Here is a 53,521-nt window from a genome sequence, read left to right as displayed (position 1 = left end):
GCGGGGTGGAGCAGCCCGGTAGCTCGTCAGGCTCATAACCTGAAGGCCGCAGGTTCAAATCCTGCCCCCGCAACCAGATATAAAAAAGCCCGCTATACAGCGGGCTTTTGGCGTTTCCAGATGGAATTAAGCCAAGGCTTCAGCACTCGCCCCAGAGCCCATGGCAGCGTGGAAACGGAAAATGTGTCGTGCCGGAACTGTCGGACCGCCTTTCCGCACCATGGCAAAAAGTCCTCAATGCAGACGCGGTCGGCGTCGTTCGCTGAGCGGCCGTCCCCGGTTCCAGCGGGCGATGGTTTCCGGCACGATGTCCGTCTTGCGGGCCGCCGGCTCGGCACATTCGCGAATGCGTTCAAGCGCCGCACTTGCCTTGGCGGCATAGTCCAGTGCGGCCGGATCGTCCGAATGCACTCCCTGGATCGCAGCGAAGACGGCTTCTGCTTCGGCCAGCCGTCTGCTGGCAGTAAGGGCGATGCCACGCTTGTAATGCGCCTGGATGAGATGCGGCCCGATCTCGCCGACCTGGCGGAAAGTCTCTGCGGCCTGGTCGTATTGATGCAGGGCAAGCTGCGTGTCGCCAAGCCGCATCTGGATCGGTGTCGGATCGGGCGCTCGCTCGGTGAGTGCCTTGTAGGCAGTCAGTGCCTCCGTCAGCTTGCCGCGGTCGAACAGCAGATTGGCAAGGCCGAATTCCGCGCCGGTATGGCCGGGAGCCGATTGCAGGACCTGGTTGAAGGCAATCTCCGCCTTACCGCGGGCGCCGTTGCGGTACATATCGAGCGCCTGTTCATAGACGAAGCGAATGCTGCGCGGGTTGAGCACGCCATGCAGGTTCTGGCCGTTGCGGGTGCGGAACAGGGTGCAACTGATCCGCCGTTCCTCTACCCCGAACATATATTTGTAAGGTTCGTTTCCGCGCAGGAAGTCATAGGTCTTGAAACCGTCCTCGATCGCCCGCCGGATGCAGTAGCCATGCAGGATAAGGCCGGGAGACGGCGTCTTCCAGTTCTCGTCGCGGCCGGTGATATAGAAGAGGATGGCCTTCTTCTGCCGGTCGACGATATTCGCCAGCGCGCCGAGCGGCTGGTCGCCGTACCACAAGACCGGCACGTCGAGATTGCCGCTGTTGAAGCAGTCCATCAGCATCTCGCGCGTGGTGACGATCAGCCGCTCGGTCCGCTCCGCACCCTTGCGGGCGCTCCATTTGATCCGCCAGAGATTGAAGAGGATGTTGAGGTCGCGATCGATGGTCTCGGGGGTTGCCATGGTGATCCGGTAGATATCGTCGCCTTCGACCTTGCGCAGGAACCGCCGGAGCTTCTGGCGTGTCTGGCTGCTCATGCGCTGTTCGAGATAATCGTCGAAGCTTGCCGGCAGCGGGACGATCGGGCAGATCGTGTTGTCGATGTTCTCGCTGTTCATCGGCGAGCTGTCGCGAAACATCACCTCCGGCCCTTGCAGCGCCTCGATCATCTTCTCACGCCGGCCCGCTGGGCCGCTGAAATATTCGATCTTCAGATCGGTCCAGTTCTGATGTTTGATAAACGAAGCAAAACCGGCAATGGCAAGATGCTCGTAATCCGGCCTGACGATGAAGCCGGTGTAATCGGCCGCAAAATTCCCGGCCATTATGATTTCGTCGTAGAAGAGCCCGGTCTTCTCGTTCAGATGGGTGATGAGGCGCAGCGGAAAGAAGGCGACATAAGGTGCTGCGGAATCGCGCTCGCGAAGGGCAAGGATGAACCAGCGGCGCCGGCGAGAGAGATAATTCTTCAGCCAGATCCAGGAGAGGAAATGCTGCGCGTCGGGATCTTCCATGAAGACCTGATCCCAGTTGTCGCGTAGCGCCTCGAACCCGGCAATGGTGTCGATAATATCTATGCGCATGTCCGCCCCCCAATACCCCATACGTCACTCGGGAGGTTTCATTCTAATGGGAAACACCGATCTTCAAATAAACCGTCCGGATGATTTGCGGAGCTTAAATATGATTAGTCCTGAGCCGGCGCTTAACCCAAAATCGAAGTCGGTTTTCAATAAAGATCACATATCAATTCAAAGACATAGAGCCCGATGCCCCTGTCGAATGCGACGCTTCAATTTATCTCGCCCGAAAGTGTGCAACGGTTTTGGAAAGAGATACTCGTAAGAGTTACTCAGAGCTCGCCGGCGATCTGCGGGCTTGCATGGATGAAGGCCCAGAGCGTCCGGCTGATGGCGACGATTTCGGCGATCGACTTTTCCAGAAGGTCGAGCTCGCGCGCGTCCATCTGCTCGATCTTGCCATAGCGGATCTCCTTGTCGTCCTCGACCAGTCGCATCAACTGCGTGCTGGAGATCTCTCCCTTTTCGTCGAAGGAATAGATGCAGTGATTGTATTTGTTGCGTGTCTTGGATTCCTTCTTCAGCCGCGACATGGCTGAAAGGATCGCCTTCCGGTCGGAAGCTGAGGTCGAAGCGAGCTTGGCAAGCCGTTCGATGAGATCGATCCGGGCGCGCGTCGTGTTGAGCGTCAGGAACACCACGATCGCCGCATCCTTTTCGACCCGGAGAAGATGGGCGATGATGTAGATCAGCAGGCTTTCGGTATTCGTCCAGACATAGTTCAGGCGGCCGACCCGCAACAGGACATCGGACATCGCCGCCATGCTCTACCCTTTCTCCCCCTGAAGGGACGATCCATCCCCAAGGGGATGATACGTGCCGACATTATATCAGAACAATGGACGAGGCCGTCATATTGCCGGACCGCTCTCTGCCTGATTGCGAGTGATCAGCGTTCCTTGAAAGCCCGTGACATGCTGTCGGTGATTGGTTTGCTCAGATATTCGAAGAAGGTGCGTTCCGACGTCTGGATCAGCACTTCTGCCGGCATGCCGGGAACGGGATGGAAATTGTGCACTCGGGAAATCTCGGAATCGGGTATTTCGACGCGGACGATATAGACATCCTTGACCGAGACCCCCGAACTTTCCTCGATCGAGTCGGCCGAAACGTAGAAGACCCTGCCCTGCAGCACCGGCGTCGTGCGCCGGTTGAGCGCCGTCAGGCGGATCGAGGCCGTTTCTCCCTCGTGCAGCTGATCGATGGAGGTACGCAGCACCTGCGCCTCCAGGATCAGCGGCACATGCGCCGGCAGGATTTCCATGATCGGCTTGCCGGTCGTGATGACGCCGCCGGCGGTATGAAAATAGGAGCGCACCACTGTGCCCGTCACCGGTGAGCGGATGGTGGTGCGTTCGAGCACGCCGGCAGCCTCGCGCATCTGTTCGCGCACGCTGTCCAGATCGGATTCGGCGGGCTCGAGCGCATCGAGTGCCGCCTGTTTGTTGGAGTTGACGGCGATGATGGCTTCCTGGCGGAATTTGGCGATCTCCGCCTCGCTCTCGTTGAGCTCGCCGTTCAGGCGAGAAATATCGCCCATCGCATCGGCGATCGCCCGTTCGATTGCCAGGAGATCCGTCTTGCGCATATAGCCGACCTTGACCAGGCGCGCCTTGGAATCGCGTTCCTCGGTCAGCAGCGCCAATTGTCTCTCGAAGGATTCGCGTTGGCCTTTATAGCCGCCGAACCGGTATTCCAGCGACTTGATGTTTTTCTCGATCAGATTGAGCTGCTCTTCGAGCTTGATCTGCTTGCTGTGGAAGACGACGTTCTGGCTCTGGATGATCGCGTTGATGTCTGGATCGCTTGCTTCCTTCATGACGATATCGGGAACCTGGAATTCCCGCAGGCCCTGCGCTTCGGCACGGAGCCTTGCGACGACGGCTTCCAGGCGCAGGCGCCGAAGCTGCAGCATCCGTTCGTTCGAGCGGGATGCTGTCGGGTCGAGGGTCAGCAGGACGTCGCCTTCCTTCACCGTGTCGCCCTCGCTGACGCGCATCTCCTTGATGATGCCGCCTTCCAGATGCTGGACGATCTTGTTGTTGCCGGTCGCAACGAAGCTCGCCTGGGCAATGACGGCCGAGGCAAGCGGTGCCGTCGCAGCCCAGAAGCCGAACCCGCCGAACGAGGTGAAGAGAACCGTCAGGCCGACGATGCTGTGCACGCGGATCGAGCGCGGCACGTCGCTATACCATTCGAGTTGCGCCGGGCCTGATGTCTCCCGATTTTTGCGTCCCATGTCGTTCACCCTTCGATACGCGGTGCTTGTTGACCGTTATTGCCGTTGTTCTTGGAAAGCGCCTGCAGCACCTCGATCCTTTCCCCGAACATGGCGACAGTGCCCTCCTTGAGCACGAGGATCTTGTCGACGCATTGGAGAAGGGCGGGGCGCTGGGTGATGGTGACCGTGGTGATGCCCTGCTTCTTGGCGTGGATCAGCGCCTTGGCAAGCGCTGCCTCGCCCTGGGTATCGAGGTTCGAATTCGGCTCGTCGAGAACGACGAATTTGGGATTGCCGAAGAAGGCGCGGGCAAGCGCGATGCGCTGCTTCTGGCCGCCCGAAAGCGGAGCGCCGTCTGCCGCCACGATGGTTTCATAGCCCTGCGGGAAGCTTGCGATGAGCTCGTGCACGTCGGCGAGCACTGCTGCCTCGTAGATCTGATGATCGTCGACGTCGTCGCGCATGCGGCAGATATTGGCTTTGATCGTACCGGGAAAGAGTTGCACGTCCTGCGGCAGGTAGCCGATGCTTTCGCCGAACTGACGCTGATCCCAGTTGCGCAGATCCATCAGATCGAGGCGCACATTTCCCGATGTCGGAACGATCGAGCCGACGAGCATCTTGCCGAGCGTCGTCTTGCCCGATCCGGAATTGCCGATGATCGCAAGCGATTCCCCCTTCCTGAGCGAGAAGGAGATGCCGTTGAGAATGACCTTCTTCTGTGGCGGCGGCACGAAGAGAATGCGCTCGACATCGAGCCGGCCTTCCGGATTGGGAAGGCGCAGGCGCGGGAAGTTCAAGGGAGAGTTCAACAGCAGTCCCTTGATCCTGCCATAGGCGGCTGCCGACCGGTTGAACTGGTGCCAGCCCTCGATGGCGCCTTCGATCGGCGCCAGCGCGCGTCCCGAAATGATCGAGGCCGCAATCACCATGCCGCCCGTCAATTCTCCGGCGAGCGACAGATGCGCGCCCCAGCCGAGCAGGGTAACCTGGGTAATCATGCGGCAGGCCTTCGATATGCCCGAGAAGATAATGTTGCGGTCCTGAGCCTCGACTTGCGATTTCAGCGAGCCCGCCGTCTCCCGGCCCCACATCTTCACCGCCTCGGGGATCATCGCCATGGCGTTGATGATTTGCGAATTGCGCGACATGGAATCGAGATGGAAATTCGCCCGGCTGAGATAGCCGTTGGATTCGGCGAATTGCCGGGCGGTGAATTTCTGATTGAGATAGGCGATGAAAAAAAGCACCGCACAGCAGACCATGATGATGATGCCGAGATGCGGATGCACGAAATAGACGACGACCACGAAGAACGGCATCAGCGGTGCATCGAGAAATGCGATCAGCGTGCCTGACGTCACGAAGCCGCGCAGCAGCTGCAGGTCCTGCAGCGTCTGATAATCCTTGCCGCTGCCATGCAGCGACGCCCTCGCCGCAGCGCTGAGGATCGGCGCGCCGAGCTGTACTTCGAGCTCCACCGCGGTGCGCATCAGGATGAAGCGCCGCACCGAATCCATGAAGGCCTGCAGCAGCACGGCGCCGAGCACGGCGATCGAAAGCATGACGAGCGTGTCGATGGAGCGGCTGGTCAGCACCCGGTCGGATATCTGGAAGAGATAGAGCGGGATCGCCAGCAGAAGCACGTTGATGGCGATCGTGAACATCATGACCACAGCCATGTTGCGTCGGACCGCCGCCATGCCGCGCGAGAGGCTGGCGGCGAAATTCACAGGCTCACTGCGCTTGTGAAAACCGCCGCCACTTCCCCCGCCCCCGCCCGCGCCGCCACCGGGATCGGAATCCTTGCCGGTTCCGCCGCCGCCGGTGCGCAGCCGTCTGTCATTCTCGCTGATCGGACCACCCTCGCCTTCGATCGTCTTGCCGAAGGGCATCGTCGGGTTCGATTTGAGTTCGGTCGTCTCTTTCGGCAGTTCGGGCGCCGCCCGCGCTTCGATCTGCGGTTGGGCGGGTGCTTCCGCCGGTTTTACTGTGGCCGGGGCCTGCACCACCGCGGCGAAAGGCGCCGTTTCCGCGGCCGAAGGTTTCGGCGAGGCTTCCGGCATCACCACCTTTTGCGCAAGGGGTGGTGGCGTTGTGCCTTCGCGCGCCGTAGCGGCAGCCTCGCATACTGCAACTTCGGCCGTCTTCTTGCCGCCTTCGGTCGGTGAAGCGGCAGCGCCGCTGAGCCTGCGAAGGTTCTCGACCGCCTCGTCGATCGCAGAGATGCACAGATTGGCCGGCGCCGTTTCCGAAGGGGCAGCGGAGGGAATATTGCCCGACCTCAGATCGAGAGCGCTGCCTGCTGCAAAAACTTGCTTCGAAATCTGGTTCATCGTGGTTCCTTCGCAATACTTAAGGTCACGCGACCATGGCTTGCATTACGTCGGCGGGGTGCGCCGACGACCATGAAAGATCATGCTCGGCATGGATGACGCCATCGGCGGAACAGCCGCCCGTGGGATCGTCGTCATCGAGAAAGGCGATGACTTCGTTGGCGAGCCTGTCGTCGGCTGACTGCGGCTGCGTCGCATCATGCTCCACCAGCCCTCCTTGAATGAGGATGGCGTCTGAATAGAGCTGGCCTGCCAGATAGGTGGTCTGGCCGAAACTGTCGTAGTCGACGATCTCGGCGATGTTGATGACCGCATTGCTGCCGGTGTCGATCGTCACCGTCGCATCGGGATTGTTGCCGAGGAGCGCCGCCGCCGCCTGGGTCACATCGTCGGAATCGCCGAGGATGCTCACCTGCTTTATGATCGTCATGTCGTAGAGATTGCCGGTGATGTAGAGCACGTTGAGGCCGGCATATCCCTGAAAATTCACATCGAACGACAGCCCTTCCGGCATATTGGGATCGCGATCTTCGATCGCCTTCTGCGCGTCGATCATATAGTCCGGCATGGCCTCGAACGGGGTGCCCGTCCCGACATTGTGGATCGAGGCGAAATTCCAGATCAGGTTGTTGCCGGTCTGGATGTCGGCGCCCGGATCGACGCCGTCTTCCGCCCGTACCCAGTCATTGTCGTAGAGCAGCGAGATCTGCGTGATGCTGTTGATGTCGAGCACATTGCCGCCGATGATCACCAGATCATACTGCATGCCCATCCCGAAAAAGGAGGATAAGTTGATGGAGGTATTGCCACCCGTCAGAACCGTGGCTTCGGATCCCGAGGTGGTGACCGTCATCGTGTCGTTGTCGCTGATGAAGTGATACTGCTCGGTCCACTGTACGAAGGAGACGTCGCCATCGATGACGTTGACGCGCCAGCTGTTCGGGAATGTCGGGTCGGCAGCATCGGTGTCGGCGTGGCTCGATGCTGCGAAGGTGCTGTTTTCGAAGACGGCGATATTCTTGGCGATCGTTCCCGCCTCCTCGGCCGAATGGCCGGATGAGCGCAGCGTCGAGGCGATCTCGTCATTATCGCTGTAGACGAAGGCCTGGGAGACCGCGTCGATCTGGTGGTAATTGCCCATGACAGCGGTGACCGAGGTGATGACGCCGGTATTGATCACCGAGGCGATGTTGACCACGAAATTTGCGCCGGCGGTCACGTCAAGGCTGTTGCCGCTGGGATCTGTCTGCTCGACGGATGAATTGCTGTCGTCAGCTTCTTCCTGGAGCTTGGCGAGACCGCGGTCGGGCAGGAAGTCGTCGAGGACGGGGATGTCGGCTTGACGTTCGCCATTGACATAGACGATGGGCCCGTCGCCCACCAGATCGGTGGTGACGAAATGATGCGTCGGGTCGGTGCTGAGCGAGGTTGTTCCGCTGTCCTCGGTATTCTGGGCATTCTGGATATAGGTTTCGATATGCTCGGCAATCTTCAGCGCGCCATCATAGGTATCAATCCGGTGCAGGCTCGAAAAAGGCGTGAAGATCTCGGCCTTGGCGCTGAAATCCGCGAGCCGTTCGATGACGAAACTCGTGTCGCGAGGCGCATGGATGCCATTCGTCATGTCGAGATAGTCGTCGTCGTAGAGAACGTTGACCTGAAGGACATGGCTGATAGCCGAGCCAGGCCCGGCAAAGACGGTCAGTTCCGGCTCATCCGACAGCACGATATCCGTAGGATCGCCGAAATGCGGTAGCGGGATGTCCTTTGCGGCAATCGCCGCCAGCTTCTCAACGCTTTCTTCGAGGACGCGGCCCACATGGCGCGTCGGACCATATTCGATCTCGTAACTGCCGCTTTGGTAAATGACGCCCGGATCGTAGTCCCTGTGCTCGAGATTGGAAGAAAAGGCGGCGGTAAAGGCATCCTGATCCGGCAGAGCCGGTCCATCCGCGCCGGGTCCTGCCCCTTCGGCATAATTGGTGCGCAACCTCATCTCGTCGATCGTCATCTCGAAGACACCGATGAAATGCGCAATGATTTCCGAAATCTTCTCGATATGCATGGTTCGGCCCTCCCATTCGAAATGACGATCGGCCTTATCAGGCGCCCCTCGTTGGGAGCCGTGGTGTGGTCGTCAAATCGTTTTCAAGCAGTCAAACTGCACCGGCCGGAGCCGGTGCAGTTCGTCTTGGTCGGTGGAGGTCAGTGTCAGGTGCCGGTATCCTCGCCGACGTCGGAGACATGAGAATTGCCGCCGATGACGCTGGAGTCGACTGTATTGCTGAGCAGGTTCGCACCCTGAACGAGCTCGAGGTGGAAGCCGGAATTGGCAAGGACTGCCGAAGCATCGGCCGCGCTTGAGCCGCTGGCATCGTCGCCCGCCTTGAGGTCCCAGCCCTTGCCGTCCATCTCAATGCCTTCGGCACTGTCGGCGTGACCGGCGTCCGCCTTCAGGTGGTTGTCGGCGCCGCCATTGTCCATCTTGATGTTCCAGGCCTGGTCCTGGTCGGCCAGATGGTTTGCCTGGACGGCACTGAAGCCGCTGTCATTGCCCTCGCCGGACAGCGAATTGTTCAGGATGCTGTCGACGTCGAGCGTGAAGGAGAAGTCGTCCCCGAGATTGAAGGTGAGGTCGTGGCCGGCAACGCCGAGGTTGTCGAAGTCCTTGACGTCCTCGATCACAGCGAAGTCTGTGTCCGTCTTGTTGAAGCTGTCGGAGGTATTGTTGCTGTCGGAGACCGTCTTGGTATCCGTATCCGTGATAGTCTTGATATCGGTGTCGGTCACGGTCTTCGTGTCGGTATCCGTGATCGTCTTGGTGTCGGTGTCGTTGTCGCTGTACGACTTGCTGTCATAGCTCCAGTCGTAATCGGTTTTGGTGTCGGTATCGGTGATCGTCGTGGTCTTGACGCTCGTATCGTCGTCGGACTTGTAGCTCCAGTCATAGTCGTTGTCGCGGTTGTCGCCATTGCTGGCGGAGATTTCGGCCTTAACGTCGACGTCGACGCTGTTGTCCGTATTGTCGCGATTGTCGCCATTGGCGACGCCGACATAACCGGTCGAGCCGTCGTCGACTTCAGTTGAATTGACAGCGCTGTTTGCAAAGCCGTCGGCCAGAGCCCCGACCTTCGTGATTTCGGTTTCGTCGCCCGAAGATTTCGGGGGCTTATAGTCGTCAGACATTTGCAGTTACTCCAGAAAAAAACCGGAGCAGCTTTTCGAAATCCCTCTCATCTCAAATGGGATTTTGCTCGCGCTCGCTCCGATGCGGTGAACATCGGCAGATGTATTCGATACTAGTCATCTGCGGGTTTGTCGCGACTTGTTGATCAAATCGATCGTATTGGGAACGCACGTACTCAGTACAAGGTCGCACATATCCGACTCCCTATCCTGAAGAGGATAAGGAGTATTCAGGTTTTCTTTTAGTTGAGTTGCCATAAATGGAAGTCATGCATCAAAAAAGGCATGCCGATACATGGCTCTTCCATGTCACCACTTGGACGACGACCACAGATTGGTGGAAAAAATGCGGATCCGATAGATATCAATTCGGGCTAAGGCGGATCTGCCACGTCCGGATAACCCCGTCGCGGCAGCATTAAGACCTTGTCGGAATCGATGTTGCTGAGCAGCTGGAATGCCGGACGCCCGGCATTCGCGGCTGGGTTGAGAGGCGACTTTCGACACGTCTCTGCCTCATCCCGGTGCATCCCCGCATGACGAAAATATGACAATTTGTACTGAAATATTACATTCAGTCGATCATCTATAGTCACGACAAATATAACCTTGAAGTATCTATCGCAGTGAAAATACAACCAAAGCATTGTAACGTATCGTTTTTCGTCCGCGAAAACTAATCACTTTGGGCCATTTCCTTCCTTCTCAATCCGTATTAACATAATTAAGAAATGTCTAAAAAATAAAGCGGTGACATCAGGGGCCGGCATTTCATACTATTTAATACCCGCCATCGCTCCACGTTTGAGTAAAGTGTAACGCTAGGGGAGGCGTATATGTTCATGACAGGCTCAGGAATGGAGAATGCGGACCAGGGAAGGAAGTTGGGTTCGTCCGGAAATACTATACTAGTGGTGGCCAAGGCGGATCTGTTTTCAGAGTGCATGGTAGAAGCACTCGCAAAGAAATTTCCGAACTGTGAAGTGACAAGTATAGCGAGTACAAAGCCGATGCTGGAAAAAGACACCAGCGATATAAAGCTCGTTTTATTTTACCATATACCCGCCCCGGAGCTTCATGAAGCGCTGCAGGCTGCCCGCGAAAACCACCCCGAAACCTCGATCGGGCTCGTCGTTGAAGCGATAGACATGCTCGAACCCTATGTCAGCCGGCTGGTCGAGGCACGGATCATCGATGGTGTCCTGCCGCTCAATCTCCGGCTCGATGTCTTCATGGCCGCAGTGGATCTGCTGATGAAGGGCGGCGAACATTTTCCGTCAGCGCTTCTCAATCGTCTGACCAACAAGAATGCCCAGCTGGAACCTTCGCTGTATCAGACAAAATCGGTCGATGTGGCGCGCAGCAATGCGCTCAAGCTGAGACGCGACAGCATCTCCGCTTTGACAACCCGGGAGGTTCAGATCCTGGACCTCATTTGCAAGGGGACGCAGAACAAGATCATCGCCGACAAGCTGCATCTTTCCGAAAACACCGTGAAGGTTCACGTCCGCAACATCTACAAGAAGATGAACGTCCGAAACCGCACCGAAGCGGCATCCCGCTTCTTCAATGAGCATCCCGTCGGCGAAGACGACATGTCCGGCCGGTGGCGCAATTGATCTAAAGGTTTTATTTCAGATCGAAGGACGCGCAAAGCAGCGCGACTTCTGTCCGAAGCCGCTCGGAGAGCAGATATAAGGCGCTGAGCCGTGATAGGCGACGGTGCGAACCGTTGCCGCAGCCCGGCGCTCGGTCCGGCTTGCCGGATAAGCATAGGCCTTCGAGACACGCGGTGCCTCGACCACGACGACATTCTTTTTCGCGACGACGGCGATATCGTCATCGACGGCCGTACAGGCCGTCGGCCCGGTCGCTAGAAGCGCCATTCCCCAGACAAACATTGTCGAACGAAGACGCCAGCCTTTCAGCTGCGCTACATCTTGCTTTTTCAACATGGCCAAAACCCCTCGCATATCGCGCTCCCCGATGCAAGACCGGCCGCGCGGCCAAGCTGCACGCCGTCCATTCTATATTAGTTTCATTGCCTGAAGCTTAAGCAATGGATGATGGGCGTTGCGGCGGAAAAGTGTCCGGAGTGATTAATCATTTGTTACTTTGAAGAATATTTGCGTAATTATTTTGGATACATAGAATTTTTAAAGTTGACCTTGTCACTAATAGACTTATCATTGAAATAATAATTCAGTTATCCGAAGAATAACTCAGAAAGTTATTCAGACTTGATAGTCATCATAATGAATATCCAAGCGGATAAGGGGAGATATGACGGGCATACCCAAATCAAAAGACTAAAAACATGGGAAGGAGTTTGTAATGCGTAGTTTCGTTCCCAACGACGGCTATTCTCAAGTGTCAGGCATGCCGGTGCCCCAAGGCGCGCGCACCGTCCTTGTGAATGGTGGGGCCGGCTTCCTCGGCTCTCATCTCTGCGAAAGGCTTCTGCAGCGCGGCCACAAGGTCATATGCCTTGATAATTTTTCGACCGGCCGCCGTGTGAATGTCGATCACCTTCTATCGAATAGCCGCTTCCACATCGTCGAGCACGATGTTCGCCAGCCCTTCGATATCGACGCGTCACTCATCTTCAATTTCGCCTCTCCCGCCTCTCCGCCGGATTATCAGCGGGATCCTGTGGGAACGCTGCTCACCAACGTGCTCGGTGCGGTCAACACCCTGGACTGTGCGCGAAAGACCGGTGCGATCGTCGTTCAGTCGTCGACGTCGGAGGTCTATGGCGACCCGACCCACAGCCCGCAGCACGAATCCTATTGCGACAACGTCAACCCGATCGGGCCGCGCGGCTGCTACGACGAAGGCAAGCGCAGTGCCGAAACCCTGTTCTTCGACTATCACAGGACTTACGGCGTCGACATCAAGGTTGGCCGCATCTTCAACACCTACGGGCCACGCATGCGCCTGGACGACGGGCGGGTTGTTTCCAATTTCATCGTGCAGGCCCTGCGCAATGCCGACCTGACGATCTATGGCGATGGCGAGCAAACCCGTTCTTTCTGCTATGTCGATGATCTTATCGAGGGTTTCCTGCGTTTTTCGGCTGCCGGCAGCGCCTGCAACGGTCCGATCAACCTCGGCAACCCGACCGAAATCACCGTTCGCCGCCTGGCGGAAATCATTCGGGACCTGACGAATTCCCGTTCGCGGATCGTCCACCTGCCTGCGGTCGCCGACGACCCTCGTCAGCGGCGGCCGGATATTTCCCGGGCCATGGCAGAGCTGGACTGGCAGCCCTGCATCGGGCTCGAAACCGGTCTGGCTCGCAGCGTCGACTATTTCGACGGACTGCTGGCGGGCACAGAGAAGGCGGAGATCGTATGAGATGCCCCGCTACATTCTGGTTACCGGCGGCGCCGGTTTCATAGGCAGTCATATCTGCAAAGCGCTGTCGCGCGCCGGCATGACGCCGGTTACCTACGACAATCTGTCGACGGGACATGCCGACAGTGTCCGCTGGGGCCCCCTCATTCGGGGCGAGCTTGCCGACGCCGCCATGCTGCGCCGGACTCTCGCAGAGTTTTCGCCCGATTGCGTTATCCATTGCGGCGCCAATGCCTATGTCGGCGAATCCGTCGACATGCCGAGGAAATATTACCGCAACAACGTCGTCGGCAGTCTGACGCTGCTCGAGGCCTGCCTCGACCAGGATATCGACCGGATCGTCTTTTCGAGCAGCTGCGCCACCTATGGCGTTCCCGACTCCTTGCCGATACGAGAGGAAAGCCCGCGGTTGCCGGTCAATCCCTATGGGCGCACCAAGCTGATATTCGAGATGGCCCTTGAGGATTTTGCCGCTGCCTATGGCATCCGCTTTGCCGCGCTGCGCTATTTCAATGCGGCCGGAGCCGATCCGGACGGTGAGCTTGCCGAGCGCCACGACCCCGAAACCCATCTCATTCCTCGCGCCCTTCTCGCCGCCGCCGGCAGGCTGGAGCGGCTCGATATTTTCGGCACCGATTATGCGACCGAGGACGGAACCTGTGTTCGCGACTATATTCATGTCAGCGATCTGGCGCAGGCGCATCTCGCCGCCGTCAACCACCTGATGGCGGACGGCGGCTCGCTCAGCGTCAATCTCGGCTCCGGCCGGGGCACCTCGGTGCGCGAGATTCTCGAAGCGATCCATCGCGCGAGCGGCCGCGAAGTTCCGGTCCGTTATCGCTCCCGCCGCGTCGGCGATCCGCCGATCCTCTTTGCCAACACGGCAAGGGCGAAGGCGGAACTCGGCTTCGTGCCGGTTTTCTCGGATATCGATACGATCATCCGCACCGCCGGTCCCACCTTCGGACTGGAGATGACCGCATGAGCGACGCTTCGCAAGTTGGCCACGGCGTCGGCATGGCGAAAGCCGCCACCGCGGCCGATGCATTCGATCCTGTTTTCACCGGCTGGAACCGCGTCGCCTATGGCTTCGGCATCCTCTGCTGGCTAGCGTCGCTCGGCTATTTCTGGATCTGGTGGTGCCAGTCCGCCCATATCATTTCCTGGGCGGCTTTCGTGCTCATCACCCTCGTGCTTGCCTGGATTACGCTGGTGCCGGCCTATTTCATCCTGATCTTCCTCGATGCGAGGACGATCAGCCCACGCGCACGGCTGCCGGAAGGGCGGGTGGCAATGGTCGTCACCAAGGCGCCGTCCGAGCCCTTTGCCGTCGTCCGCGCCACGCTGCAGGCGATGCTCGACCAGGTTGGCGTCGATTTCGATGTCTGGCTGGCCGACGAGGACCCTTCGGAGGAAACCAGGCGCTGGTGTGCGGCGCACGGCGTGCTGATCTCCACCCGAAAGGGCGTGGCGGAGTATCATCGCACCATCTGGCCGCGTCGCACACGTTGCAAGGAAGGCAACCTTGCCTATTTCTACGACCACTTCGGCTATGCGCGCTACGATTTCGTCGCCCAGTTCGATGCCGACCATGTACCGACGCCGACCTATCTCCGTGAAATCCTGCGCCCCTTCACCGATCCTGAGGTCGGTTATGTCTCGGCTCCCAGCATCTGCGATGCCAACGCCGGGGCAAGCTGGGCGGCGCGCGGCAGGCTCTATGCGGAGGCAAGCCTGCATGGTTCGCTGCAGACCGGTTACAACAATGGCTGGGCGCCTCTTTGCATCGGCTCCCACTATGCGGTTCGCACATCAGCCCTTCGTCAGATCGGCGGCCTCGGTCCCGAACTTGCCGAAGACCATTCGACGACGCTGATGATGAATGCCGGCGGTTGGCGCGGTGTGCATGCCGTCGATGCGATCGCCCATGGCGACGGCCCGGCAAACTTCGCCGATCTCGTCGTCCAGGAATTCCAGTGGTCGCGCAGCCTCGTCACCATTCTGCTGCAACATTCCCGCCACCATGTCATGCACCTGCCCTGGCGGCTGAGGTTCCAGTTCGTGTTTTCGCAGCTGTGGTATCCGCTCTTTTCCGCCTTTATGGCCGTGATGTTCCTGCTGCCGGTTGCCGCGCTTCTGACGGGCCATGTCTTCGTCAATGTGACCTATCCGGAATTCCTGCTGCATTTCGTGCCGATCTCGATCGTGCTGACGCTGTTTGCCTTCTTCTGGCGGGCCACGGCGACCTTCCGGCCCTATGATGCGAAACTGTTCGGCTGGGAAGGGCTTGCCTTCATATTCCTGCGCTGGCCATGGTCGCTGGCCGGCAGCCTGGCGGCCGTTCGCGATCATATCTGCGGCTCCTTCGTCGATTTTCGCATCACGCCGAAGGGAAGGCAGCAGCAGCAGTCGCTGCCGCTGCGCGTCATCGCACCCTATATCGCGTTCGCCGGGATGTGCGCTGTCGCGATGGTGCTCGCCAGTGAGGCCGCTGCCGCTCAGGGCTTCTATATTTTCGCGGCGATGAATCTTTCGATCTATCTGTCACTGACGGTGCTGATCGTCATTCGCCACGCAATCGAGAACGGTCTGCCATTAAGGCCGCAATCACGCGGGCTGTGGCTTGCGACGGCCATGGGGTTTGCGATCTGCATCACCGGCGGCATGCAAGCGGGTACCCATGGTCTGCACAGCCTCGAGGCCCTTTCCCACGGCCAGACGCTCGTCAGTTTTACGCAATCGCAATTTGCCGTGGCCGGGGCCGGCCTCGGCGGCGGCAAGACCAGGATAGTGAAATTCCACTTGAGATGGAATGGTTTCGGCAGAACCGACCGAGACGAACGTGGTGTGTAAGCCGGCGGAACCGGCAAGTGTCGAGTATGGAGGATGTAATGAGTATCGGATCGAGACTATGGGGAGCAGCGCTTGCTCTCAGCCTGTGCCTGCCGGTGGCGGCGCACGGCGCCGAGATCGCCAAAACGAAGGCGCCGACGCCGCTGAGCGCCTATGAGCTCTATCGGATCTACGGCGACAAGACCTGGACCTGGAATACCGGAGGCGGCCGTTTCTTCGACGATGGTCGGCGGTTCGTCGCTTGGAGCAACGACAAGGGGAAACCGTCTTTCGCCGAAGGCAAATGGGTGGTCGACGATCTCGGCCAGCTCTGCATGCGCGCTACCTGGACGAATGCCGAGGGCGCGGCTCGCGCCAGCACCTGTTTCGGGCATCGCAAGGTCGGCGACACGATCTATCAGCGGCGCCAGCCGAGCGGCGAGTGGTACGTCTTCCGCCATGCGTCGGTGCGCCAGGACGATGAGTTCGGGAAGCTTGTTGCCGCCGATACTGTGAGCGCGAAGGCAAGCGAACTGAAGCAGATCCTGCTGAGCCAGGAAGTAGCCCGAAAAGGAGGGTGAGCCATGAAGAAGCTAATGAAAAACCACCTCTCGACCGCCGCGATGGCGCTGCTGATATTGTGTGTCGCGGATCTGCCGAGCCGAAGCGAGGTGCAATATGCCGGCATTGTCCCGAACCCGGCGGCGGCCGTGCGGACGATCATCGACAAACGCCCCGTCCTTCATGCCGACGGCATCAAGTTCGGGGCCTATGATCCGCACGGCGATTTCGGCGCGCAGGCGAATGTCGCGACCGAAGCCTTGTTCCTGCCCTGGGAGGACGTCGACCTCGAAACCTTGCGCGTCGCCGATGCCTATGCGCTGGCCAGAGGCCGCAACCTGCTGATAACAGTGGAGCCCTGGTCCTGGGACGTCGATTGGCGGCTGACCTCCGCTCAGCTCCGCGCAAAGGTCCTGCGCGGCGACTACGATGTCAACATGCGTGCGATCACGCAGATGATATCCCAGCTGAAAAGCCCGGTGATTGTCCGCTGGGGGCAGGAGATGGAAGACACGTCGGGGCGGTTCTCATGGTCCGGCTGGAGCCCGCAGGACTATATCACGGCCTACAAGCGGATGATGGATATCGTCCGCGAGGAGGCGCCCGGCACACAGATCATGTGGTCGCCGAAGGGACTGCCCGGTCTCGAGGCCTATTATCCCGGCGACGATTATGTCGACCTCGTCGGACTCTCGGTCTTCGGCCTGCAGCGCTATGACGAGCTTGCCCACAATGAGCACCGGACGTTCTCGGAAGCGTTGAAGCAGGGCTATGATCTCGTCGCCGGCTACGGCAAGCCCATCTGGGTGGCGGAACTCGGTTATCAAGGCGGCGACGCCTATATGAAGCCGTGGATCGAAACCGCCACGTTGAAGCAGAGCGCCTTCCCGAATCTGCAGGAGGTGGTCTATTTCAACGATCGGGATGTGCACGCCTGGCCCTTCGATCTCGGCCGGCCGGATTGGCGCGTGGTTGAAAGCCTGGGCAACTGAGAACCAGGAAAACAGAAAGGCCCGCCGGGGTTTTGCGGGCCTCTCCTCTCATATCCGGCAACAGATCAGCCTTTGATCGTTGCCTTACCCTCTTCGATGAGCCGGGTTGCCGCATCGGCGGGCGAGACCCGTTCGAAGGCGAGTTCGTCACAGATGGGGCGAAGCACCCGCTGGTCGAATTGGGTTGCGCCCATCGGCACCGGCGGCGGATATTCGCCGACCTGATCCTTGAGCAGGTTTACGTACTTGACCGTTTCCTGCTCCGTCGGGTTGAGTTGCGGCAGGATGGCTTCGCGCACTGTCGTTGACATGGGCACACCGCGTTCCACGCCGAGAATCTTGCCGGCTTCGGGATCGTTGACGAAGAAGCTGATGAATTTCGCGGCGGCTTCGCCCTGTTTGCTCGTTGCACCCACACTCCAGATCAGTGCCGGACGGTAATAGTGGCCGGATGGACCGCCCTTTTTTTCGCGCGGCAGCATGGTGATGCCGAGCTTGTTCTTGATGATCAACTGATAGCCGATCATCTGGTTGGAATAAGCCATGCCGATCACCGATTTGCCGAGACCGAGGCAATTGGTATCGATGGTATTCTGATCGAGCGTCTGCACGTCGGCAGCAACGGTGCCGCCCGCCTTGCGCAGTGTCTCCCAGTAGTCGAACCATTCCCTGGCATCGTCGGCCGTGAAGCCGAGCCCAGCGCTTTCCCTGGCAAAGAGGCTTTTGCCGCGCTGGCGCAGCCAGGCATCGAACACATAGGCATAGCGCGCCGCATAGGGGCCGCCGCCCTTGCCCGAGGACTTGGCGAGTTCTACGGCGAGCTTGGCATACTCATCCCAGGTGAGGTCGGCCGTCGGCAGCGGGATGCCTGCCTTCTCGAATTCGACCGTGTCGAAGAACATCGAGAAGGAGTTGAGACCGAGGCCGACACCATAGAGCTTGCCGTCGATGGTGGTCAGTTTCAGCATGTCGGCGCCGAAGCTGTCGACCTTCAGCGTCGAAGGGACGAATTCATCGAGCGGCAGGCAGGCGCCGCGCTTGGAATAGTCGGAAATCGTTCCCGGCTCGAGCTGAAATATGTCGGCGATCGAGCGGCCGGCCATCTGCGTTGCGAGCTTCGTCCAATAACCGTCGCCCGAAAGCGATTCACCAACAATGGTGACGCCGGGCGTCTTGGATTGATAGAGCTTGGCGACATCGAGTGTGCGCTTGGCACGGTCGTTGGAACCCCACCACATAGCCCTGAGCTGCGCATCTTCGGCAAAGGCTGGAATGGCGCTTCCAGCGCCGAAGGCGAGGCCGGCGGCCGCACCGGCTGAACCCATCAGGAATGAACGGCGATTGACCTGCATGATATCCTCCTTGTCCCAATATGCCCCGCTGCCATCCTCCAATGGCCTGTCGGGGCATTTCGGCAAACAGGGTACGCAAAAAAATATTTATTGCAAGAAGTAATCATTTTCTTGCAAATTTGCATAACTTGCATAATGTTTGCCTATGAACGACCAAAAGATCAGACGGCCGCGTCAGGCCGATATAGCCACATTGGCCGGCGTCTCCGTCTCCACGGTGTCGCGCGTGCTTGCCAACGAACCTGGTATCAGCGAAACCGTTCGCCGCCAGATCTTGAAGGTGGCGGCCGAGCACGGCTACCCGGTCAAGCCGGCTTCCGAAACCGTTGCCGGGGGACTGGCGCTGATTGCCAGCGACGGCGTCACGGGCGGTCTCAGCGTTTTCTATGAAGCGATCGTCGACGGCCTGCGTGCCGGAGCCGTCGACGCGGGCATGCCGTTCGAGGTCCGGCTGGTCCGGGAGGATCGCACCACACCGGATGCCGTGCGCGACCATATGCAGGCGGCAGGCGCCGAAGGTCTCTTCCTCGTCGGCATCGATCCGAACGAGATGTTGCGCGGCTGGCTGCAAGCCAACATGACGCCGACCGTTCTTGTCAACGGCACCGATCCCAGGATGCAGTTCGATGGCGTTTCGCCGGCTAATTTCTTTGGAGCCTATGAGGCGACCAGCCGGTTGACCAAGGCCGGCCATCGCCGCATCCTGCATCTGAGCGGCTCCCACCGCCATACGATCCGGGAGCGCGTGCGCGGTTTCGAGGCGGCGATCGCCGCCGTCCCCGGTGCCGAGGGCCGTTTCGTGTCCATGACGCTGCAGGGCAGCGCCAGCCGCGAGGCCCATGAACACACGGCTGCGATCCTTGCCGAAAATGCCGGTTTCACCGCCGCCTTCTGTATGAATGATTTCATCGCCGTCGGCGTGCTCGAGGCGGTCACCGAAGCCGGTCTGCGTGTGCCGGAAGATTTCGCGATCGTCGGCTTCGATGATCTGCCCTGCGCGCTCATGACCAATCCGCAGCTTTCCACCATGCGCGTCGACCGCGCCGCCCTCGGGCGCGAGGCCGTTTCGCTGATGCTGTCCCGTTTCCGCAGCAGGACGGCACCGGCGCGCCACATGTGCCAGGCAGTCGTTCCCGTTCCGGGAGGGACCGTTGTGAACGTCGAACCCCGTGAGTGACGCCGATGACCTATGATCCCGCCAGCGCCAACCCGCTCGCAGGCAATCCGCTCGAAACCCGTGCCGATATGAGCCGCGCCCTCCTTGATCTGTTCGATCCGCTGCTTCCCTGCTTTTCGAAGGACAATGCCCGCGTCAGGTTGAGCGGCACCGCCGCCCATTTCGACCGGGCGGCGGCCGACCTCGAAGGCTTCGCCCGGCCGCTCTGGGGATTGGCGCCGCTTGGTGCCGGCAACGGCGACTTTGCCCATTGGCATCGTTTCGCCGAAGGCCTCGCAAACGGCACCGATCCCGCCCATCCCGAATATTGGGGAACGGTCAATGGCCGCGATCAGCGGATGGTCGAGCTTGCCGCTCTCGGTTTTGCCCTGGCGCTGGTACCGGAAAAGATCTGGGAACCGCTCGATGCGCGTGCCCGCGGCAATGTGATCGCCTATCTCAAGCATGTCAGGCAGTTCGACTATGCCGACAACAACTGGAAATTCTTCCGGATTTTCGTCGACATCGCGCTCGATCGTCTCGGCGCCGATTTCGACCGCAGCCTGACGCGGCAATATCTGCAGGAACTCGAAGGCTTCTATATCGGCGACGGCTGGTATCGCGACGGCAACGTGCGCCGCATCGACCATTACATTCCCTTTGCCATGCATTTCTATGGCCTGATCTATTCGAAGCTCGTCGACGACGATTATGCAAAGCGCTATCGCGAGCGCGCGATCCTTTTTGCCCGGGATTTCCGGCATTGGTTCGCCGCTGACGGGGCGACGATCCCCTTCGGCCGCAGTCTGACCTATCGCTTCGCCTGCGCCGGCTTCTGGTCGGCGCTTGCCTTAGCCGATGTTGAAGCTCTGCCCTGGGGTGAGGTCAAGCATCTCTGCCTGCAGCATCTGCGCTGGTGGAAGGACAAGCCGATTGCCGATCGCGACGGCGTGCTGTCGATCGGTTTCGGCTATCCGAACCTGCTGATGTCCGAAAGCTACAATTCCACCGGTTCGCCCTATTGGGCCTTCAAGGCCTTCCTGCCGCTGGCGATCGCGGAGGATCATCCGTTCTGGACCGCGACGGAAAAAGCGCCGGAGCAGGCGCCTGAGGTCGTTCCCCAGCGCCATCCCGGCATGGTGATCATGCGGGCGGGCGGCGATGTCGTAGCGCTATCCTCCGGCCAGGAAAATCTGCAGATGCGGTTCGGCACGGAAAAATACGCGAAATTCGCCTATTCCGCCCGCTACGGCTTCAGCGTCGAGGCCGATGAGCGCGCCTTTGCGCTCGCCGCCTTTGATTCGATGCTGGCCTTCAGCGATGACGGTCTGCACTACCGCGTGCGCGAAACCAATGAAGAGGCGCGCCTCGCAGGCGACGTGCTTTATGCGAAGTGGTCACCTTTCCCGGATGTCGGCGTCGAAACCTGGCTCGTGCCCGCAGCACCCTGGCATATCCGCCTCCACCGGGTGAGAACAAGCCGGCCGCTGCGGATTGCCGAAGGCGGATTTGCCATCGGCCGCCGGGATTTCGAGCTGGATAGGCTGTCCGCCTCGAATGGGGTTGCCTATGCAATCGGCGCGACCGATTTCACCGGCATTCTCGATCTCGGCTCTTCGGTCAAACGGTTCGGGCTCGTCCAGAAGGCAATGCCCAACACCAATGTGATCGTCGCCAAAACCCTCGTGCCGCAGCTGCGCGGGCAGATTCCGGCCGGCGAAACCATCCTGGCGACGGCGGTGCTGGCGCTTGACGATCCCGCTGCCGTTTCGTCTGCCTGGACAAGACCGCCGAAAGCGCCCGACATTGCCGCGCTGGAGGCCCTGGTGAGGGAAAGGGGCGTGACGGTGAGCGCCATCGAAGCGCCGGGACAGATGCCATGAGCCATCCGGCGATTGCCCTTGCCATGCAACCGTCGCGCACCGAGCATGTCCTGCCGGATGAGGTCCTGCGCCGGCTGGACCGTATCGGTCGCCTGCTGGATTCCAAGCCGTTGCAGCACTTCGACGACGAGCGTGCGAGGCGCCTGCTGGCCGAGGCCGAAATCCTGATCACCGGCTGGGGCGGACCGTATGTCGGGACCGAAATGCTTACCGCGGCGCCGCACCTCAAGCTCATCGTTCATGCTGCGGGCACGGTCAAAGGCGTCATCGACGACGCCATCTTCGCAGCCGGTATCCCGGTCAGCCATGCGGCCGAAGCCAACGCCGTGCCGGTTGCCGAATTCACCCTGGCCGCGATCATCTTCGTCGGCAAGCGCGTCTTCCGTTTCCGCGATCTCTATGTCGCCGACCGCAACCGCGACCGGACCCATTCGATGCAGCGTCAGGCGATCGGAAATTACCGCCGCACCGTCGGCATCGTCGGCGCTTCGCGCATCGGTCGGCGCGTCATCGAGCTGTTGAAACCCTTCGACTACAGGCTGCTGCTCTCCGATCCCACGCTCGATGCCGCCGAGGCGGCCGGCCTCGGAGCGGAAAAGGTCGAGCTCGACGAATTGATGCGACAAGCCGATATCGTTTCCCTGCACGCGCCGTCGCTGCCCTCGACGCAGCATATGATCGATGCGCGAAGGCTGTCGCTGATGAAGGACGGGGCAACACTCATCAACACGGCGCGCGGCATTCTTATCGATGAGGCCGCACTGCTCTCAGTGCTGAAGAGCGGCCGCATCGACGCGGTCATCGACGTCACCGATCCGGAGATCCCTGAGCCCGATTCTGCTTTCTACGATCTGCCGAATGTCTTTCTGACGCCGCATATTGCCGGCGCCGTCGGCCTGGAACGGGCGCGCCTCGGCGAGATGGCGGCTGACGAGGTCGAGCGCTTCGTGGCCGGTCGGCCGCTGCTCTACCAAATCCGCCGGGAGAATCTCGAAAACATCGCCTGACGCGTGCCTCGCCGAGCGAGCTTACACAGCAGGCGTCAGCGTGACGACCTCAGCGAATTCGGCGAACCGTCATTGGCAAGCTCAGGCATCAGCTCGGCGATGTCGACCACCTTGCCGGTGCGCGAGCTCGTCAGCGCGGCAATACCGCAAAGCACGGACATGGCGCCCGCCCGAGTGCCGGCGCGCTGCGCGAGCCTGTCTTCCATATCCGGCTTGAAGATCATGTTGCGCATCCGGTCGTCGCCGCCGTAATGGCCGCCGGTGAAATGCGGAACGACGATGCGCTCCACCGCCTCCTTGCCGTTCGGAAAATTCCGGATCAGCAGAATCGTGTCCTGCTTCGGCTCTTCCCAGGGCTGGGCCTCGTATTGGCGAAGCTCGATCCGCCCCTTGGTGCCGTTGAAGGCGAGGTGATGGCCTTCGATCGGCTGGAAAGTGTTCAGCGAATATGAGACGTGGACGTTGTTGCGGTAACGGAGCGACACCACCATCGTATCGGGAATGTCGATGTCCTCGCGGAAGACGCAGCCGTCGCGGAAGTAGCCGTCGATCTTCGAGGGGTCCTCGTAGAGCTGGTCGAGGAAGGGATCGGCTTCAAGATCGAGATAGTAGTCGCATTCCTGCGTGTGCGGACAGAGCTTGCAGCGGGGCCCGCGGAACGGGCCCTTGCGGCCGTAATTCTGCAGGTCGGCAAACGAGGTGACGGACTCCGGATCGCTGTCGAGATACCAGTTCAGCAGATCGAAATGATGCGTTGCCTTGTGGACGAACAGGCTGCCGGAATTTTCCGTATAGGCATGCCAGCGACGGAAGTAGTCGGCGCCGTGCTTGGTGTTGAGATACCAGTGGAAGTCGACTGAGGTCACCCGGCCGATCTCGCCGGCGTTCAGCAGTTCCTTGATCTTGGCGGCCGTCGGCGCATAGCGATAATTGAAGGAGACGTCGACCCGGCGGCCGGTGCGCTTTTCTGCGTCGAGAATCCGGCGAATTTTCTCGATTGAGGTGGTCATCGGCTTTTCGGTGATGACATCGATGCCGGACTCCAGCGCCCGCACAATGATATCGTCATGCGTATGGTCGGGCGTGCAGACGATGACCAGATCCGGCTTCTGCTCGACGAGCATGGAATCGATATTGTCATAGAGCGGCGCGTTGCTGCCGATCATGTTGCGGGCGCGCTCGCCGCGCAGCGAATTCTTCTCGACGATGGCTGTGAGGTCGACATGTTCGCGCCAGCCGGCCAGCAGATCCTTGCCCCACATGGTGGTGCCGCGGTTCCCGGTGCCGATCAGGGCAAAACGGCGTTTCTCCATCGAATGATCCTCCTGCATGCGTGATGAAACAAATACTGAAATCAGACCTAAAGCGCGTCGCGATCTCTCAAATTCGCGCCTTAACAGCAGCTCCTGAAACGCTCGACGCAGGTGGCAATCACCTCGTCGGCCGGGCGTTTCCACCAGGTCTCGGACGAGAAGATCTCCACCTCCTGCGCACCGAAGAAGCCGGCGGCCTCCACCATCCGTCTTATGCCTTTGAGGTCGATCACGCCATCGCCCATCATGCCGCGGTCGAGCAGCATATCCCGGGTCGGCACCAGCCAGTCGCAGATGTGATGGGCAAAGATGCGTTTCATGCGGCCCGCTCGGGCAATCTGGTTGGCAAGATCGGGGTCCCACCAGACATGGTAGACATCGATCGCCACCCCGACATCCTCGCCAAGCGGCTCGCACATGTCGAGCGCCTGACCGAGCGTGTTCACGCAGGCGCGGTCGGCGGCATACATCGGATGCAGCGGTTCGATCGCGAGCTTCACGCCGGCAGCCTGCGCATGCGGCAGCACGGCGGCAATGCCGTCGAACACCATCTGACGGGCCGCAACGATATCCTTCGAACTGCCCGGCAGGCCGCCGACGACGAGCACGAGGCAGTCGGCTGAAAATGCGGCCGCCTCGTCGATGGCGCGCCTGTTGTCGTCGAGATTTTTCTGCCAGTCGGCATCATTTGCAGCCGGGAAGAAACCACCGCGGCAAAGCCCGGTCAGCTTGATGCCGTTCGATTTGACGATGCGCACCGCCTCGTCAAGACCGACCTTGGCGACCTGATCGCGCCAGGGCGCGATCGAGGTGATGCCGTGTTTCAGGCAGATGTCGACGGCTTCGGCAAAGCCACATTGCTCGCGGATCGTCGCCAGATTGATCGAAAGTCCTTCGACCTGCATGTCATTCTCCTCCCAGCCGGTGTCTCGCTTCAGTTGACGCCATGGACGGCGAGCACCTGGCGCATGCGGCTTGCGGCGAGTTCGGGGTCGGCCAGCACCCGCGCCTTGTCGGCCAGACGGAAAAGCTCCGCCAGGTGCGCCAGCGAGCGTGTGCTCTGCTGTCCGCCGACCATGACGAAATGATCCTGCAGACCGTTGAGATAGGCGAGGAAGACGACGCCGGTCTTGTAGAAGCGCGTCGGCGCCTTGAAGATGTGGCGCGACAGCGGCACGGTCGGCTCCAGCAGATCGAAGAATTCATGGTTGCTCTTGCGACCGAGCGCTTCGAGGGCCGCCGAAGCTGCCGGCGCGATCGCATCGAAAATACCGAGCAGCGCGTCTGAATGACCCGCTTCGTCGCCGGCGATCAGTTCGGCATAGTTGAAATCGTCGCCGGTATACATGCGCACGCCCTTCGGCAGTTGGCGGCGCATCGCCACTTCCTTCTCCTTGGAGAGCAGCGAGATCTTGATGCCGTCGACCTTGTCGGCATGGGCCCTAATCACCTCGAGGCAGGTCTCCATGGCTTTCAGATGGTCGCCATTGCCCCAATACCCCTCGAGCGCCGGATCGAACATTTCGCCGAGCCAATGGATGATGACAGGGTCTTTCACCTGGCGGAGGATGCGGTCGTAGACGCTGACATAGTCGTCCGGCCCCTTGGCGGCGGCGGCAAGTGCCCGGCTCGCCATCAGGATGATGCGGCCGCCGGCCGCCTCCACCGTTTCGATCTGCTCCTCATAGGCCCTGAGAATAGTGTCGACGGTGACGTCGGGGCCAGGCGTCAGATGATCGGTGCCGGCCCCGCAGGCAATCATCGCATCCTTGCGCCCGGCCGCTTCATCAAGCGCCCGGCGGATCAGCTCGCGCGCTTCCGGCCAGCCGAGGCCCATGCCGCGCTGCGCCGTATCCATCGCCTCGGCAACGCCGAGGCCGAGATCCCAGAGCCGGTGGCGGAAGGCAAGCGTCCGCTCCCAGTCGATCGCCGGCGTCAGCCACGGATCGTTGTCGGCAAGCGGATCGGCAACGACATGAGCGGCGGCAAAGGCGATGCGCGGAAAGGACTTGGCGTCGCGCTTGGCGACCGCGATCGGCGTGCCGGTCAGCGTATAGGGGACGATCTTGCCGTCGAGGGGGAGATTGATCGTCGTCACGGTTCAGAGCTCCAGTGCGGGAACGTCGAGCCAGCGGCGTTCGGCCCAGGATTTCAGGCCGAGCTCGGCGAGCTGCACGCCCTTGGCGCCGGCTTCCAGGCCATAGGGCCACGGCGCATCTTCGACGACATGTCGGATGAACATTTCCCACTGCGCCTTGAAGCCGTTGTCGAAGGCCTGGGTGTCCGGAACCTCGTCCCAGGTCTTGTAAAAGTCGATCGTCTGCGGTTGATCCGGGTTCCAGACCGGCTTCGGCGTGTTGACGCGGTGCTGGCTCCAGCATTTCGTCAGGCCGGCGACGGCCGAACCATGGGTGCCGTCGACCTGGAAGGTGACGAGATCGTCACGACGGACGCGCACCGCCCAGGAGGAATTGATCTGCGCGATCGCGCCGCCCTCGAGCTCGAAGGTCGCATAGGCCGCATCATCCGTATCGCAATCATAGGGCTTGCCCTGTTCGTCGATGCGGCGCGGAATATGCGTCGCGCCAAGGCACGAGACGGCCTTGACTTCGCCGAACAGATTGTCGAGCACGTAACGCCAGTGGCAGAGCATGTCGAGAATGATGCCGCCGCCGTCGCCCTTGCGGTAGTTCCAGGACGGCCGCTGGGCGGGCACGCCCCAATCGCCTTCGAAGACCCAGTAGCCGAATTCGCCGCGCACCGAGAGGATCTTGCCGAAGAAGCCGGAATCCTTGAGCAGCGCCAGCTTGCGCAGGCCGGGGAGGAAAAGCTTATCCTGCACGACGCCGTGCTTAAGGCCCGAGCGGCGCGCCTTGCGGGCAAGGTCGATCGCCACTTGCAGGTCGTCGGAGATCGGCTTTTCGCAATAGACGTGCTTGCCGGCGTCGAGCGCCTTGGACAGCAGCTCGGCGCGCATCAACGTCGTGCCGGCGTCGAAGAAGATCGTGTCGTCGGGATTGGCGAGCGCGGCGTCGAGATCGGTCGACCAGCGCTTGATGCCGTGCTTCTTCGCCAGCTCTTCCATCTTGGCGCCGTTGCGGCCGACGATGATCGGGTCAATCTCGAGTTTCTCGCCCGATTTCAATGTGATGCCGCCCTGGTCGCGGAAGGCGAGAATCGAGCGCACCAGGTGCTGATTGTAACCCATGCGGCCGGTGACGCCGTGCAAGATGATCCCCAAGCGTGCCATTTTATCCTCCCAGCAATCTTTTGCGGCGGGAGCGGGCATCGTCGCCCGGCCCTCCCGAGCCGGTAACTAAACAGTTACTTGATGGCAGAAGAGCGGCGCGGCTGTCAAGAGTCAAATCCGATTTTTGAAATTCAGCGCTTGATCGAGGCGAGCGTGACGTGGACGATATGCCTTTCCCAGGCATTGAGATGGGTCGGTTCGATCAGGTCGCGGCCGAAGATCGTCGAAAGCGTGTACTGGTTGGACAGGTAGAAATAACCGAGAGAGGCGATCGTCAGGTAGACATGCAGGGGATCGGCGGTCTCGATGAAGACACCCTGTTTCTTTCCCTGTTCAAGCACTTGAGAAAGCTCGCCGATCAGATGCGAATGCAGTTCCTTGAGCCGGACGGACTGGCGCAGCCAGCGGGCGCGATGCAGATTTTCCGTGCCGAGCAGGCTGAGGAATTCCGGGTGCTGGAGAAAATAGCGCCAGGTGAAGAGCGCCAGTTCGCCGATACCCTCCTCCGGGCTGCGGTCGCCGATATGAAGCGCGCGCTCGGCGGTGCGTATGCCCACATAGGCTTCTTCGAGCACGCGGAGATAGAGCTGCTCCTTGTCGCCGAAATAATGATAGAGCATGCGCTTGTTGGTGCCGGCGCGTTCGGCGATGGCGTCGACGCGGGCTCCGCCCATGCCGTTTTCGGCGAATTCCCGGGTTGCCGCCTCAAGGATCGCGGCGCGCGTCCGTTCCGGATCGCGTTGCGTGGTCCGTTCCTGAGGTAAACGTCGAGACCTTTTCTTCTCCCCATTCTCCCCGCTGTCGTTCATCGCTCCACCTCCGTCTCGCATGTTGCGCTCATAAGCCTTCGGTGCGAAATTGTAAAAACCGAATTTGCAGGGCTCAAACAGCCGGAGCACGATGTCGCCCGAAACCGCTCACACTTTTCGGCACCACGCTCTGGCCGACACCGCTTGACACACTTGCCGCTTTGCTCGTAGCTTGTAACCAATTAGTTATTTATGCAAGGGTAACTAGTTTCGGAAGCGTGTGGAGGCGCTTCCCTTTGGAGGAGGAAAAAATGACCCTACGTGTAAGCAGACGTAATTTCGTTGCGGGAGGGGCCGCGCTCCTTTCGCTCTCGGCGCTTGGAACCAGCGCTTTGGCACAGGAAAAGCGCTTGCGTCTCCTGTGGTGGGGCTCGCAGCCGCGCGCAGATCGTACCAACAAGGTATCGCAGCTCTATCAGTCTAAGAATTCGGGCACGTCGATCACCGGCGAATTCCTCGGCTGGGGCGATTATTGGCCGCGCCTTGCGACCCAGGTCGCCGGTCGCAACGCGCCCGACGTCATCCAGATGGATTACCGCTATATCGTTCAGTATGCCCGGCGCGGCGCGCTTGCCCCGCTCGAATCCTATATGCCGGCCAAGCTCAACCTCGACGATTTCGACAAGGCGCAGATCGAAGGCGGCAGCGTCGACGGCCATCTCTATGGCGTCAGCCTCGGCGCGAATTCGGCCGCCACGGTCCTGAACACCACCGCCTTCAAGGAAGCCGGCGTCGATCTGCCGACGCAGGCGACCACTTGGGAAGAGTTCGCCCGCATGGGTGCGGAGATCACCAAGGCCGGTAAACGCAAGGGCATGTTTGGCATGGCCGACGGCAGCGGCGGTGAACCGCTGTTCGAAAACTGGCTGCGCCAGCGCGGCAAGGCGCTTTATACCGCCGACGGCAAGATCGCCTTCGGCGTGGACGACGCCTCCGAATGGTACGACATGTGGGCCAAGTTCCGTGAGGCCGGCGCCTGCGTTCCCGCCGATGTCCAGGCTCTCGACAAGAACGATATCGACACCAACACGGTCTCGCTCGGCAAGTCGGCTGCCGGTTTCGCCCATTCCAACCAGTTCGTCGCCTATCAGGCAATGAACAAGGACAAGCTGGCGCTGACCAACTATATGCGGATCAAGGCGGATTCGAAGGGTGGCCATTATCGCAAGCCTTCGATGTTCTTCTCGGTCTCGGCCCAGTCGCAAGCGGTCGACCTGGCCGTGGACTACGTCAATTTCTTCGTCAAGAACCCCGAGGCAGCGGTCCTCCTGGATGTCGAACGCGGCATTCCGGAATCGAGCGCCATGCGCGAGGTCGTCGCGGCGAAGCTCGATGAGAACGGCAAGGTTCCGCTGGAATATGTCAGCGGCCTTGGCGATCTCGCCGGCAAATTGCCGCCGCCGCCGCCCGCCGGCGCCGGTGAAGGCGAACTGATGCTGCGTAACATCGCCGAGCAGGTGGCCTTCGGACAGCTATCTCCTGCCGATGGCGGCAAACAGCTTGTCACCGAAATCACGCAGATTCTCGCACGAGGCTGATCCCGTATGAGCAATGCGATGCGCACGCCCGCAGGGGCCATAAATGTGGAAAGATATCAGGGGGCCGTGGCCGAAGGACGTTTCAGGCGTCTCTGGAACGCCAATGCTCCCGGCTATCTCTTCCTTCTTCCATGGCTCATCGGCTTTTTCGGGCTGACGCTCGGGCCGGCCCTGATTTCGCTCTACCTCTCCTTCACCGACTTCGACATGCTGCAGTCGCCGAGGTGGGTGGGAATAGCGAATTACGTGCGCATCGCCACGGCGGATCCGAAATTTTCGGCCGCCATGCACGTCACCTTGACCTATGTCGTCTTCTCCGTCCCGTTCAAACTGACCTTCGCCTTGCTGGTCGCCATGGCGCTGAACCGCGGCTTGCGCGGGTTGCCGATCTATCGGGCCATCTTCTATCTCCCCTCATTGCTGGGCGGCAGCGTGGCGATCGCCGTGCTCTGGCGTCAGCTTTTCGCCAGCGATGGCCTCGTCAATGCCGCGCTCTCGCATTTCGGCATCGAAGGTCCGAGCTGGATCTCGCATCCGAACTATTCGATCTACACGCTGGTGGCACTGTCGGTCTGGCAGTTCGGCTCGCCGATGATTATTTTCCTGGCCGGCCTGCGCCAGATCCCGCAGGACATGTATGAGGCGGCCAGCCTCGACGGCGCCTCGAAATTCCGGCAATTCTACAAGATCACCCTGCCGCTTCTGACGCCGGTGATCTTCTTCAATGCCGTCGTCCAGACGATCGAAGCCTTCAAGGCCTTCACGCCGGCCTTCATCATATCAGGCGGCACGGGCGGCCCGATCAACTCGACGCTGTTCTACACGCTCTACCTCTATCAGGAAGCCTTCGGCAATTTCCGCATGGGCTATGCCTCGGCGCTTGCCTGGATCCTGGTGGTGATCATCGCGATCTTCACCGCTTTCTCCTTCCTGACCTCGCGTTATTGGGTGCACTACGATGACTGAGATGACCGCTTCCGTCACTGCGGCCAGGCCGCCATCGGATATCAACAAACGCAGCCTGCCGGGGTCGCTCATCATCCACGCCCTGCTGATCGCCGCGTCGCTTCTCATGCTCTATCCGCTGTTGTGGATGGTTTCGGCATCGGTCAGACCGGAAAACGAGATCTTCTCCTCGACCTCGCTTATCCCGTCGTCGATCGATCTCTCCTCCTATGCGCGCGGCTGGGTCGGCCTCGATGTCAGCTTTGGCCGGTTCTTCTGGAATTCGCTCGTCATCTCGCTGCTGGTGGTGACCGGCAATGTTATCGCCTGTTCGCTGACGGCCTTCGCCTTTGCGCGGCTGCGTTTTGCCGGCCGGAACTTCTGGTTCGCGATCATGCTCGGCACGCTGATGATCCCCTATCACGTGACGCTGATCCCACAATATGTGCTCTTCCTCAACCTCGGCTGGGTTAACACCATCCTGCCGCTCGTCGTGCCGAAGTTCCTGGCAAGCGATGCCTTCTTCATCTTCCTGATGGTGCAGTTCTTCCGCGGAATCCCGCGCGAACTCGATGAGGCGGCGATGATGGATGGCTGCAGCGCCTGGCGTATCTATTGGAAGATCATGCTGCCGTTGTCGCTGCCGGTGCTGGCGACGGCCGCCATCTTCTCCTTCATCTGGACCTGGGACGATTTCTTCGGTCCGCTGATCTACCTGAACGACATGAACACCTATACGATCCAGCTCGGCCTGCGCACCTTCGTGGATTCCACCAGCGCATCGGATTGGGGTGGCCTGTTCGCCATGTCGACTCTGACGCTGGTGCCGGTCTTCTTCTTCTTCCTGTTCTTCCAGCGCCTTCTGATCGAGGGCATCGCCACGACGGGCATGAAGCGCTGATGGCGGCAACGGGAAAGAACGAGATGAGCATCAGGACGGTCGCGATTGTCGGCTGCGGTATCGGCCGCTCCCATATCGTCGAGGGTTATCTGCCGCATGCAGACAAGTTCAAGGTCGCAGCAATCTGCGACCTGAATGAACAGCGTCTGGCCGCCGTCGGCGACGAGTTCGGCATCGAACGGCGTACCACCTCCTTCGCCGAGCTGCTCGCCGACGACACGATCGACATCATCGATATCTGCACCCCGCCGGGCATCCATCTGGAGCAGGTGGTCGCCGCGCTCGCCGCCGGTAAACATGTCGTTTGCGAAAAGCCGCTGACCGGTTCGCTTGCCGGCGTCGATACCATCATGGAAGCGGAAAGGAACGCCAAAGGCGTGCTGATGCCGATCTTCCAATACCGCTATGGCGACGGTATCCAGAAGGCCAAGCGGATCATCGACGCCGGTATTGCCGGCAAAGCCTATACGGCCTCGGTCGAAACCTTCTGGCTGCGCAAGCCGGAATATTACGCCGTGCCCTGGCGCGGCAAATGGGCGACGGAACTCGGCGGTGTGCTCGTCACCCATGCCCTGCATCTGCACGACATGCTGATGCATCTCATGGGTCCGGCGGCAAGAGTCTTCGGCCGCGTCGCCACCCGCGTCAACGATATCGAGGTCGAGGATTGCGCCTCCGCCAGCCTGCTGATGGAAAACGGTGCCTTCGTCTCGCTGTCCTGCACGCTGGGTTCGCAGGAACAGATGAGCCGGCTGAGGCTGCATTTCGAGAATGTCACTTTCGAAAGCACCCACGAGCCCTACACACCAGGCAAGGATCCCTGGAAGATCATCGCCGCGAATGATGACGTGCAGGAAAAGATCGACCGGGTGGTCGGCGACTGGCAGCCGGTCGCGCCGCGCTTCACCACCCAGATGGGCCAGTTCCATGCCTTCCTCAGCGGTCAAGGACCGCTGCCGGTGACAACGACGGACGCGCGCCGCGCGCTGGAACTCGTCACCGCCATCTACCAGTCTTCCGACAGCGGCGCTGAAGTGCCGCTGCCGGTCGGTCCCGACAGTCCGAAATACGCCGATTGGCGCGCAAGAACGAAGTAACCGGCAAAAGAGAGGTTTTGAGAAGATGGCAACCAGTGTCGTTCTTCAGAAGGTCGAGAAGCGCTATGGCTCGCTGGACGTGATCCATGGCATCGACCTGACGATCGATCCCGGCGAATTCGTCGTTTTTGTCGGCCCCTCGGGCTGCGGAAAATCGACCCTTCTGCGCATGATCGCCGGTCTCGAGGAGATCTCGGGCGGCGCGTTGCTGCTCGACAGCGAGCGCATGAACGAGGTGGCGCCGGCCAAGCGCGGCATCGCCATGGTCTTCCAGTCCTACGCGCTCTATCCTCATATGTCGGTCTATAAGAACCTCGCCTTCGGCCTGGAGACGGCGGGTTACAAGAAGGCCGATATTCAGCCGAAAGTGAAGCGGGCGGCCGAGATCCTGCAGATCGAGAAACTCCTAGAGCGCAAGCCGAAGGCGCTCTCCGGCGGCCAGCGCCAGCGTGTCGCGATCGGCCGCGCCATCGTGCGCGAGCCGCGTATTTTCCTGTTCGACGAGCCGTTGTCGAACCTCGATGCCGAACTGCGCGTGCAGATGCGCGTCGAAATCTCCCGCCTGCACCGCAGCCTCGGCAACACGATGATCTATGTCACCCATGACCAGGTCGAAGCCATGACGATGGCGGACAAGATCGTGGTGTTGAATTCCGGCCGCATCGAGCAGGTCGGCGCGCCGCTCGATCTTTACAACAACCCGGCTAACCGCTTCGTCGCCGGTTTCATCGGCAGCCCGAAGATGAATTTCCTGAAGGCCCGCATCGAGCAGGTCGGCGAGACCGAAACCAGCATCCATGTCTGCGGCAATTCCGTCCATCTGCCGCGCCGGTTGAAAGGCGAGGCCGGACAGGATGTCACCTTCGGCATCCGCCCCGAGCATCTTTCGCTGACCGAGGGCGCCATCACGCTCTCGACCGTCAATGTCGATCTCGTCGAAAATCTCGGCGGCGCCACGATGCTCTACACCACGACGCCGGATAGCCAGCTCCTGACTGTTGCGCTTGACGGCCAGCAGAAGGTGGAGCGCGGCGCCAATGTGAAGACCTTCTTCGATCCGGCCCGCTGCCACGTCTTCGATGCCGCCGGCAAGACCATCTAAGCGCTGCTTGACATAGGATCCTCCTCTGCCCCATCATTTCCGAAGGGGCTGAAGGGGAATAAGCATGACGCCTGAAGATAGGATTCATGCGCTTGGCATCTGGCAGGGCCCGATCGATATTTCGCCGATAGCAGGCGGCATCACCAACAGGAACTACCTGGTCAGCGATGCCGTCGCGCGTTGCGTCGTCAGGCTCGGCACCGATATCCCGATCCATCACATCAGCCGGCAGAACGAGCTTGCCGCAAGCCGTGCGGCGCATGCCGCCGGCATATCGCCTGCCGTCATCCATCATTCGCCGGGCGTTCTGGTGCTCGAATATATCGAGGCGAGAGCGCTTTCGCCTGATGATATCAGGAGGCCGGAAACGCTCGCCCGGGTCGTGCCGCTGGTGCGCGCCTGCCACCGCGACATCGCCCGGCATTTCCGCGGCCAGGCGATGATCTTCTGGGTCTTTCACGTCATCCGCGATTACGCCGCCAATCTGAAGGCCGCGGGCAGCGCCTATCTGCCTCTGCTGCCGGCGCTGGTCGGCCGAGCCGAGGCGCTGGAAGAAGCGGCAGGGCCTTTCGACATCGCCTTCGGCCACAACGACCTGCTGGCCGCCAATTTTCTCGACGACGGCAAGCGGCTCTGGCTGATCGACTGGGATTATGCCGGCTTCAACACGCCGCTTTTCGATCTCGGCGGATTGGCCTCCAACAATGAGCTCCCGCAAACGGCAGAACACACGATGCTGGAGACCTATTTCGACCGGCCGCTGACCGATGATCTCAGCAGGCGCTATGGCGCGATGAAATGCGCTTCGCTGCTGCGCGAGACGCTCTGGAGTATGATTTCGGAAATCCATTCCAGCATCGATTTCGACTATGCCGCCTATACGGCCGAAAATCTCGCGCGTTTCGAACGCGCCTATCAAGCCTTTGAACAGGATCAATAAATGACGAGGGAATTACCGAAGACGGCGAAAGCCGTGGTCATCGGCGGCGGCATCATAGGCTGTTCGACAGCCTATCATCTCGGCAAGCTCGGCTGGACCGATACCGTCCTGCTGGAGCGCAAGAAGCTCACCTCCGGCACCACCTTCCATGCCGCCGGCCTCGTCGGCCAGCTGCGCACCAGCGCCAACATCACCCAGCTTCTCGGTTATTCCGTCGATCTCTACAAGCGGCTGGAGGAGGAGACCGGCCTCGGCACCGGCTGGAAGATGAATGGCGGCCTGCGCCTTGCCTGCAACGAGGAGCGCTGGACCGAGGTCCGGCGCCAGGCGACCACCGCCCAGTCCTTCGGCCTCGAAATGCAATTGCTGACGCCGCAGGAAGCATTCGATCTCTGGCCGCTGATGACAACGGACGATCTCGTCGGCGCCGCCTTCCTTCCCACGGACGGCCAGGCCAATCCCTCCGACATCACCCAGGCGCTGGCGAAAGGCGCCCGCATGTCAGGCGTTTCGATCTTCGAGGACACCGAAGTCATCGACCTGGAAATCGACAAGGGAAGGATCCGCGCCGTCGTCACCGCTGAGGGACGCATCGAATGCGAGCGCGTCGTCGTCTGCGCCGGCCAGTGGACGCGCGCCTTTGCCGCCCGCTTCGGCGTCAACGTGCCGCTGGTCTCCGTCGAGCATCAATACATCATCACCGAATCCTTCGGCGTGCCCTCCAACCTGCCGACCCTGCGCGATCCCGATCGCCTGACCTACTACAAGGAAGAAGTCGGCGGCATCGTCATGGGCGGCTATGAGCCGAATCCCATTCCCTGGGCGCAAAACGGCATCCCCGACGGCTTCCACTACACGCTGCTGGACAGCAATTTCGATCATTTCGAGCAAATCATGGAACAGGCGCTCGGCCGCGTTCCGGCACTGGAAAATGTCGGCGTCAAGCAGCTGCTGAACGGCCCGGAAAGCTTCACGCCGGATGGCAACTTCATTCTCGGCGAGGCGCCGGAGCTGAAGAATTTCTTCGTCGGCGCCGGCTTCAACGCCTTCGGCATCGCCTCGGCCGGCGGCGCCGGCATGGCGCTTGCCGAATGGGTGACGAAGGGCGAACCGCCCTATGATTTGTGGCCGGTCGATATCCGCCGCTTCGGCCGTCCGCATTTCGATACCGACTGGGTGCGCACCCGCACGCTCGAAGCCTATGGCAAACATTACACCATGGCCTGGCCGTTCGAGGAGCATTCGAGCGGCCGCCCCTGCCGCAAATCGCCGCTTTACGACCGGCTGAAGGCGCAGGGCGCCTGTTTCGGCGAAAAGCTCGGCTGGGAGCGGCCGAACTGGTTTGCCGATCTCTTCGCCAACGAGGAGCCGAAGGATGTCTACAGTTATGCCAGGCAGAACTGGTTCGACGCCGTCGGCCGCGAGCACAAGGCGGTGCGTGAAGCGGCCGTCATCTTCGACCAGACCTCCTTTGCCAAATTCGTGCTGAAGGGCAGGGATGCCGAGGCAGCGCTCTCCTGGATCGCTTCCAACGATGTCGAAAGGCCTGTGGGATCGCTCATCTACACGCAGATGCTCAACGACAAGGGCGGCATTGAATGCGACGTGACGGTCGCCCGCATCGCCGAGAACGAATATTACATCGTCACCGGCACCGGTTTTGCCACCCATGATTTCGACTGGATCGCCCGCAATATACCGGCAAAGATGCATGCCGAGCTGGTCGACGTCACGTCAGCCTATTCGGTGCTGTCACTGATGGGACCAAATTCGCGCGCCGTGCTGGAAAAGGTGACGGGCAGCGACGTCTCGAATGCGGCCTTCCCCTTCGGCCGGGTCAGGACCATCGGCATATCAGGCTGCCCGGTGCGGGCGCTGCGCATCACCTATGTCGGCGAGCTTGGTTACGAGCTGCATATTCCCGTTGAATATGCGACGACGGTCTATGACGTGCTGATGGCATCAGGCGGCGAATTCGGCCTGGTCAATGCCGGCTACCGCGCCATCGAGAGCTGCCGCCTGGAAAAGGGCTATCGCGCCTGGGGATCGGATATCGGTCCCGACCATACGCCTGTTGAAGCCGGTCTCGGTTGGGCGGTGAAGATGCGCAAGGCCATTCCCTTCCGCGGCCGCGAAGCGATCGAACGGCAGCTTGCAGGCGGGGTGAACAAGCGCCTTGCCTGCTTTGTTCCCGAAAATGCCGATACCGTGTTGCTCGGCCGTGAAACGATCTATCGCGACGGCAAGCGCGTCGGCTGGCTTTCGAGCGGCGGCTTCGGCTACACGCTGGGCAAGCCGATCGGCTATGGCTATGTCCGCAGCCCCGAGGGGGTGACCGAGGATTTCGTCCTCTCCGGCACCTATGAGCTCGATGTCGCGCGGGAGCGTATCCCCTGCAAGGTGTCACTGTCGCCGCTCTACGATCCCGATATGGCGCGTATCAAGGCGTAGCGGGGGAGTCTAGAACAGCGGCAACCTATCGTCCTGGATCAGAATCTCCAGCTTGTCGGAGACATCCTGCGTCCACGCCCGGTGTCCTGTCAAAGCCGCCGGGAAAAGTCCAGGAAGGGTGAAGAGTGCCGCCGAAATCGCCAGACCGGTGCGCGGGACATCGGCGATGAGGGCGGCGATCTCAGCCGCACGGGGGTCGCGCAACTCGTAGCGATCGCCGTTGCCGTGTTCGCCGATGGCATAGCGCATCCAAGCCGCAACAGCGATCGCGTAGGTCTCTGCCCTGTCGCCAAGGGCCAGTGCCTCGCAGGCCGGTTCCAGCAGCCGCTGCGGCAGTTTCTGCGTGCCGTCCATGGCGATCTGATAGGTGCGATGGGCGATCGCCTTGTTTGCAAAGCGTGCTATCAATTCGCTGGCATAGTGATCGAGATCGATGCCGGGAACCGCATCGAGCGTTCTCGCGGCCGCATGCATGTGCCGGTAGGCAAGTGCGGCAAGGCCGGCATCGTCCATCACGTCGCGGATGAATTCATAGCCGCCGATATAACCGAGATAGGCGAGCAGCGAATGCGCGCCGTTCAGCATCCGCAGCTTCATCTTCTCGTAGGCGGAGACATCTTCGACCATCAGCGCACCGTGCACCTTTTCCCAGGCCGGCCGGCCATTGGCGAAATGGTCTTCGATGACCCATTGCGTAAAGGGTTCGGTCTCGATCGCCGCCATATCCGTGCGGCCCGTCAGCCGCTCTGCATCGGCATAGGTCGCGTCCGTGCTGGCCGGCGTGATACGGTCGACCATCGTGGAGGGGAAGGGTACATTCGCTTCGATCCAGCGATGCAGGTCGGGATCGATGCGGGAGGTGAATTCCAGCACGAGGCGTTTCAGCACGGCGCCGTTGCTCGGCAGGTTGTCGCAGCTCAGCGGCGTAAAGGGCGCTATGCCCTTCTTCCGCCGGCGTGCCAGGCCTTCGACGAGATAACCGATGACGCCCCGCGGCGCATGCCGGTTGGCAAGGTCGGCGACAATATCGGGATGCTTCAGGTCGAGGCCACCCGTCGCAGGATCGAAGCCATAGGCCTTTTCCGTCACCGTCATGCTGACGATGCGGATATCAGGGTCTTCGAGCCGCGCCAGCAGGCCGGCCGGATCGCGCGGCGCCACATGCGCCTTCAGGATCGACCCGATCACCTGCGCCGTCGTACCTGACGTATCGCGGATCAGCATCGTATAGAGGCCATTCTGGGCAGTCAGATTATCCGCCACATCGGGCGTGCGCAGGCTTGCCACATCGATGCCCCAGTCACCGCCCGCGGCCGAGAGCGCATCTTCCGTGAAGGGCGCGAAATGCGCGCGGAAGAATGCGCCCGGCCCAAGATGCAGGATGCCGCTCTTCAGCCGGCTGCGGTCATAGGCGGGAAGCTTCGCCGTCGGGGCGAGGCCGGAAAGGGTCTGCAGTCGTTCGCTCACAGCTTGTAGGCCTCCTTCGCATTGCCATAGGAGAGTTCGCCCGCCACGATCTCGGCGTCGCGTTTGGAAATCCGGTGCTCGGCGGCGAGCTGGGCGAGGAAGCGGCAGACTTCGCGGCGCCAGACATCATGCCGCGCTGGGATCGACAGCAGCGCGCGCGTATCATCGTTGAAACCCGCCATATTGGCAAAGCCTGCCGTCTCGACGACTTGGTCGAGATAGCGCCTTATGCCGTTCGGGCTGTCGTGGAACCACCAGGGCGGGCCGATCATCAGGCAGGGCCAATGGCCGACCATCGGCGCCATCTCGCGCGCATAGGTCGTCTCGTCGAGCGTGAAGAGCAGCACTCTGAGCCCCGGCGCATGGCCGTATTTGGAAAGCAGCGCATTCAGGCCGCCGACCCAGTCCGTGCGTGTCGGAATATCAGCGCCCATATTGGGGCCGCGCGTCGCAAAAAGCCCGCTGTCGGTATTGCGTCGGGAGCCGGCATGGATCTGCATCACCATGCCGTCTTCGGCCGAAAGCCCGGCCATCTCCGTCATCATCAGGCCGCGGAAGAGTTCGGCGTCCGCAGGCGAAAGCGGTCCCTTCAAGGCCTTGTCGAGCAGCGCCTGTTTTTCCGCAAGCGGCAGATCCGCGGTAAAGGCGGTGGGCACGCCATGGTCGGTCGCGGTGGCGCCGAACTGGCGGAAATAGGCGCGCCGGCGGCGATGCGCCTCGACCAGGCCGTCCCAGCGCGTTACGTCGGCGCCGGTGATCTCTCCGAACTTGACGAGATTGTCGCGGAAGCCGACGGCGTCGGGATCGGTGACGCTGTCCGGCCTGTAGGTGGTGCGCACCTTGCCGATCCAGCCGTCCGCCGCCATCTTCTGGTGATGCGCCAGCGGGTCGAGCGCGCCTTCGGTCGTCGCGATCGTTTCGATGCCGAATCGCTGATGCAGCGCCCGCGGGCGGAATTCGGGAAGAGCAAGCTGAGCATTGATATGGTCGTAGAGCGCATCGGCATTGTCTGGTGTCAGCGGCTCGGTGCAGCCGAGCACGGCCGACATCGCATGGTCGACCCAGATGCTTGAAGGCGTCCCGCGGAAGAGATGGTAATGCGCGGCAAAGCTCCGCCAGATCGCCCGCCCCTCAGCCACCGGCTTGCCGTCGAGCCGCGGCACGCCGAGTTCGTCCAAAGTGACGCCGACGCTGTGCAGCATCCGGAAGAGATAGTGATCGGGAATAACCAGCAGCGAGGCCGCGTCTTCGAAGGGCTTGTCGTCGGCAAACCAGGAGGGTTCGGTATGCCCGTGCGGGCTGACGATCGGAAGGTTGCGCACTGTCTCGTAGAGGTCTCGCGCGATGGTCCGTGTTGCCGGATCAGCCGGAAAAAGCCGGTCCGGATGAAGAAAGCCGTTCCCTGCATCCATCAGTATTCCTCCCTGGTGGATAAGGGCCTACCCCACAACATCAGGCACGGCAAGGTCTTTTAGTAACCAAACGGTTCAGTTTTGCGCATCGCTGCATTGGGCATGGAAAGCATTGACGAGGTGGCCTATTTCCGCTTTGGGAGAACCATCTGTTCTGCCGGTTTCGGCAAAGGAGGATCGATGTCCGACGAGACGAACCGCATCACCCGGCTGGAAGAAATGCTGGCTTACCAGGCAAAGACGATCGAAGAGCTTTCCGATCAGCTCGCCGAGCAATGGAAGACGGTGGAGCAGATGCGCACCAAGCTCGACCGGCTGACCGAACGCTTCCTGTCGCTGGAGGAGCAGTCGCTGGAAGCTCCTGGTATCACCCGTCCGCCGCATTATTGACGACACGCGGCTGAATGCCGCGTGTCCCAGTGCTTCTTGTATCGTAGATGACCCGGATCAGACGCCGCCGATGCAGAGATATTTCATTTCCAGATAATCGTCGGCGCCGTGACGCGAGCCTTCGCGGCCGAGGCCGGATTGCTTGATGCCGCCAAAGGGCGCCGTCTCGGACGACATCAGGCCGGTATTGATGCCGATCATGCCGTATTCCAGCGCTTCCGCTACACGCCAGACCTTCTTCAGGTCACCGGCATAGAAATAGGCGGCAAGTCCGAATTCCGTATCATTGGCCTGGGCGATGACGTCCTCGACCGTCTCGAAGCGGAAGAGCGGCGCCACCGGCCCGAAGGTTTCCTCGCGCGCCACCTTCATGCCGCGCGCCACACCGGTCAGTACCGTCGGCGCAAAGAAGGTGCCGGCGCCGTCAATGCGCTTGCCGCCGATCAGCACCTTGGCGCCCTTGGCAAGCGCGTCGCTGACATGGTCTTCCACCTTGGCAAGGCCCTGCTCGTCGATCAGCGGCCCGATCAAGACACCCGGCTCGAAGCCGTCGCCGACCGGCATCTCGGCGACCTTGGCGGCGAGCTTGGCCGCAAAGGCGTCATAGACGTTCGACTGGACGTAGAGGCGGTTGGCGCAGACGCAGGTCTGACCGGCATTGCGGTATTTGGAGGCGATCGCGCCCTCGACGGCGGCGTCGAGGTCGGCGTCGTCGAAGACGATGAACGGCGCGTTGCCGCCGAGCTCCAGGCTCACCTTCTTGATCTGGTCGGCACACTGCCGCATCAGGATGCGGCCGACTTCCGTCGAGCCGGTGAAGCTGATCTTGCGCACCTTTTCATTGCCGCAGAGCTCGCGGCCGATCGCCGGGCCGTCGACGCCGACGATGACGTTGAAGACGCCTGGGGGAATACCGGCCTGCTCGGCGAGCACGGCAAGGGCGATCGCCGTCAGCGGCGTCTGTTCGGCGGGCTTCGACACCGCGGTGCAGCCGACGGCAAGTGCCGGCGCGATCTTGCGGGCAATCATCGCCGCCGGGAAATTCCACGGCGTGATCGTGCCGACGACGCCGACCGGCTGCCTGATGACGATCATGCGCTTGTCTTGGGAAGGCGCGGGAATCGTCTCGCCGTAGATGCGCTTGGCCTCTTCCGCATACCATTCGATATAGGCCGCGGCATAAAGGATCTCGCCGCGCGCTTCCGCGAACGGCTTGCCCATCTCGGCGGTCAAGATCGCCGCGAGCTCGTCGGCATTGGCGACCATCAGGTCGAACCATTTGCGCAGGAGCGCGCTGCGCTCTTTGGCTGGGCGGGCAGCCCAGGTCGGCTGGGCGGCATGCGCTGCATCGATCGCCGTCCGCGTTTCGCCCGCACCCATATCGGGCAGCGAAGCGAGCAACTCGCCGGTTGCCGGGTTGAGCACGTCGAAAGTCTTCGTGGCATCGCCTGATGTCCAGACGCCGTTGATATAGCCGGCATCGCGCAGCAAGGGCGAGGAGAAGGGAACGTGCCTGGTCAGTGCAGTGGTGAAAGCCATGTCATATCCTCCTGGGGAGTGCGGCTGCCGGTGGCCGGCAGCCATTGAAATCCGGTTCCTCGCGCTTAGCTGGCCGCGCTGGCTTCCAGCATCGAGGCCTCGAGAATGTCGAGCGCCTCGCCGAGGATTTCGTCCTGGATGGTGATCGGCGCCAGGAAGCGGATGACGTTTGCGTGGGTGCCGCAGGTGAGCAGGATCAGCCCCTTGTCGAGGGCGATCAGCCGCACCCGGTTGGCGAAATCAGCACTCGGCAATCCCGTCGTCCGGTCATTGAATTCGACGGCGTTCATGAAGCCCGGCCCGCGGATATCGACGATCTCGGACACCGTCTCGCGCAGCGATTCCAGTCGCTGCTTCAGCCGTCCGCCGAGCTGGTTGGCGCGGTTGCAGAGATCTTCGTCCTTGATGACGTCGAGCACGGCATGGGCGGCTGCGATCCCCAGCGGATTGCCGCCATAGGTGCCGCCGAGCCCGCCCGGCCCCGGCGCATCCATGATGGCGGCGCGGCCGGTGACGGCGGCGAGCGGAAATCCGCCGGCCAGGCTCTTTGCCATCGTCGTCAGGTCGGGCGCCACCTCGTGGTGATCCATCGCGAACATCCTGCCGGTGCGGGCAAAACCGGTCTGAACCTCATCGGCGATCAGCAGGATGCCGTGCTGGTCGCAGAGTTCGCGCAGCGCCTTCATGAAGGCACCGGGCGCCGGGTAGAAACCGCCTTCACCCTGGACCGGCTCGATGATGATGGCCGCGACGCGCTGTGGATCGACATCGGCGGCGAAGAGTTTCTTCAGGGCCGCCAGCGACTGGTCGGCCGTGACGCCGTGCAGCTCGACCGGAAAGGGAACGTGGAAGACATCGCCCGGCATCGCGCCGAAACCGACCTTGTAGGGCACGACCTTGCCGGTCAGCGCCATGCCCATGAAGGTGCGGCCGTGGAAGCCGCCGCCAAAGGCGATGACCGCCGAGCGGCCGGTTGCCGCACGTGCGATCTTGACGGCGTTCTCGACCGCTTCGGCGCCCGTCGTGACGAAGATCGTCTTCTTCTCGAAGTTGCCCGGCACCAGCGCGTTCAGCCGTTCGGCGAGATGCACGTAGCTTTCGTAAGGCACCACCTGATGGCAGGTATGGGTGAAGCGGTCGAGCTGGTCCTTGACTGCGGCGATGACCCGGGGATGGCGGTGGCCGGTGTTGAGAACGGCGATGCCGGCGGCGAAATCGATGTAGCGGTGGCCTTCCTTGTCCCAGATCTCGGCGTTCTCTGCACGATCGGCATAGATCTGGGTCGTCATGCCGACGCCGCGTGAAATGGCTGCGTTCTTCCGGTCCGTAAGGCTTGTCGCGGTCATCGTTGCGCTCCTGCGCTGAAAAGGGGCTTGAGAACTATCTTGCATAAATTCTGCAAGACATGTAGAAAACTCCTACATTTTTCCTGCAAGAAAACAAGTGGGATTTTTTGCTTCAAACATCACGCCTTTTGATGAATGCTCGCGGGCGATTGGAATCAGGGATATTTCGGATGGGTGACAACGGACCTGTGCGCTACAAGGTGGCGGAGGCCGCGCGGCTGGCGGGCGTTTCGGCCTCGACCTTGCGCCTCTGGGAAAGCCAGGGTCTGCTGGTTCCCGACCGTTCGCAAACCGGCCATCGGCAATACAGCGCCGACGATGTGGCGCGGCTGAAGCGCATCTCCTGGTATCGTGTCGAACGTGGCCTCAATCCCGCGGCAATCCGGGAGGCGCTGGAGAGCGAGGAACCTTCCGCCGATGGCGCCGAGGCGAGCCAGGATTCCGGCATCGGCCGCAAGCTGCGCAGCCTGCGCCATGCGAGCGGCAAGACGCTCGATCAGGTCGCCGGCGACATCGGCGTCACCGCGTCGACGCTCTCGACGCTGGAGCGCACCTCGCAGGGCGTCAGCTTCAAGACGCTGCACGATCTCGCCGAATATTACGGCACCACCGTCTCGCGCCTCTCGGGCGAGGAGCGCGCGGACGTGCCGACGCTGGTGCGCGCCGGCGAATGGCGGACATGGCCGGAAACGACGCCCGGCGTCACGGTGCAGCTCCTCGCCGAAGGCCGCAGGATGATGGACTGCCATCGTTTCGTGCTGGCGCCGGGTGCTGCCAGCGAAGGCGCCTATCGCCACGAGGGCGAAGAATTCATGCATGTCCTGTCCGGCCGGCTCGAACTAGTGCTCGACAGCGATCAGTTCTTCGATCTTGGCCAAGGCGATTCACTTTATTTCGAAAGCCGCCGTTACCATTCTTGGCGTAATCGCCATGATGGTGAAACCGTGATTCTCTGGATCAACACGCCGCCGACATTCTGACCGCCGCACGAAGCGGAGATTGAAGATCAAAAGAGTAGAGCGTCCTTTGTGCGTCCGAGAGGACGGGACGGCTCTGCGGCAGGAAAGCGGTTTCGCATTCTGCACCTTTGCGCTATAGCGCTGCTGCATAATTGCTTAAATCGGCATGGATTTAAGGATAAATTATACAGCCATTCAAAGCGCTACAGCGTCCTTTGCGCGTCTGAAAAGACGCACCGCGCTGTAGAGGATGCATTCGAACGAAAGATTGTCTCATGGCGGCTACCATACGTTATCACGAAGGCGATATTTCCGCGGCCGATGCCGCCCGCTACACTGGCGCGGTCGCGATCGACACCGAAACGCTCGGCCTGGTGCCGCGCCGCGATCGGCTCTGCGTCGTCCAGCTTTCGCCGGGTGACGGCACTGCCGACGTTATCCGCATTGCTGCCGGCCAGAAGCAGGCCCCCAATCTCGTCGCTCTGCTCGAAGATCCCACCCATCAGAAGATCTTTCATTACGGCCGTTTCGATATTGCCGTACTATTCCACACTTTCGGCGTCACGACGAACCCGGTTTTCTGCACCAAGATCGCCTCGCGCCTGAGCCGGACCTATACGGATCGCCACGGCCTCAAGGACAATCTCAAGGAGATGCTCGACGTCGATATCTCCAAGACGCAGCAATCTTCCGATTGGGCGGCCGCGACGCTGTCCCCGGCCCAGCTCGAATATGCCGCTTCCGATGTGCTTTATCTGCACGCGTTGCGCGACAAGCTGACGGAACGCCTGATCCGCGACGGCCGCTTCGACCATGCGACGGCCTGCTTCGCATTCCTGCCGACCCGCGCCAAGCTCGACCTGCTCGGCTGGGAAGAGGCCGATATCTTCGCTCATAGCTGAGCGATTCATTCTTCGACAGGTGACCAAAGACCGTGGGCATGTTTGCCTGCGGCCGTTATCGATTCGTTAACGCCTCTTTCCTAAAATTCCAGTTAATATTTATGCATTCGATGACGCGAGAATGCGTCATGCGGACAGGAGGATCTGCTGGGATGCAAGGGGACCGGATGAGCGCGGTCCTTTTATAGAGCCTGCTTTCATCGTCACTTTGCGAAAGGAGCATGCCATGTTGACTCCCGTTCGTGCAGCGTCCAATGCAAGCTTTTCGTCCCAAGGCCAGACTGCGGCGATCGTCGCCGGTGGTCTCGGTCGTTCAGTGATTGCCCCCGCGCCTGTCAACGCCGTCGAAGCGGCTGATCTCAATTCCGCCATTGCCGGCAAGCTCAATATTCTGCTTCTGGCCGCGCGCGAGCGTATGGTCGAAGCGCTTTTCGATGTCATCGATGCGGCAGGCCGCTCGATCTCGCTGGATCGCGGCGAGGACGAGACCAATCTTGCCTTTGCCTCCCGGCTTGCCGATGCCATCCGGCGGCTACCGGCTGTCAGGATCGACGAGGTCGAGCGCCAGCTGACCGATGAGGGCCATAGCCTGCCGTTGCGGATGATCGCCGAAGCCCTGAAGAACCCGGCAGGCCCGGAAGCAGCCCGCATCGTCGCCTATCTGGAAATCATCCGCTACAAGGATCGCGACCTCGCCGCCCGCGCCGTCGTCCGCTCTTATGGCCAGAACGACGCTTCGCCGATGCGCGCCGAAACCCGTCCCGAGATCCAGCTGCATGAGGACAGCCTGCCTGCCGCCATGCGCCAGCCTGCGGAAAAGGCGCCTGTGCAAGCCGATCCGCTGATCGAGGCCGCAACTTCGGCGACTGCCGAGGAAGCGGTCATCGCCGAAGCTGTGGAAGCTGCCGATCCGGAAACGCCGCAGGCTGCAAACCGGGCTCAGTCCGCCCCGGCGGCGACAAGCGAGGTAGCACCGAAAAAATCGGCGCCGCAGGAGATCGAAGACCGGCAACCGCTGTCGACGAATGCCGCAGCGGCCGACGACGCGCAGGAAACGCCGGCGCCGCCTGCCATCCAACCCCACGCGACATCGGAAAAAGTCGATCCTGTCATTCCGAAGAACTGGACAGGCATTGTCGCCTCCATGACCGGAGAAGCCTCCGAGATGATCGCCACCATCATCCGCGAGCAGGACGTCGAAGCCCTGCTGGAGGATGTCCCCGTCGAGGCGGCGGTGGAGATCGATACGATCCTCGATGACGCCGTGTTCAGCGATGCGACCGAGACCTTGACCCGGCAGCCGGCCGAATTCGTCGCTCCCGATGCTCGCCAATCCGCAGCGCTCCACGCCTCGCAGATGGATATCGAGAGCGCGGTCGCGGTCGCCCGTCAGCCGAAAGAAATCGCCGCGCAACCGCAAATCATCCCGATGTCCGAGACCGTCGAGGCTTCCTACATGCCGCTGGCGGCAAAGATGCCGGAGGGGTTTGCCTATGCCCAGCTGCCTTACCAGTTCGCCAAGGATACGCCGCCGAACGAGACGGCAGGCGAAACGCATCACCAGCATCAGCACCATCGCGACGACGCGTCCGAGGATCAGCAGCAGGCGCAGTCCGGTGGCGAGGATGCCGAGCCTGATGCCGAAGAAACCGAGGCAGCGCCCGGGCGAAGAACGCCAAGGATGATCGATGCCGAGCCGTCCGTTTATCAGGCAGGCACGGCCGCCGACCCGGTCTATGCGCTCTATCAGCGCATGGTCGGCTGGGAATAAGATTTCTATCGCCTGAAAATGAAGAACCCGCCGGATCGCTCCGGCGGGTTCTTCAATTCAGAGGCGGATGCGAGGCTTATTCGCCGCCGCGGTTCTTCAGGGCTGCGCCCAGGATGTCGCCGAGCGAAGCGCCGCTGTCGGACGAACCGAACTGGGCGACGGCTTCCTTCTCTTCCGCAATCTCCAGAGCCTTGATGGACAGCATGATCTTGCGGTCCTTCTTGGAGAAGTTGGTGACGCGGGCATCGAAGACCTGGCCGACCGAGAAGCGCTCGGGGCGCTGCTCGTCGCGGTCGCGAGCGAGGTCGGCGCGGCGGATGAAGGAAGTGATGTCCTCGTGGTTGACGAGCTTCACTTCGACGCCGCCGTCGTTGACTGCGATGACTTCGCACGAAACGACTGCATTCTTGCGCAGGTCGCCCGATGCAGCGGCTTCGCCGACCGCATCCTTGCCGAGCTGCTTGATGCCGAGCGAGATGCGTTCCTTCTCGACATCGACGTCGAGAACGACGGCCTTGACGACGTCACCCTTGTTGAACTCCTCGATGACCTGTTCGCCCGGACGGTTCCAGTCGAGGTCGGAGAGGTGCACCATGCCGTCGACATCGCCGTCGAGGCCGATGAACAGGCCGAATTCGGTCTTGTTCTTGACTTCGCCTTCGACTTCAGTGCCGGCCGGATGGCTGCGGGCGAATGCTGCCCACGGATTTTCCAGCGTCTGCTTGAGGCCGAGCGAGATACGGCGCTTGGACGGATCGACTTCGAGAACGACGACTTCGACTTCCTGGCTCGTGGACAGGATCTTGCCGGGGTGAACGTTCTTCTTGGTCCAGGACATTTCCGAGATATGGATCAGGCCTTCGATGCCCGGCTCCAGCTCGACGAATGCACCGTAGTCGGTGATGTTCGTGACGGTACCGGAAATCTTCTTGCCTTCCGGATACTTGGCCTGGATGCCATCCCACGGATCGCTCTCGAGCTGCTTCATGCCGAGCGAGATACGGTGGGTTTCCTGGTTGATACGGATGATCTGAACCTTGACCTGCTGGCCGATGTTCAGGATTTCCGACGGATGGTTCACACGGCGCCATGCCATGTCGGTGACGTGCAGCAGGCCGTCGATGCCGCCGAGGTCGACGAACGCACCGTAATCGGTGATGTTCTTGACGACGCCGTCGACAACCTGGCCTTCTTCGAGGTTCTGAACGATTTCAGAACGCTGTTCGGCACGGGATTCTTCCAGAACCGTACGGCGCGAAACCACGATGTTGCCGCGGCGCTTGTCCATCTTGAGGATTTCGAAGGGCTGCGGGTTGTGCATCAGCGGAGTGACGTCGCGGATCGGGCGGATATCGACCTGCGAACGCGGCAGGAAGGCGATCGCACCGTCGAGGTCGACCGTGAAGCCGCCCTTGACCTGGTTGAAGATCACGCCTTCGACGCGCTCGCCGGCTTCGAACTTGGCTTCGAGCTTGATCCAGCTTTCTTCGCGGCGAGCCTTCTCGCGCGACAGAACGGCTTCGCCAAGCGCGTTTTCGATGCGCTCGACATAAACTTCGACTTCGTCGCCGACCTTCAGCGAACCGTCCTTGGCGCGTGCGCCGAATTCCTTGAGCGCGATGCGGCCTTCAACCTTGAGGCCGACGTCGACAACGGCGACGTCCTTCTCGATGCCCGTGACGATGCCCTTGGTGACATAGCCTTCGGCCAGGTCGTTCTTGGCAAAGGACTCTTCGAGAAGAGCCGCGAAATCCTCGCGGGAGGGGGTAGCTACTGACATAAAATCTCCTGCGTGCCCTAAACGGAAGCGGACACGTATGCGCCGGTTGGTTTGCGTTGAACGGGCCTGAACCCAGTCCGCCCTCTCTCGAAGGCAATCCGGCGCTTGGACGGAATTTCAGGCTGCTGCATTAGAAGCGATCCGTGCTCAGAGCACGCAAAATCGCTTGAATTTAGGCATTTCGGCTCAAGACCGCATCGATGATCGATTGAGCGGCATGAAACGCGGCCTCTATACTCATTTCCGACGTATCAAGCAAGTGCGCATCGACCGCTGGTTTCAAAGGGCTGTCGGCCCGTCCCATGTCGCGTTCGTCGCGCCGCTTGACGTCCTCGAAAATCGCATCGAAATCCGCCGTCGTCCCCTTGCCGAGGATCTCGTCGTAGCGGCGTCTCGCGCGAACCTCGGGCGACGCCGTCACATAGAGCTTCACTGGCGCATTGGGGCAGACGACCGTGCCGATATCGCGCCCGTCGAGCACCGTCCCCGGCGCTTTCGCCGAAAACCGCCGCTGCGCCTCGACCAGCGCCCGGCGCACCGCCGGCATGACGGCAATCTTCGAGGCGGCTTCGCCGATCTCATGTTTGGAAAGTATATCGCGATCCAGTCCGGCGAGTTCAACCTCGCGCGCGATCTTTTCCGCCACCGCCTCGTCGTCGAGCGGCAGGCCGGCATCGAGCAGCGCCTTGGCCGTGGCGCGATAGGTGAGCCCGGTATCCAGATGATGGAAGCCGTATTGCTCGGCGACAAGGCGCGAAAGCGTGCCCTTGCCGGCAGCCGCCGGGCCATCGATGGCGATGATGAAAGTCTTGGTTGTCATGCGATCAATCCTGCGGCAGCGCATGGGAACGGCAAATGAGATCGTCTTTGCGGAAATGCGAGGCGTTGGTCCATCACTGCGGCACCTCCTCGATCTTTGCTCCAAGGCCGGCCATCAGCTGCATGAATTCCGGAAAGCTGGTCGCGATCATCGCTGCGTCGTCGATCGTCACAGCATGCTCCGATGCAAGCCCCAGGACAAGGAAGCTCATGGCGATGCGATGGTCGAGATGCGTGCTGACCTTGCTACCTCCAGCGCTGCCGAGGCCCTTGCCGTCCGGTCGGCCGCGGACGATCAGAAAATCCTTGCCTTCGTCGCGGTCGACGCCATTCAGCTTCAGGCCGTCGGCGACGGCGGAAAGGCGGTCGGATTCCTTGACGCGCAGTTCCTCCAGCCCCTTCATCACGGTCGTGCCCTCGGCGAAACAGGCAGCAACCGCGAGGATCGGATATTCGTCGATCATCGACGGCGCCCGTTCTTCGGGAACGGCCACACCCTTCAGCTCGGAATGGCGCACGCGCAAATCCGCCACGTCCTCGCCGCCGGCAAGACGCGCATTCAGCACCTCGATGTCGGCTCCCATCTCCTGCAGCGTCAGGATCAGCCCCGTGCGGGTCGGGTTCATCAGCACGTTGACGATGGTGATATCGGAGCCGGGCACGATCAGCGCCGCAACAAGTGGGAAGGCGGTGGAAGACGGATCGCCGGGAACGTCGATCACCTGGCCCGTCAGCCGGCCGCGGCCTTCGAGCCGGATCGTGCGGATGCCGTCCGCGTCGGTCTCGACGGCAAGGGCGGCGCCAAAGCCCTGCAGCATCTTTTCGGTATGGTCGCGTGTCATCACCGGCTCGATGACCGTGGTGATGCCAGGCGTATTGAGGCCGGCAAGCAGGACGGCCGATTTCACCTGGGCGGAGGCCATCGGCACGCGATAGCGGATCGGGCTTGGGGTTCCCGGCCCTCGCAGCGTCACTGGCAGCCTGTCGCCCGCCGATGCGCTGACCTGCACGCCCATGTCGCGCAGCGGATTGAGCACGCGGCCCATCGGCCGTTTCGAAAGTGAGGCGTCGCCGATGAAGGTGGAGTGAAAGTCGTAAGTGCCGACCAGGCCCATGGTCAGCCGCACCCCGGTGCCGGCATTGCCGAAATCGAGCGGCGCGTCAGGCGCAAGCAGCGCACCATTGCCGGTGCCCTCGATCACCCACTCTTCGCCTTGCTTGCGAATCCTGGCGCCCATCGCCTGCATCGCCCGGCCGGTATTGATCACATCCTCGCCTTCGAGCAGGCCGGTGATCCGCGTTTGCCCGGAAGCAAGCCCGCCGAACATGAAGGAACGATGCGAGATCGATTTATCGCCCGGAATGCGGACGCGGCCGGAAAGGCCGGCGGATTTGCGGGCGGTGGCGGGCCTGGGCGCAGAGCCGTGAAGCATGGCGCAATCCTTTGCAAACGCAGTCTATTTTTACAGCAGGACACGCTTGGCCGGTCGCAATCCTCGCGCGGTTCTGCGACTGCCGCAGCTCGTTAACATAAACGCGCCGGGCGGTCATCCGTCGGCGCGGGGAAAACCCCGCAGGGCGTTCATAAAGTTTCGCTTTGACATGGGAAGCCACAGCGATTAAGGGGACCGGCTTATAAATTCCGATGGAACGCCGGCTTGATCGGCATTTGCCGAATCTCGAATTCGGTCATTCTCACGAGGCTTATAGTGGCGAAAGCGGAACTTGGAACCAAGCGTACCGATCCGGAAACCGGCAAGAAGTTTTATGATCTGAACCGGGATCCGATCGTCTCTCCTTATACCGGCAAGTCCTACCCTCTGTCCTTCTTCGAGGAAACCTCGGCGATCGCCGAAGTTGCCGAGGAAGACGAGGTGGCGGAAGTCGATACTGAAAACACCGAAGTCGAACTGGTTTCGCTTGAGGATGCCGATGACGCCGCCGGCGGCGACGACATCCCGGATATCGGCGATGACGATGTTGAAATCGAAGGCGACGACGACGACGATACCTTCCTCACGCCTGACGAAGACGATGACGATGATGACATGAGCGACATCATCGGCGTGACCGGCGACGACGACGAAGTTTGACGATTGCATTTCGGCCCGGCGAGGAAAAAATTCTCCGGGCCGGATTTTTTAGGCTTGCTATCTCCGGAAACCGGAAGTAATAAGCCGCCACTCCGCAGGGCACGCCCTGAGGAGCATCCCAGGACCGGCCCTGCGCCGGACCACCTTGATGGGGCTATAGCTCAGCTGGGAGAGCGCTTGCATGGCATGCAAGAGGTCAGCGGTTCGATCCCGCTTAGCTCCACCAAACTCGTTAGCCAACCGATCTTCAATGTAAAGCTGTGGCCCGTAGGGCTTTGTTCCATTCAACCGAATGAAACGGACCATCGAACCCTGGATCTAACAGCCAGGCTGCGGCTGGCTCCCTTGGCAGGATCGAGGCTCCGGCCGATCGCCGATCTTCATGCGGCCTCTGGGCAGAAGTCCGAGAAGCCGAACATCGACGTCTGCAGTCCGTCGGGAAACAATATGCCGTTGAGGAGAGAGACGGCTTTCTCGCTTCGATGGCTGGCGAGCGAATAGTAGATCGTTTGCCATTCGCGGCGCGCCTTGACGACCTGCTGACGTTTCAGCACGTTCAGATGGTGCGATAACGCCGACTGGCTGAGTCCGACACTTGTGGCGAGCTCCGTGGCTGAGATCTCGCCCTTGGCCAGCCTCCGCAGCACCGATAAACGGCTGGCATTGGCGAGCGCGGAAAAATAGTCCGCCAGTTCACGGTCATTGACGATCATCGCCTGCCTCCTCTGAACACGAATGTACATTAGCGGCGCGCAAGACAGGCTCATTGACCTAACGCAAATCTCCTAGCGAAAAGGCCGCGCTTGGCATGATGTATTCGCGGTATCCTTGGTGCCGTCAAAATGCACTGAGGGTCAGCGCGGCCGAGAACACCAGCAGGGTTGCGGATCCGCATCGCCGGGCCAGCAACGGCATTTCTTTTTCGCTTCCAAGAACAATTCTGCCTGTCGACAGCCAGATCAAGGATGCGAAAAGGACGACGAAGGCGAGCGCCGCGGTGGCGGCTATCCCAGACACCTCCTGCGCGGAGGGCATCATCGTAAGCCCGATGATAAGCGCCTTGGGATTCAACAGCGTCGTGATCGCCAACTGCCGTACTGTCACAACCTCGGTGGGACTGGATCCGGAGCCCCAGAGCCGTAGCGCGAGGCAGAATACCCAGGTTGCTGAGGCAAGCTTGACACCTTGCGCGACCAGCGGGTGCTGGTTGAGAAAAGGACCGGCCAGGCCGGACGCCGGAACGACAATGGCAAGATAGGCGGCGACCACCGTACCAAGCAGCATGACCGCGCGCCCGGCGGTCAGACCCTGAGAGGCCATCGCCAGTATCGCGTTGGTCGGCCCAGGCAAAATGAGAAGCGCAAAAGCGCCGGCTGCGAAAGGGAAGAGATGCACTGCTTTGGTCCCTCGGTTCCGTCCGCTTTTTGCACGGTCAGCCACGTCAGTCGTTGACAAAGATCACTCCGCGGCCGGAACATTCTCGTGGCCTGGCCGTTGGCATGAGCTAACTCTGAGGTGCCGCCATGCCTCGCATGATCAGCTTCATGCTCACTCGATTGGCCACGGGCTTTGCAATTGGATGCGCCACAGGATTCCTGGTCTGGCAGAACGGTTTTTTGTCTTCCAGCGCCGCGGCAGGCACTCTTGAGAATTACCTTGCCCAAGGGCTGTTCATGTATCTCTTCGCGAGCACAATAAGCATGGGCTACCTGGCCACAGCTCTTCTGCTGGAAGAGGAATAGCCGCTTGATCCCCATCAAAAGACCCCCGGCTTTTGTCGCGGTGTCCGATAGTTGCTGAGGATAGGTCCCCGCTCAGGCAACCATCCGCGCCAATGCACAGCGCGACCAGAGCGAATGCAGCGCCTCGACCAGATGGGCGATATCGGCATCGGAATGCAGCGGGGTCGGCGTGATGCGCAGCCGCTCGG

General features: G+C 61.0%; 44 protein-coding genes and 1 tRNA gene. 23 read left to right on the top strand and 22 right to left on the bottom strand.

The annotated features are described in order from the left end of the window. Positions 1–234: 234 nt before the first annotated feature. The 6 genes from FHT79_RS31415 to FHT79_RS31390 form a co-directional block, all read right to left on the bottom strand. Positions 235–1,887, bottom strand: coding sequence for a GNAT family N-acetyltransferase (locus FHT79_RS31415; protein WP_183904694.1), 1,653 nt, complete (start codon positions 1,885–1,887; stop codon positions 235–237). A 269-nt stretch (positions 1,888–2,156) separates the two neighbouring features. Further along, on the bottom strand, positions 2,157–2,648 hold the full coding sequence (locus tag FHT79_RS31410) for a hypothetical protein (protein WP_132576094.1): 492 nt from the start codon (positions 2,646–2,648) through the stop codon (positions 2,157–2,159). 125 nt (positions 2,649–2,773) lie between these two features. Further along, the gene (locus FHT79_RS31405; protein ID WP_132576092.1) at positions 2,774–4,123 is read right to left on the bottom strand and encodes an HlyD family type I secretion periplasmic adaptor subunit; all 1,350 of its coding nucleotides are present in this window, start codon (positions 4,121–4,123) and stop codon (positions 2,774–2,776) included. Positions 4,124–4,128: 5 nt separating this feature from the next. Beyond that, positions 4,129–6,441 carry a type I secretion system permease/ATPase gene (locus FHT79_RS31400; RefSeq protein WP_183904693.1) on the bottom strand — a complete coding sequence of 771 codons (2,313 nt, stop codon included), beginning with the start codon at positions 6,439–6,441 and terminating at the stop codon, positions 4,129–4,131. A 25-nt stretch (positions 6,442–6,466) separates the two neighbouring features. Beyond that, positions 6,467–8,506, bottom strand: a complete 2,040-nt coding sequence (locus tag FHT79_RS31395) for a hypothetical protein (protein ID WP_183904692.1) — start codon at positions 8,504–8,506, stop codon at positions 6,467–6,469. Between the two features lie 146 nt (positions 8,507–8,652). After that, positions 8,653–9,627 carry a hypothetical protein gene (locus FHT79_RS31390; RefSeq protein WP_049812696.1) on the bottom strand — a complete coding sequence of 325 codons (975 nt, stop codon included), beginning with the start codon at positions 9,625–9,627 and terminating at the stop codon, positions 8,653–8,655. Positions 9,628–10,463: 836 nt separating this feature from the next. Here FHT79_RS31390 and FHT79_RS31385 point away from each other — a divergent pair. Then, a complete protein-coding gene (locus FHT79_RS31385) occupies positions 10,464–11,246 on the top strand; it encodes a response regulator transcription factor (protein WP_028758790.1) in 783 nt (260 codons plus the stop codon). A 15-nt stretch (positions 11,247–11,261) separates the two neighbouring features. Here the strand turns inward: FHT79_RS31385 and FHT79_RS31380 are convergent, their stop codons facing one another. Further along, the gene (locus FHT79_RS31380) at positions 11,262–11,582 is read right to left on the bottom strand and encodes a hypothetical protein (protein WP_028756234.1); all 321 of its coding nucleotides are present in this window, start codon (positions 11,580–11,582) and stop codon (positions 11,262–11,264) included. A gap of 379 nt (positions 11,583–11,961) precedes the next feature. Between FHT79_RS31380 and FHT79_RS31375 the strand changes: the two genes are divergently transcribed. From FHT79_RS31375 to FHT79_RS31355, 5 genes are read left to right on the top strand one after another with little or no spacing between them, the layout of a single operon-like run. Further along, positions 11,962–12,984 carry a UDP-glucuronic acid decarboxylase family protein gene (locus FHT79_RS31375; RefSeq protein WP_183904691.1) on the top strand — a complete coding sequence of 341 codons (1,023 nt, stop codon included), beginning with the start codon at positions 11,962–11,964 and terminating at the stop codon, positions 12,982–12,984. A gap of 1 nt (position 12,985) precedes the next feature. Continuing rightward, the gene (gene galE, locus FHT79_RS31370) at positions 12,986–13,969 is read left to right on the top strand and encodes a UDP-glucose 4-epimerase GalE (protein WP_028756232.1); all 984 of its coding nucleotides are present in this window, start codon (positions 12,986–12,988) and stop codon (positions 13,967–13,969) included. Then, positions 13,966–15,837: a glycosyltransferase family 2 protein gene (locus FHT79_RS31365; protein WP_028758442.1), complete on the top strand. Its 1,872-nt coding sequence runs from the start codon at positions 13,966–13,968 to the stop codon at positions 15,835–15,837. Before galE ends, FHT79_RS31365 begins: the two co-directional genes overlap by 4 nt. 38 nt (positions 15,838–15,875) lie before the next feature. Then, positions 15,876–16,397: a DUF995 domain-containing protein gene (locus FHT79_RS31360; RefSeq protein ID WP_183904690.1), complete on the top strand. Its 522-nt coding sequence runs from the start codon at positions 15,876–15,878 to the stop codon at positions 16,395–16,397. Positions 16,398–16,400: 3 nt separating this feature from the next. Beyond that, entirely contained in the window at positions 16,401–17,369 is a 969-nt protein-coding gene (locus FHT79_RS31355; RefSeq protein WP_028758440.1) for a glycosyl hydrolase, read from the top strand. A gap of 65 nt (positions 17,370–17,434) precedes the next feature. Here the strand turns inward: FHT79_RS31355 and FHT79_RS31350 are convergent, their stop codons facing one another. Further along, complete coding sequence (locus FHT79_RS31350; protein WP_028758439.1) at positions 17,435–18,721, bottom strand: ABC transporter substrate-binding protein; 1,287 nt, start codon at positions 18,719–18,721, stop codon at positions 17,435–17,437. Positions 18,722–18,866: 145 nt separating this feature from the next. Here FHT79_RS31350 and FHT79_RS31345 point away from each other — a divergent pair, with 145 nt between their 5' ends. The 3 genes from FHT79_RS31345 to FHT79_RS31335 are packed head-to-tail and all read left to right on the top strand — an operon-like array spanning position 18,867 to position 22,767. After that, the gene (locus tag FHT79_RS31345; protein WP_028758438.1) at positions 18,867–19,898 is read left to right on the top strand and encodes a LacI family DNA-binding transcriptional regulator; all 1,032 of its coding nucleotides are present in this window, start codon (positions 18,867–18,869) and stop codon (positions 19,896–19,898) included. A 5-nt stretch (positions 19,899–19,903) separates the two neighbouring features. Then, a complete protein-coding gene (locus FHT79_RS31340) occupies positions 19,904–21,760 on the top strand; it encodes a DUF2264 domain-containing protein (protein WP_028758437.1) in 1,857 nt (618 codons plus the stop codon). Beyond that, positions 21,757–22,767, top strand: a complete 1,011-nt coding sequence (locus FHT79_RS31335; RefSeq protein ID WP_028758436.1) for a hydroxyacid dehydrogenase — start codon at positions 21,757–21,759, stop codon at positions 22,765–22,767. The genes FHT79_RS31340 and FHT79_RS31335 overlap by 4 nt, the downstream gene beginning before the upstream one ends. A gap of 35 nt (positions 22,768–22,802) precedes the next feature. Here FHT79_RS31335 and FHT79_RS31330 read toward each other — a convergent pair whose 3' ends face one another. The 5 genes from FHT79_RS31330 to FHT79_RS31310 all read right to left on the bottom strand — a co-directional run bounded on the left by FHT79_RS31330 (position 22,803) and on the right by FHT79_RS31310 (position 28,139). After that, positions 22,803–24,080, bottom strand: a complete 1,278-nt coding sequence (locus FHT79_RS31330) for a Gfo/Idh/MocA family oxidoreductase (protein WP_028758435.1) — start codon at positions 24,078–24,080, stop codon at positions 22,803–22,805. Positions 24,081–24,160: 80 nt separating this feature from the next. Then, entirely contained in the window at positions 24,161–24,985 is an 825-nt protein-coding gene (locus FHT79_RS31325; RefSeq protein WP_028758434.1) for a sugar phosphate isomerase/epimerase family protein, read from the bottom strand. Between the two features lie 29 nt (positions 24,986–25,014). Next, positions 25,015–26,178 carry a dihydrodipicolinate synthase family protein gene (locus FHT79_RS31320; RefSeq protein WP_028758433.1) on the bottom strand — a complete coding sequence of 388 codons (1,164 nt, stop codon included), beginning with the start codon at positions 26,176–26,178 and terminating at the stop codon, positions 25,015–25,017. Between the two features lie 3 nt (positions 26,179–26,181). Then, positions 26,182–27,330 carry a Gfo/Idh/MocA family oxidoreductase gene (locus FHT79_RS31315; RefSeq protein WP_028758432.1) on the bottom strand — a complete coding sequence of 383 codons (1,149 nt, stop codon included), beginning with the start codon at positions 27,328–27,330 and terminating at the stop codon, positions 26,182–26,184. Between the two features lie 131 nt (positions 27,331–27,461). Continuing rightward, the gene (locus FHT79_RS31310) at positions 27,462–28,139 is read right to left on the bottom strand and encodes a TetR/AcrR family transcriptional regulator (RefSeq protein ID WP_028758431.1); all 678 of its coding nucleotides are present in this window, start codon (positions 28,137–28,139) and stop codon (positions 27,462–27,464) included. 251 nt (positions 28,140–28,390) lie between these two features. Between FHT79_RS31310 and FHT79_RS31305 the strand changes: the two genes are divergently transcribed. The 7 genes from FHT79_RS31305 to FHT79_RS31275 all read left to right on the top strand — a co-directional run bounded on the left by FHT79_RS31305 (position 28,391) and on the right by FHT79_RS31275 (position 37,113). After that, on the top strand, positions 28,391–29,677 hold the full coding sequence (locus FHT79_RS31305; RefSeq protein ID WP_028758430.1) for an ABC transporter substrate-binding protein: 1,287 nt from the start codon (positions 28,391–28,393) through the stop codon (positions 29,675–29,677). 6 nt (positions 29,678–29,683) lie between these two features. Further along, positions 29,684–30,643 carry a sugar ABC transporter permease gene (locus FHT79_RS31300; protein WP_028758429.1) on the top strand — a complete coding sequence of 320 codons (960 nt, stop codon included), beginning with the start codon at positions 29,684–29,686 and terminating at the stop codon, positions 30,641–30,643. Then, positions 30,636–31,523, top strand: coding sequence for a carbohydrate ABC transporter permease (locus tag FHT79_RS31295; protein WP_028757923.1), 888 nt, complete (start codon positions 30,636–30,638; stop codon positions 31,521–31,523). Before FHT79_RS31300 ends, FHT79_RS31295 begins: the two co-directional genes overlap by 8 nt. Beyond that, complete coding sequence (locus tag FHT79_RS31290; RefSeq protein WP_028757924.1) at positions 31,523–32,620, top strand: Gfo/Idh/MocA family oxidoreductase; 1,098 nt, start codon at positions 31,523–31,525, stop codon at positions 32,618–32,620. Before FHT79_RS31295 ends, FHT79_RS31290 begins: the two co-directional genes overlap by 1 nt. 25 nt (positions 32,621–32,645) lie before the next feature. Continuing rightward, on the top strand, positions 32,646–33,722 hold the full coding sequence (gene ugpC, locus FHT79_RS31285) for a sn-glycerol-3-phosphate ABC transporter ATP-binding protein UgpC (protein ID WP_028757925.1): 1,077 nt from the start codon (positions 32,646–32,648) through the stop codon (positions 33,720–33,722). A 64-nt stretch (positions 33,723–33,786) separates the two neighbouring features. Beyond that, the gene (locus FHT79_RS31280) at positions 33,787–34,662 is read left to right on the top strand and encodes a phosphotransferase (RefSeq protein WP_028757926.1); all 876 of its coding nucleotides are present in this window, start codon (positions 33,787–33,789) and stop codon (positions 34,660–34,662) included. Then, complete coding sequence (locus tag FHT79_RS31275) at positions 34,663–37,113, top strand: FAD-dependent oxidoreductase (protein ID WP_028757927.1); 2,451 nt, start codon at positions 34,663–34,665, stop codon at positions 37,111–37,113. A gap of 9 nt (positions 37,114–37,122) precedes the next feature. Here the strand turns inward: FHT79_RS31275 and FHT79_RS31270 are convergent, their stop codons facing one another. Both FHT79_RS31270 and uxaC read right to left on the bottom strand, forming a co-directional pair. Next, positions 37,123–38,580, bottom strand: coding sequence for a mannitol dehydrogenase family protein (locus FHT79_RS31270; RefSeq protein ID WP_028757928.1), 1,458 nt, complete (start codon positions 38,578–38,580; stop codon positions 37,123–37,125). Next, positions 38,577–39,992, bottom strand: coding sequence for a glucuronate isomerase (uxaC, locus tag FHT79_RS31265; RefSeq protein ID WP_028757929.1), 1,416 nt, complete (start codon positions 39,990–39,992; stop codon positions 38,577–38,579). Before uxaC ends, FHT79_RS31270 begins: the two co-directional genes overlap by 4 nt. A 180-nt stretch (positions 39,993–40,172) precedes the next feature. Between uxaC and FHT79_RS31260 the strand changes: the two genes are divergently transcribed. Further along, a complete protein-coding gene (locus FHT79_RS31260) occupies positions 40,173–40,382 on the top strand; it encodes a SlyX family protein (RefSeq protein ID WP_028757154.1) in 210 nt (69 codons plus the stop codon). Between the two features lie 57 nt (positions 40,383–40,439). Here FHT79_RS31260 and FHT79_RS31255 read toward each other — a convergent pair whose 3' ends face one another. After that, the gene (locus FHT79_RS31255) at positions 40,440–41,921 is read right to left on the bottom strand and encodes an NAD-dependent succinate-semialdehyde dehydrogenase (protein WP_028757930.1); all 1,482 of its coding nucleotides are present in this window, start codon (positions 41,919–41,921) and stop codon (positions 40,440–40,442) included. Between the two features lie 65 nt (positions 41,922–41,986). Then, positions 41,987–43,267 (bottom strand): 4-aminobutyrate--2-oxoglutarate transaminase, encoded by a 1,281-nt coding sequence (locus FHT79_RS31250; protein ID WP_028757931.1) that lies wholly within the window; start codon positions 43,265–43,267, stop codon positions 41,987–41,989. Positions 43,268–43,437: 170 nt separating this feature from the next. Here FHT79_RS31250 and FHT79_RS31245 point away from each other — a divergent pair, with 170 nt between their 5' ends. From FHT79_RS31245 to FHT79_RS31235, 3 genes are all read left to right on the top strand, one after another. Continuing rightward, positions 43,438–44,247: a MerR family transcriptional regulator gene (locus FHT79_RS31245; protein WP_028757932.1), complete on the top strand. Its 810-nt coding sequence runs from the start codon at positions 43,438–43,440 to the stop codon at positions 44,245–44,247. A 254-nt stretch (positions 44,248–44,501) separates the two neighbouring features. Beyond that, a complete protein-coding gene (locus FHT79_RS31240) occupies positions 44,502–45,128 on the top strand; it encodes a ribonuclease D (protein ID WP_028757150.1) in 627 nt (208 codons plus the stop codon). A 226-nt stretch (positions 45,129–45,354) separates the two neighbouring features. Then, a complete protein-coding gene (locus FHT79_RS31235) occupies positions 45,355–46,899 on the top strand; it encodes a hypothetical protein (protein WP_183904689.1) in 1,545 nt (514 codons plus the stop codon). 76 nt (positions 46,900–46,975) lie between these two features. Here FHT79_RS31235 and rpsA read toward each other — a convergent pair whose 3' ends face one another. The 3 genes from rpsA to aroA form a co-directional block, all read right to left on the bottom strand. Beyond that, positions 46,976–48,679 carry a 30S ribosomal protein S1 gene (gene rpsA, locus FHT79_RS31230; protein ID WP_028757934.1) on the bottom strand — a complete coding sequence of 568 codons (1,704 nt, stop codon included), beginning with the start codon at positions 48,677–48,679 and terminating at the stop codon, positions 46,976–46,978. A gap of 172 nt (positions 48,680–48,851) precedes the next feature. After that, entirely contained in the window at positions 48,852–49,499 is a 648-nt protein-coding gene (gene cmk / locus FHT79_RS31225; protein ID WP_028757935.1) for a (d)CMP kinase, read from the bottom strand. A 73-nt stretch (positions 49,500–49,572) separates the two neighbouring features. Then, positions 49,573–50,931, bottom strand: a complete 1,359-nt coding sequence (gene aroA / locus FHT79_RS31220) for a 3-phosphoshikimate 1-carboxyvinyltransferase (protein ID WP_183904688.1) — start codon at positions 50,929–50,931, stop codon at positions 49,573–49,575. 276 nt (positions 50,932–51,207) lie between these two features. On the opposite strand from aroA, the gene FHT79_RS31215 reads away from it, so the two are divergent. After that, positions 51,208–51,591, top strand: coding sequence for a TIGR02300 family protein (locus FHT79_RS31215; protein WP_028757937.1), 384 nt, complete (start codon positions 51,208–51,210; stop codon positions 51,589–51,591). Positions 51,592–51,741: 150 nt separating this feature from the next. Beyond that, a tRNA-Ala gene (locus FHT79_RS31210) sits at positions 51,742–51,817 on the top strand. 154 nt (positions 51,818–51,971) lie between these two features. On the opposite strand, the gene FHT79_RS31205 is transcribed toward FHT79_RS31210, so the two are convergent. Continuing rightward, a complete protein-coding gene (locus FHT79_RS31205; protein ID WP_028757938.1) occupies positions 51,972–52,304 on the bottom strand; it encodes a metalloregulator ArsR/SmtB family transcription factor in 333 nt (110 codons plus the stop codon). Between the two features lie 124 nt (positions 52,305–52,428). Continuing rightward, the gene (locus FHT79_RS31200; protein WP_028757939.1) at positions 52,429–52,986 is read right to left on the bottom strand and encodes a hypothetical protein; all 558 of its coding nucleotides are present in this window, start codon (positions 52,984–52,986) and stop codon (positions 52,429–52,431) included. 128 nt (positions 52,987–53,114) lie between these two features. On the opposite strand from FHT79_RS31200, the gene FHT79_RS31195 reads away from it, so the two are divergent. Next, complete coding sequence (locus FHT79_RS31195) at positions 53,115–53,333, top strand: hypothetical protein (RefSeq protein ID WP_028757940.1); 219 nt, start codon at positions 53,115–53,117, stop codon at positions 53,331–53,333. Positions 53,334–53,521: the final 188 nt, after the last annotated feature.

This window comes from Rhizobium sp. BK212, assembly GCF_014197475.1.
Classification (GTDB): domain Bacteria; phylum Pseudomonadota; class Alphaproteobacteria; order Rhizobiales; family Rhizobiaceae; genus Rhizobium; species Rhizobium anhuiense.
This window is presented reverse-complemented; position numbering and strand designations above follow the sequence as displayed.

What these genes read in the sequence shown, in the direction of transcription:
- FHT79_RS31260 (WP_028757154.1), top strand. Translation starts at nt 40,173, where the DNA reads ATGTCCGACGAGACGAACCGCATCACCCGGCTGGAAGAAATGCTGGCT.
- uxaC (WP_028757929.1), bottom strand. Translation starts at nt 39,992, where the DNA reads ATGGATGCAGGGAACGGCTTTCTTCATCCGGACCGGCTTTTTCCGGCT.
- FHT79_RS31245 (WP_028757932.1), top strand. Translation starts at nt 43,438, where the DNA reads ATGGGTGACAACGGACCTGTGCGCTACAAGGTGGCGGAGGCCGCGCGG.
- FHT79_RS31325 (WP_028758434.1), bottom strand. Translation starts at nt 24,985, where the DNA reads ATGCAGGTCGAAGGACTTTCGATCAATCTGGCGACGATCCGCGAGCAA.
- galE (WP_028756232.1), top strand. Translation starts at nt 12,986, where the DNA reads ATGCCCCGCTACATTCTGGTTACCGGCGGCGCCGGTTTCATAGGCAGT.
- FHT79_RS31385 (WP_028758790.1), top strand. Translation starts at nt 10,464, where the DNA reads ATGTTCATGACAGGCTCAGGAATGGAGAATGCGGACCAGGGAAGGAAG.
- FHT79_RS31195 (WP_028757940.1), top strand. Translation starts at nt 53,115, where the DNA reads ATGCCTCGCATGATCAGCTTCATGCTCACTCGATTGGCCACGGGCTTT.
- FHT79_RS31295 (WP_028757923.1), top strand. Translation starts at nt 30,636, where the DNA reads ATGACTGAGATGACCGCTTCCGTCACTGCGGCCAGGCCGCCATCGGAT.
- FHT79_RS31390 (WP_049812696.1), bottom strand. Translation starts at nt 9,627, where the DNA reads ATGTCTGACGACTATAAGCCCCCGAAATCTTCGGGCGACGAAACCGAA.
- FHT79_RS31355 (WP_028758440.1), top strand. Translation starts at nt 16,401, where the DNA reads ATGAAGAAGCTAATGAAAAACCACCTCTCGACCGCCGCGATGGCGCTG.
- FHT79_RS31300 (WP_028758429.1), top strand. Translation starts at nt 29,684, where the DNA reads ATGAGCAATGCGATGCGCACGCCCGCAGGGGCCATAAATGTGGAAAGA.
- FHT79_RS31400 (WP_183904693.1), bottom strand. Translation starts at nt 6,441, where the DNA reads ATGAACCAGATTTCGAAGCAAGTTTTTGCAGCAGGCAGCGCTCTCGAT.
- FHT79_RS31280 (WP_028757926.1), top strand. Translation starts at nt 33,787, where the DNA reads ATGACGCCTGAAGATAGGATTCATGCGCTTGGCATCTGGCAGGGCCCG.
- ugpC (WP_028757925.1), top strand. Translation starts at nt 32,646, where the DNA reads ATGGCAACCAGTGTCGTTCTTCAGAAGGTCGAGAAGCGCTATGGCTCG.
- aroA (WP_183904688.1), bottom strand. Translation starts at nt 50,931, where the DNA reads ATGCTTCACGGCTCTGCGCCCAGGCCCGCCACCGCCCGCAAATCCGCC.
- FHT79_RS31305 (WP_028758430.1), top strand. Translation starts at nt 28,391, where the DNA reads ATGACCCTACGTGTAAGCAGACGTAATTTCGTTGCGGGAGGGGCCGCG.
- FHT79_RS31235 (WP_183904689.1), top strand. Translation starts at nt 45,355, where the DNA reads ATGTTGACTCCCGTTCGTGCAGCGTCCAATGCAAGCTTTTCGTCCCAA.
- FHT79_RS31310 (WP_028758431.1), bottom strand. Translation starts at nt 28,139, where the DNA reads ATGAACGACAGCGGGGAGAATGGGGAGAAGAAAAGGTCTCGACGTTTA.
- FHT79_RS31395 (WP_183904692.1), bottom strand. Translation starts at nt 8,506, where the DNA reads ATGCATATCGAGAAGATTTCGGAAATCATTGCGCATTTCATCGGTGTC.
- FHT79_RS31350 (WP_028758439.1), bottom strand. Translation starts at nt 18,721, where the DNA reads ATGCAGGTCAATCGCCGTTCATTCCTGATGGGTTCAGCCGGTGCGGCC.
- FHT79_RS31330 (WP_028758435.1), bottom strand. Translation starts at nt 24,080, where the DNA reads ATGGAGAAACGCCGTTTTGCCCTGATCGGCACCGGGAACCGCGGCACC.
- FHT79_RS31275 (WP_028757927.1), top strand. Translation starts at nt 34,663, where the DNA reads ATGACGAGGGAATTACCGAAGACGGCGAAAGCCGTGGTCATCGGCGGC.
- FHT79_RS31415 (WP_183904694.1), bottom strand. Translation starts at nt 1,887, where the DNA reads ATGCGCATAGATATTATCGACACCATTGCCGGGTTCGAGGCGCTACGC.
- FHT79_RS31250 (WP_028757931.1), bottom strand. Translation starts at nt 43,267, where the DNA reads ATGACCGCGACAAGCCTTACGGACCGGAAGAACGCAGCCATTTCACGC.
- FHT79_RS31240 (WP_028757150.1), top strand. Translation starts at nt 44,502, where the DNA reads ATGGCGGCTACCATACGTTATCACGAAGGCGATATTTCCGCGGCCGAT.
- FHT79_RS31345 (WP_028758438.1), top strand. Translation starts at nt 18,867, where the DNA reads ATGAACGACCAAAAGATCAGACGGCCGCGTCAGGCCGATATAGCCACA.
- FHT79_RS31290 (WP_028757924.1), top strand. Translation starts at nt 31,523, where the DNA reads ATGGCGGCAACGGGAAAGAACGAGATGAGCATCAGGACGGTCGCGATT.
- FHT79_RS31205 (WP_028757938.1), bottom strand. Translation starts at nt 52,304, where the DNA reads ATGATCGTCAATGACCGTGAACTGGCGGACTATTTTTCCGCGCTCGCC.
- FHT79_RS31380 (WP_028756234.1), bottom strand. Translation starts at nt 11,582, where the DNA reads ATGTTGAAAAAGCAAGATGTAGCGCAGCTGAAAGGCTGGCGTCTTCGT.
- cmk (WP_028757935.1), bottom strand. Translation starts at nt 49,499, where the DNA reads ATGACAACCAAGACTTTCATCATCGCCATCGATGGCCCGGCGGCTGCC.
- FHT79_RS31255 (WP_028757930.1), bottom strand. Translation starts at nt 41,921, where the DNA reads ATGGCTTTCACCACTGCACTGACCAGGCACGTTCCCTTCTCCTCGCCC.
- FHT79_RS31375 (WP_183904691.1), top strand. Translation starts at nt 11,962, where the DNA reads ATGCGTAGTTTCGTTCCCAACGACGGCTATTCTCAAGTGTCAGGCATG.
- FHT79_RS31315 (WP_028758432.1), bottom strand. Translation starts at nt 27,330, where the DNA reads ATGGCACGCTTGGGGATCATCTTGCACGGCGTCACCGGCCGCATGGGT.
- FHT79_RS31365 (WP_028758442.1), top strand. Translation starts at nt 13,966, where the DNA reads ATGAGCGACGCTTCGCAAGTTGGCCACGGCGTCGGCATGGCGAAAGCC.
- FHT79_RS31335 (WP_028758436.1), top strand. Translation starts at nt 21,757, where the DNA reads ATGAGCCATCCGGCGATTGCCCTTGCCATGCAACCGTCGCGCACCGAG.
- FHT79_RS31410 (WP_132576094.1), bottom strand. Translation starts at nt 2,648, where the DNA reads ATGGCGGCGATGTCCGATGTCCTGTTGCGGGTCGGCCGCCTGAACTAT.
- FHT79_RS31340 (WP_028758437.1), top strand. Translation starts at nt 19,904, where the DNA reads ATGACCTATGATCCCGCCAGCGCCAACCCGCTCGCAGGCAATCCGCTC.
- FHT79_RS31360 (WP_183904690.1), top strand. Translation starts at nt 15,876, where the DNA reads ATGAGTATCGGATCGAGACTATGGGGAGCAGCGCTTGCTCTCAGCCTG.
- FHT79_RS31405 (WP_132576092.1), bottom strand. Translation starts at nt 4,123, where the DNA reads ATGGGACGCAAAAATCGGGAGACATCAGGCCCGGCGCAACTCGAATGG.
- rpsA (WP_028757934.1), bottom strand. Translation starts at nt 48,679, where the DNA reads ATGTCAGTAGCTACCCCCTCCCGCGAGGATTTCGCGGCTCTTCTCGAA.